Genomic DNA, 56,667 nt, shown 5'->3' with positions numbered 1-56,667 from the left:
AAGATCGTGAGCCGCGAGCTCAACGACCACCACACCGCGATGACGACGGCGCTCTCGACCGCGAAGGGCCTGCCGGACGTGATGGCGCTGGAGATCGGCTACCTCGGCCGATTCGCGCAGGGCACCGGGCTCGAGGACCTGTCCCGTCCGCCCTATGAGCTCGGCCGCGAGCGCGCGCGCTTCGTCGGCTACGCCTTCGACCAGGCGACGACCCCGGCCGGCGCCGTGCTGGCCGTCCCCACCGACATCGGCCCCGGCACCCTGCTCTACCGCGCCGACCTGCTGGCCCGCGCCGGCCTCAAGGAGGCCGACCTGACACGGAGCTGGGAGGGCTACGTCGCCGCCGGCGTGAAGATCAAGGCCTCGACCGGCGCCTACCTGATGGCGCATGCGCGCGACATGAAGGACATCCTCATCCGCACCGGCCTGCAAGCGGGCGAGGGCCTCTACTTCGACAAGGACTCGCGGCCGCTGGTGACCTCGCCGCGTTTCGTCCGCGCCTTCGAGCTGGCGCGCGCCGTGCGCCGCCGGCAGCTCGACGCCAAGGTCACCGCCTGGTCCTCCGACTGGACCGAGGGCTTCAAGCGCGGCGGCATCGCCACGCAGATGTCCGGCGCCTGGCTGGCCGGGCACCTGAACACCTGGCTCGCGCCCGGCACGCGCGGCAAGTGGCGCGCGGCGCAGCTGCCCGAGGGCGCCTTCGCCGCCTACGGCGGCACCTTCTTCGCGATGGCCCGCCATGGCGACGCCGCCCGCAAGCCGATGGCCTACGCCTTCATCCGCTTCATGACGATGAACCGCGCGCAGCAGCTCGCGGCCTTCAAGGCGCAGGACGCCTTCCCCGCGCTGGTCGATGCGCAGCAGGACGCCTTCTACGACCAGCCGCTGCCTTTCCTCGGCGGCCAGGTCGCCCGCCGCGACTGGCGCGATGCCGCCAGCCACATCCGCGCCTTCCCGGTCCACAAGCAGGACGCCTTCGCCCGCGAGGTCATCGACACCGAGCTCGACAAGGTCCTGGACCGCGGCAAGGACATCGCCACCGCGCTCGCCGATGCGCAGCGGCTGCTCCAGCAACGCGCGCGACGCTGACACGGAACGACGACGATGCACTTCCGACTCCCGCCGGCCCTGCGCCTCTCGCCCCGCTACGCGCCCTACGCGCTGCTGGCGCCCTTCCTGCTGCTGTTCGTGGTCTTCGGGTTGTTCCCGCTGCTGTTCTCGCTCTACCTGGCCTTCCACAGCTGGGAGCCCACCAGCGGCCTGGGCGCGATGCACTGGGTCGGGCTGGACAACTTCGCCTTCGCGCTGCAGGACGAGTGGTTCTGGAAGTCCATGCGCAACACCGCCTGGCTGGCGATCGCCTCGGGCGTTCCGCAGCACCTGGTCGCGATCCCGCTCGCCACCTTCCTGCACATCGCCTTCAAGCGCTGGCGCAATCCGATGGTCGGGGCCTACTTCCTGCCCTACATCACCTCCTCGGTCGCGATCGCGATCCTGTTCAGCTCGCTGTTCTCGACCGACTACGGCCTGATCAACCTCGCCATCGCGACGCTGCGCGAGATTCCGCTGCTGGGCCAGCTGATGCCGCAGGCGGCGGTGGACTGGCTCAACGATCCCGACGCCCTCAAGCCCGCCATCTCGACCATCGTCTTCTGGCGCTACGTCGGCTTCAACGTCGTGCTCTACCTGGCCGCGCTGCAGACCATCCCGCCCGATCTCTACGAGGCCGCGACCATGGACGGCGCCAGCCGCCTGCAGCAGTTCTTCCACATCACGCTGCCCAGCCTGCGCCCGATGATCTTCTTCGGCGTGACGCTGAGCGTCATCGGCGGTCTGCAGCTGTTCGAGGAACCCTTCATCCTCACCGGCGGCAAGGGCGGCTCCGACCAGGCCGGCATGAGCGCCGCGGTCTACCTCTACCGCAACGCCTTCGACTTCAACGATTTCGGCGCCGCCAGCGCGATGTCCTGGCTGCTGTTCTTCATCGTGGCCGCGCTGACGTGGCTGACGAACCGCGCCTTCCGGCGCAAGGACGACTGAGGACGCCGCGCCATGAGCACCACGATGCCTGCCTCCCTCGACGCCACCGCACCGCGCGCCGCGCAGCCGCCGCGCATGACCGCCTGGGCCGCCTACCTGCTGGTGGGCGCCGGGGCGCTGATCATGCTGGCGCCCTTCTATTTCATGTTCGTCTTCGCGACGCACTCGCGCACCGAGATCTTCAGCCTGCCGCCGCCGATGTGGTTCGGCAACGACTTCCTGAACAACGTCGACATCCTCACCAAACGCCTGCCCTTCTGGCGCAACCTCGGCCTGAGCCTCTACGTGGGCCTGTGCAACACCGGCCTGACGCTGCTGTTCTGCTCGATGGGCGGCTACGCCTTCGCGATGTACGAGTTCCGCTTCAAGAAGGCGCTCTTCGGCCTGGTTATGGGCACGATGCTGCTGCCCAGCTTCATGAACATGATCCCCAGCTTCATGATCATGGACCTGCTGGGCTGGATCGATCAGCCGCGCGCGCTCTACATCCCCGGCGCGGCCAGCGCCTTCGGCATCTTCCTGATGCGCCAGTTCATCACCTCGGCCGTGCCGCGCGAGCTCGTCGAGGCCGCCCGCATGGACGGCTGCGGCGAGCTCGGCATCTACGCCCGCATCGTGCTGCCGCTGCTCAAGCCGGCGCTCGGGACGCTCGGCCTGATCACCTTCATCTCGTCCTGGAACAACTTCATCGGGCCGCTGGTCGTCATGCGCTCGCCCGACATGTACACGCTGCCGCTGGCACTGCGGTCGCTGCAGAGCCCCGTCGACACCGAATGGGGCGCGCTGATGGCGGGTTCCGCCATCGCGACGCTGCCGCTGATCGTGCTCTTCGTCCTGTGCTCACGGCAGCTCATCTCGGGCCTGACCGTCGGCGCGGTGAAGTGACGCGCCACGCCTCGCACCTCATCGCACGCGCCTTCAGCCTCTCGCCTTCCGCCCTCCAACAACCATAAGCACGCCTGCTCCGATGTCATCCTCCACCCTGCCGACCGCCTCCGCCAAGCGCTTCCCTGACGACTTCGTCTGGGGCGTGGCCACCAGCGCCTTCCAGATCGAGGGCGCCCATGACGCCGACGGCAAGGGCCCGTCCATCTGGGACAGCTTCTGCCGCCAGCCCGGCGTGATCGCCGACGGCAGCAGCGGCGACGTCGCCTGCGAGCACTACGCGCGCTGGGAGCAGGACCTGGACATGATCCGGGACCTGGGCGTCGAGGCCTATCGCTTCTCGGTGTCCTGGCCGCGCGTGCGCCCCACCGGCGACGGCGAATGGAACGAAGCCGGCCTGGCCTTCTACGAGCGGCTCGTCGACGGCCTGCTGGCGCGCGGCCTCAAGCCCTATCTGACGCTGAACCACTGGGACCTGCCGCAGGCGCTGCAGGACATCGGCGGCTGGGGCAACCGCGCCACCGTCGAACGCTTCGTCGAGTACGCCGTGGGCATCGCGAAGCGGCTGGGCCACAAGGTGGTCTCCATCGCCACGCACAACGAGCCCTGGGTGGTCGCGCAGCTCGGCCACGAGACCGGCGTCTTCGCACCCGGCCTCAAGGATCGCCGCCTGGCCGCGCAGGTCTCGCATCACCTGCTGCTCAGCCACGGCCTGGCCGTGACCGCGATGCGCGAGCTGCAGCTCAAGGCCTCGCTCGGCATCGTGCTGAACATGGCCCCGATGTATCCCGCCACCGACTCCGATGCGGACCGCGCCAAGGCCCGGCTCGAGGACGGCAAGCTGCGCCGCTGGTACATGGACCCGCTGTTCAACGGCCACTATCCCCAGGACGTGATCGAGCACCTGGGCGATGACGCGCCGCACGTCGAGGCCGGCGACATGGACCGCATCCGCGTGCCCATCGACTTCGTCGGCATCAACTACTACTCGCGCGGCATGGCCAGCGCGGACAACAGCTTCGACCCGAAGACCGGCGGCCTGGAGCTCACCGACATGGGCTGGGAGGTCTACCCGCAGGGCCTGACCGACCTGCTGGTCTCGGTGCACCGCGACTACCCGGCGGCCAAGCGCCTGTACGTGACCGAGAACGGCGGCGCCTTCCCCGATCCGGTGGGCGCCGACGGCCGCGTGCATGACGCCGACCGCACCCGCTACCTGGACACGCACATCGCCGCCGTCGGCGACGCGATCGCGCAGGGCGTGCCCATGGGCGGCTACATGGTGTGGAGCCTGATGGACAACTTCGAGTGGGCCTCGGGCTACGAGAAGCGCTTCGGCATCGTGCATGTGGATTACACGACGCAGCGGCGCACGCCCAAGGACAGCGCGCTCGCCTACCGCGACTTCGTGTTGGCGCGGCGCGCGGCGCGCCAGGCTTGATCGGGAGCACCGTCATGGGACAAGTCACGCTGCGCGGCATCCGCAAGCGCTACGGCGATCACGAGGTGATCCAGGGCATCGACCTGGACGTGCGGGACGGCGAGTTCATGGTCTTCGTCGGCCCGTCGGGCTGCGGCAAGAGCACGACGCTGCGCATGATCGCGGGCCTGGAGGAGATCAGCGGCGGCGACCTGCTAATCGACGGCACCCGCGCCAACGACCTGCGCCCCGCCGACCGCGGCGCGGCGATGGTGTTCCAGAGCTACGCGCTCTACCCGCACATGACGGTGGCCGAGAACATGGGCTTCGCGCTGAAGATGGCCGGCGTCGGCCGCGCCGAGCGCGACGAGCAGGTGCGCCGCACCGCCGAGGTCCTGCGCATCACCGACCTGCTGCAGCGCACGCCCCGGCAGCTCTCCGGCGGCCAGCGCCAGCGCGTGGCCATCGGCCGCGCGATCGTGCGCAAGCCCAAGGTGTTCCTGTTCGACGAGCCGCTGTCCAACCTGGACGCCGCGCTGCGCGTGGACATGCGCATCGAGCTCACCCGGCTGCATCAGCAGCTCGGCACGACCATGATCTACGTCACCCACGACCAGGTCGAGGCGATGACGATGGGCGACCGCATCGCGGTCTTCAACAAGGGCCGCATCGAGCAGCTCGGCGCGCCGATGGACCTCTACCGCCATCCGGCCAATGCCTTCGTCGCCGGCTTCCTCGGCGCGCCGCGGATCAACTTCATCGAACGCCCGGCCGCGCACGCGCCCGGCGCGGCGCGGCGGCTGTGGGATTCGCTCGGCGGCGCCGCGCGTCCGGCGGCGGCCCGCCTGGGCCTGCGGCCCGAGCACCTGCAGCTCGCCGCCGGCCACGACGAAGCCGCGGTGCCGGCGACCGTCGTGCTGGCGGAGCACCTGGGCGACGTGTCCATCCTGCACCTGCGCGTGGACGGCATCCCCGAGCTGCTCACCGCCAAGCTGCCCGCCGGCGCGGCCGCGCTGCACGACGGCGACAGCGTCCGCCTGGTCGCCGGCGCCGGGCACGCCCTGGCTTTCGACGCCGAGTCCCGCGCGCTGGACGCGCGCCCCGCCGTCCCCGTCGCGGCCTGAAAGCGCCACGCCACCCGGCGTCCGCCCGGCCGCCGCGGCCGCCCCATTTCGCAGTACCCCGCGCCCGGTGTGGCGCGGACCCCTCGCTAGGGAAAGTCAGTAGAGGACCCGGAGCCGAAGCAGTTAAATTCTGAAAGCGCTTTCAAGATGATCCGCCACGCGCCCACCGGGGCGCGGAAAGGAGCGTCCTGGCAGCGAAGGACAGACGGGGCGACGGCCAACGAAGCCGTGCCCCGACGAGATCCGGATCCAGCTTGCCCTGCATCCCTCGGGCCCGCCGTCGCACGTGGGTCATGGCCAAGACTGAGAGACAACAAGGAGACACATGAAACACGTCCACCCCACCCGACAGCGGCAGGGCCGCGGACCGCAACCCCAACCGGTGGCGGCGGCCTGCGCGATGCTGTTCCTGGCCGCCGCGGCGCACGCGCAGCAGGCGCCCGCGGCCCCCGAGGCGGCCGCGTCCGAGGCCCAGCGCAAGACCGCCGACGCGCAGATCGACACCGTCGTCGTGACCGGCATCCGACAGTCGCTGGACACCTCGCTGAACCTCAAGCGCCAGCAGCGCGGCGTGGTCGACGGCATCGTCGCCGAGGACATCGGCAAGTTCCCCGACACCAACCTGGCCGAGTCGATGCAGCGCATCTCGGGCGTGTCGATCGACCGCTCGATGGGCGAAGGCTCCAAGGTCACCGTGCGCGGCGTCGGCCCCGACTTCAACCTGGTGCTGCTCAACGGCCGCCAGATGCCGGCCTCGACGCTGGCGGACACGGGTCCGTCGAACTCGCGCGCCTTCGACTTCGCCAACCTGGCCACGGAATCGATCGCCGCGCTGGAGGTCTACAAGACCAGCCGCGCCAGCGCCCCGACCGGCGGCATCGGCGCAACGATCAACATCAAGACCGCGCGCCCGCTGGACACCAAGAAGACCATCGCCAGCATCGGCGTCAAGGCGGTGCATGACGGCGGCAACTCGCGCCTGCCGGACAACATCAAGGGCGACAGCGTGACGCCCGAGGTGTCGGGCATCTACAGCACGACCTTCGGCGAGGGCATGTTCGGCGTGTCGGTCTCGGGCAGCTTCCAGAAGCGCGACGCCGGCTACAACAGCGCCGGCGTGCCCAACGGCTGGCTGCCCTTCAAGGGCGACGAGACGGGCAACGGCGCGATCCCGCTGCCGGGCGCGCCGGGTTCGGAACGGATCACCAACCGTCCGGGCGCGAGCGACGTCTACTCGCTGCCGCAGAACGTCAACTACAACATGAACGCCATCAGCCGTGAGCGCACGAACGGCCAGCTGACGTTCCAGTTCGCGCCGACCAAGTCGCTGACGACGACGCTGGACTACACGGTCTCGCAGAACAAGGTGCACACGCGCCGCAACGACCTGTCGGCCTGGTTCAGCTTCGGCCCCTCGTCGAGCTCGTGGACCTCCGGCCCCGTGTCCGCGCCGCTGAACTACACCGAGCTGATCGCCAACGGCGACGCCGACCTGTCCATGGGCGGCGCCGACTTCGCGACCAAGAACGACAACAAGTCGCTGGGCTTCAACGCCGACTGGAAGGTCACCGACAAGCTGCGCTTCGGCTTCGACGCCCACCACTCCACGGCGGAGTCGGGCGCCGACAGCCCCTGGGGCAGCAACAACGTGATCGGCACGGCCAGCTTCAACCGCGGCCAGACCGGCGTGGACTTCAGCCAGGACCTGCCCATCCTGATCATGCCGACGACGACGCGCAACGCGGCGCTGCAACAGGTGACGGGCTCGTCCTTCCGCAACAGCTACATGAAGGCGCAGGTCGACCAGCAGCAGATCAACGGCAGCTGGGACATCAGCGACGAATCGAAGCTGGACTTCGGCGTCGGCCTGACCAAGGCGAAGAACCGCTCGGCCTACGCCAACGTCCAGCTGGACAACTGGGGTGGCGTGGCCAACGGCCCGGCCAACTACCCGGACGAAGTCTGGATCCCGCAGGACCTGCGAGACTTCTTCGGCAAGATCGGCGGCGTCGGCGATCCGCGCCTGTTCACGCAGTTCTACACCTTCGACTTCGGGACGGTCCGCGACCTGGCCGCCAAAGGCAACGGCGATCCGTCGAAGTACCTCGCGTCCAACGTCTTCTCGACGGACCGCCGCACGACGGAGAAGTCCACCAGCGCCTACGCCGAGTACACCCGCGAGTGGGAACTGGGCGTCCCGATGAGCGCCACGGTCGGCATGCGCTACGAGAAAACCAAGGTCACCTCCAGCGCGCTGGTGCCGATCGCCACCGGCATCACCTGGGGCTCCAACAACGAGCTGACGGTGCTCAAGGGCGACCCGGGCTTCACGACGCTGGACGGCAAGTACAGCTACTGGCTGCCCAACATCGATTACCAGGCCGACCTGACCGACAAGCTCAAGCTGCGCGCCAGCTACGGCACGACGATCGGCCGTCCAGGCTGGGACGCGATCCAGGGCGGGCAGACGCTGAACGACCTGGCGCGCCTGAGCGGCGGCACCGGCTCGCAGGGCAACCCGGGGCTGAAGCCGCTGAAGTCGAAGAACATCGACTTCTCGCTGGAGTACTACTACGCGCGGTCCAGCTATGTGGCGGCGGGCGTGTTCCGCAAGAACATCAGCAACTACATCGGCTCGACGCTCGAGAACGCCACCCCGTTCAACCTCCACACCCCGATCGGCGGCGCGTACTACAACGAAGCCTCGACCACCGGCGGCTGCGGCAGCGACATCACCTGCATCCGCGACTACATCCTCAACCGCTACAACGGCCAGCCGGGCGTGACCAAGACCGGCGAGAGCAACGGCCATGCGCTGGGGACCATCGTCGGACAGCCCGGCGATCCGGTGGCCAACTTCCAGATCACGGTGCCGGCCAACACGCAGTCCAACAGCCTGAAGGGCTTCGAGCTGAACGTGCAGCACGCGTTCGGGAACTCGGGCTTCGGCGTCGCGGCCAACTACACCAAGGTGAAGTCGGGGCTCAAGTACGACAACATGAGCTTCGCGCAGCAGTACGCGCTGGTGGGCCTGAGCGACTCCGCCAACCTGGTGGGCTTCTACGAGGACGCGAAGTTCAGCGTGCGCGTGGCCTACAACTGGCGCGACAAGTTCCTGGCCGCGGTCAACGACGGCAACCAGCTGGGCCGCTCGGCGCCGATCTTCACCGAGCCCTACTCGCAGGTGGACGTCAGCCTGGGCTACAACTTCAGCGAACGCCTGAGCCTGCAGGCCGAAGTCATCAACCTCGGCGATTCGGTCCTGCGCCAGCATGGCCGGACCAAGGAGGAGGTGTACGCGGTCACGCAGACGGGACGCCGCTATATGCTGGGCCTCCGCTACAAGTTCTGACCCCGCCGGGGCCGATGCCGGCATGAAGCCGATCCGAGAACTCCACGACCTGGTGCCGGGTCGGCTTCCTTCCCACCTGATCGAGGCCGCGCAGCCAGTGGTGCTGCGCGGCCTCGTGTCGCATTGGCCGATGGTGCGGGAGGCGCGGCGCTCCGACCGCGCCGCGGTCGACTACCTGCACGGCTGCTGGCGCGGCGCGCCGGTGGCGATCATGACCGGCCCGCCGGAGATCGACGGCCGCATCTTCTACAACGACGACCTCACCGGCATGAATTTCGGCCGGGCCGACGCGCCGCTGCCGGCGCTGATGGAGGAACTGCTCCAACTCGCGGAGGTCGAGCGTCCGCCCTGCTACTACGTCGGCTCAACGACGGTCGACGAGTGCCTGCCCGGCTTTCGCGCGCACAACGACCTGGACCTGTCCTCGCTGGCGACCGGCGGCACGGCGGCACCGGAGGCGCTGGCCAGCGTCTGGCTGGGCAATCGCAGCCGCATCGCGCCGCACTACGACCTGCCCGACAACATCGCCTGCGTGGCGGCCGGCCATCGCCGCTTCACGCTGTTCCCGCCGGAGCAGTTGCCCAACCTGTACGTCGGTCCGATCGATTTCACGCCAGCCGGCCAGCCGGTCAGCCTGGTCGACCTGAAGCAGCCGGACTTCGAGCGCTTCCCGCGCTTCGCGACGGCGCTCGAGCACGCGCAGGTCGCCGAGCTCGAACCGGGCGACGTGCTCTACATCCCCAGCATGTGGTGGCACCAGGTGGAGGCGCTGGACGCGTTCAACGTGCTGATCAACTACTGGTGGCGGCAGTCGCCGGCCCACATGGATCCACCGGTCTTCGCGCTGATGCTGGCGCTGCTGTCGCTGCGCGACCTGCCGGCGCCGCAACGCCGCGCCTGGCAGGGGATCTTCGACCATTACGTGTTCAATGCCGACGGCCAGACCTCGGCCCACATCCCCGCGCATGCCCGCCATGCGCTGGCCCCGATCACCGCCGAGGGCGCCGGCCATCTGCGCGCCCACCTGATCCAGCGGCTCCGGCAGCGTTGAGCGACGCGTCCTTGCGGACGCCCGCATCGTCGCGCCGGAAGCCGCCCGACCCACGACATGGAGGAGACGCCATGAGCTTCACGCCCCCCGCCCCGTCCGTTCCCCGCTCGCCGGTGCGGCGCGTCGTCATTGCCGGCGGCGGCACGGCCGGCTGGATGATGGCCGCCTGCATCGCCAAGCACCTGGGCAAGCAGCTGGACATCCGCCTGGTCGAGTCTGACGAGATCGGCACGGTCGGTGTCGGCGAGGCGACGATCCCGACGATGCTGACCTTCCACCAGTTGCTCGGACTGGACGAGCGGGAGTTCATGGCCGCGACGCAGGCCACCATCAAGCTGGGCATCCAGTTCGAGGGCTGGCGCGACCCCGACGCGCGCTACATCCACGCGTTCGGCAGCACCGGCATCGACCACTGGACCGCCGGCTTCCAGCACTTCTGGATGAAGGGCCGCGAGCGCGGCATGGCGTCGGACTACGGCGACTACTGCCTCGAGCTGCGCGCGGCGCAGCAGCACCGGTTCGCGCATCTGCCGGGCGACGGCATCAACTACGCGTTCCACCTGGACGCATCGCTGTACGGCGCCTTCCTGCGCCGCTTCAGCGAAGGCTTCGGCGTGCGCCGCATCGAGGGCCGTATCGCCGAGGTGCTGCTGCGGCCTGATGGCGACCTGCGCGCGCTGAAGCTGCAGGATGGGTCCGAGGTCGAAGGGGATCTCTTCATCGACTGCACCGGCATGCGCTCGGTGCTGCTGGGGCAGACGCTGGGCGTCGGCTACCAGGACTGGTCGCACTGGCTGCCCTGCGACAGCGCGATCGCGCTGCAGACCGCGTCGGTGCGGGACGCGGTGCCCTACACGCGCGCGATCGCGCATCCCTGGGGCTGGCAGTGGCAGATTCCGCTGCAGCACCGCGTCGGCAACGGCGTGGTCTTCAGCAGCCGCTACACCGACGACGACACCGCGCGCGCGGCGCTGCTGGGCAACATCGAGGGCGAGGTGCTGACGCCGCATCGCGTGATCCGCTTCAAGCCGGGCCAGCGCGACGTGGTGTGGCAGCGCAACTGCGTCGCCGTGGGCCTGGCCAGCGGCTTCCTGGAGCCGCTGGAGTCCACCAGCATCCACCTGATCCAGCGCAGCGCGATCCGGCTGCTGCAGATGTTCCCGAAGGACGGGATCCGGCAGTCCGACGTCGACGAGTACAACGCCCAGATGCGGCATGAGCTGGAGCACATCCGCGACTTCATCGTGCTGCATTACCACCTGCAGCAGCGGACCGATTCGCCGATGTGGCGCGACCTGCGCGAGATGTCGGTGCCGGCGTCGCTGCAGCACCGGCTGGACCTGTTCCGCGAGAGCGGCCGGGTGTTCCGCGGGCCGAATGAGCTGTTCACCGAGAACTCGTGGATCCAGGTGATGCTGGGCCAGGGCCTGATGCCCGAGCAGCATCATCCGACGGCCGACCTGATGAGCGACCGCGAGCTGGCCGGCTTCCTGGGCGGGATCAAGGCGCGCATCGACCAGACGGTGCAGCAGATGCCGGGGCATCAGCAGTACATCGCGCGTTATGCGCCGGGGACGCAGTGGCAGGTGCCGGTGCCGGCCTGAGCGCACGGCCCCTGCGAGCGACGCGCATGCGCCCGCACGGGAAGCGGTCTAAGCTGCGGCCCTTGGGAGGAATCCAGGAGGCCCCATGCCCGACCACGCCGACGCCAGCTCCGATGACTTCGTCTGTGTCGCCACGCGCGACTCGCCCATCGAGGCCCACCTGCTGATGGGCGTGCTCCGGTCCGCCGCGCTCACGCCGCACCTGGCGGACGAGCACATGGTGCAGAACTACTCGCTGCTCTCGCCGGCCGTCGGCGGCGTGCGCGTGCTGGTGCCGGCCTCGCAACTCGCCGCCGCACGCGCGACGATCGCCGATTTCGAGGCGGGGGCGTTCCGGTTGGAGGAGTAGACGGCGGTCGTTTCCTCTCACTGTTTGGCGACCCCAAACAGTGATTGTGCGAGTCGCTGGTTTATCGACGGGCGGCGAATTCCTACAGTGAGCACATCGCAATTCGTGCTTCAAAGGAATGTCGGTCATGTTCACTCGAGATGTCGTCTCCCCGCCCGACCGCCACGCGCTCTATGAGCTGCACCGCTACTCCCCCGCCATTCGCGCCAATGGGTTGCTGTTCGTGTCGGGTCAGGTCGGCAGCCGCGCCGATGGATCGCCCGAGCCGGACCGGGACGAGCAGGTCCGCCTCGCGTTCAAGAACCTCAACGCCATCCTGGCGGCGGCGGGCTGCAGCTTCCGCGACGTCATTGACGTGACCGTCTTCATGGTGGATCCCCACACCCACTTCGAGCGCGCCTGGGCCGTCGCCGCCGAGTTCTGGGGCGAGGCGCCCTACCCGACCGCCACCGCCGTCGGCGTGACCTGGCTGTCCGGGTTCCAGTTCGAGATCAAGGTCATCGCGAAGCTGCCGGACGGCCCGGCGGCCTGACGGTCATGGCGGTGATGGCAGTCGCCGCCGCCTTCAATGAAGGAGGCCGACCGCCAGTTCGGCCCAGACGAGCAGGAACAAGGCGGCGATGACCACGCCGGCAATCCAGCGCGATCGCCGCTGGGAGGTCAGGCGCATGGCCAGTTCGAAAGCCCCGCAGGCGACCAGCAACATCCCGCCGAATGCGAGGAAGTCGGCCAGGTCCCACCGGACTTCGCTGGTGAATTGCATGGCCACGCCCGGCGCGAGCAGCGCCAGTGCGGCGAAGCCCCACAGCGCGATGCGCCAGGCCGGCAAGCGGGAGTGGGAAGGAATGATCATGGGTCGCTCCGTCGATGTCCTCCCGGAGTCTCGACGTTCGCCGTGAAGGCAATGAAGGCTGGCGGTGAAGTCAGGGTGAAATGCCGGGGCGCCCCTCACCGCCCCTTGATCAGTTTGACCCCGAGCGCCGCGCTGCACAGGCCGAGTGCCAGCTGCAGGCCCGCGAGCACGCGTTGGCCGATCTCATTGCCCAGCAACTCAGCCGCAATGAGCGACAGGCCACAGAGTGTCCGGCAAGACAGACCCGACGGCGGGTAATCGCCGCTCGCCGTGAAGTCACGGACGGCAAAGCCCATGAGCGCGATGCCGGCGGCGATCGCCAACCAAGCGAACCATTTGATGCGTCGATCCATCGCGCGATGTTAGTCGGGACGCCGATTGATCCCGTCTCGATCCTCCGGCTTCTGCGCGGCGCGAGCAAACGACGCCAAGGAGCGAAGGCGTCGACTCATCGCGCCGTGGGATGATCCCGCACCGCCGCGACCGACGGCGGCAGGCCATTCCTCACTCTCTCTCCGCCGCACCCATGCCAACTTCTCCCGAACTCCTCGATCGCCTGGTCAACAACGACGATCCGGACGCCAAGGTGTTGGCGCAGATGGTTGAACTTGGCGCGGATCTGTCCTTGCCACACGTCCCCGAATTCGCCTTCGATGCCGCCGAAGAAGCCGCCGCGATGTCGATCGCGCACGCCTTGGCCGAATTGGATTTCGATGTGCGGATCTTCGGTCCGGAGGACGATGCGCCGACCTGGCAGGTGGTCGCCGCCCGCCGCATGATTCCGGACCTGGATGCGCTCATGGCGCTGTCGGCGCAATTCGAAGCACTGGCGAAAACGCATGGCGTGGTCTATGACGGATGGGGCGCGGAGATCGTCGACTGACGAGTCGTCGTCAATCCCCTGGCGCCTCAATCCCGCGCGTTCACTTCACCGTGTAGCTCTGCAGCGCCGTGTCGTAGGCGCCATTGCGGGCCGGGTCCCAGTAGGTGAAGTTGAATCGCACGACATCGCCCTGCTTCAGCCCGGTGACCGTGTAGGCATTGCCACTGCCTTCCTTCAGCATCCGCACATTCATCTGGCCGCCGCCGTTGACCGTGTAATGCACGTCGGCCCAGGTGCCGGTCGGCTCCGTGAACTTGACCGTGGTCGCCGACGGCTGGGTGATGCCGGCCGGCGTCGGCGGCTCCTGGGTCGTCGTGCCGGACTCCCACACCACGTCATCGATCGCGAACTGGAATGCCGAGGTCGGCAGCCGGTTGTTGTCGCCCGAGAACATGAAGATGTCGGCGATCGATTGCAGCGCGACCTTCGGTCCGATGAGCGTCGAGATGGGAACCGTCGCCGTCGCCCATTCGCCATTGCGCACCAGGCCGAATGCCGTTGTATTGGCCGGGAAGTTCACCCAGTTCTGGTTGGTGTAGGTGTCGCCAATGCCGATGTTGAAGGACACGTTGGCCGGGATCTTGATCCGGAACTTCAGCTGGCCATTGCGGTAGTTGGTGAGGTCGCGGATCTGGCGGGACTGGATGCCGCCGCCGAACCACTGCCCCGGCGTGTTGTAGCTCCACGCGATCACATTGCCGCCTTCATACGGCAGCGTGTTGCCGGCCGCGGTCGACGCGCCATTCCACAGGAAGATGTCGGACGTGCTGCCGGCGACCAGCTTGTTGTTGACCACCGTGTTGTCGGTGAACACGCCGAATTTCCCGGCGACTTCCGGCACCACCTGGTTGCCCAGCTTCACCTCTCCCTTGCCGTCGAGTTCATACACCCGGATGTAGTCGACGTACATCGTGGCGGGCAGTGGCGCGTTCACCTGCGAGGGCGTCGCCGCATCGGTGAAGTTGCCCCCCACCGCCATGTTCAGCAGCAGATAGAACGGCGCCTGCAAGGCCGTTGAGTTCACCGGCAACGGCGCGTCATACATGTCGTGTTCGCCGTCGTTGTCTACGACGGTGAATCGCATCTGGCTTTCGGTCCAGTAGAAGCGGTATTTGACGAAGCGATTCGCCAATGAGGCCTGCGGCTTGTACCAGTTCTTGGTCTGCCAGGCGGTGGAGGCGGCACACGACTCATTGCCCGGCACGCAGGCGGCCTGCGACCAGGTGATCACATTGGCGCCGACGAAATGGTCGGGCGAAGGCGCGCCCGCCGCGGCCCAGGCCGAGGCGCGATGGCCCAGCTCGGCGATGTCGATCTCGCCCTTGCGCGGCCAGACCTGCGGACTGGTTCCCAGCAGCCAGGCGGCCGGCCACAGCCCGGTGGTGACCTGCGGCGTGGCCATGCGGATCTCGATCATTCCGTACTGCACCTGCACCTTGCCGTAGGAATCGACCTTTCCGGAGGTGAACTCATTGCTGCCGATGGTCTGCCGCAGCGCGCGGATCGCCAGGGCGCGCGTGCCGGCTTCAAAGGGCACGTCGGCGATCGAGAGGTTGTTGGGGCTGTAGTACTCGAGCTCGGCATTGCCGTAGCCGCACAGGTTGATCTGGCAGCCATTGCCGTCATAGGGCGTCCAGACACTGGTGTTCAACGACGCGCCGTTGAATTCCTCGGACCACAACAGGCGGCCGATGGTCGGATTGGTGACGCTGGCAAACGCCGGCGCGGCGGCAGTCGCGCACAAGCCCAGGGCGACGGCGCGCAGCATCGGCGCGCCCATGCGGTTCGGAAATCCCATTCATGTCTCCAAGAGGTGTCGATGGTGTGCTGGAGGGCACCGATCGGCGCGATCCGGCCAGCGCTCTGCGGCGCGGGTCCAGGGTCGCGACTTCTCTCCGGCGGGACGCATCCTAGGCAATATCGGTCGATTGTGAAAGCGCTTTCACGACAAGCGGGTTTTTGAATGCAACGGCCCGAAGCGCCGATCACCACGACGCTCTGCCCATACCAAGGTTCAATGCCCAGGCAGCGATGAATTTGGTCTGATCCGTGGCACTGCCCCACTTGCCTGGAAGACCCACATGCATGCCCACCGTCTCGCCTCGATGCTTCTCCTGGCTTCGCTCAGCGCCAGCTCGCTCCCCGCCTTGGCCCAGGGCAAGCCCTCGAAACCTGCTTCGCCGATCTACGGCGTGGTGCTGCCCGACGGTTATCGCCAATGGGAGATGGTGGGCGTCGCCACGGAGGACGCACCGCTCGACGAATTGCGCGCGGTGGTCGGCAATCCGATCGCGATGAAGGCCTATCGCCTGGGCCAGTTGCCGTTCCCCGACGGCGCCATGCTGGTCAAGCTGGCGTGGAAGCGGCAGCGCTCCACCGAGTTTCCCGCCGCGACGGTGCCGGGCGCGCCGACGACGGTGCAGGTGATGGTCAAGGATTCGAAGCGCTACGCCGACAGCGGCGGCTGGGGCTACGGCCGCTTCATCGACGGCAAGCCCGTCGACGCGGCGCAGCACCAGACCTGCTTCGCCTGCCACAACGCGCTCGTGAAGGCGCGCGACGATGTATTCACGAAGCTCGCGCCCTGAGCGGCCTAGCCGTACACCGCGCGTCGCAGGTCGCGATGCAGGGCGTCGTCGAAGGGCAGCTTCTGGGCGAAGAACACCACCGCGAGCTGGTTCGCCGGGTCGATCCAGAACAGCGTCGACGCGGCACCGCCCCAGGAGAACTCGCCCACCGCGCCGGGCGGCTCGTCCCGCAGCGGCGGCGCGATGCGCACCGAGCCGCCGAAGCCGAAGCCCAGCCCCGGGCTCGACAGGAAATGCCGCTGCGTGATCGCCGGGTCCAAGTGGTCGACCAGCATCAAGCGCACCGTCGCCGGGCGCAGCACCCGCACGCCGTCGAGCTCGCCTTCGCCGAGCAGCATCCGGGCGAAGCGCAGGTAGTCGTCGATGGGGCCGATCAGGCCGGCGCCGCCGCTGGCGAAGGTGAAGGGCTGGTCGGGCTCGCGCTCCGGCTTGCCGTCGGCGGACAGGCGGTAGGTCGCGGCCATGCGGTCCTGCAGCGCGGCCGGCGCGGTCCAGTCGGTCTCCCGCAGGCCCAGCGGCTGCAGCACATGGCGACGCACATGCGCATCGAAGGGTTCCTCCGCCAGCGCCTCCACCAGCCGGGCGAGGATGTCGGTCGAGGTGCCGTAGTGCCAGGCCGTGCCCGGCTCATGCCGCAGCGGCAGCGCGGCTACCGCGCGGCTGAAGGCGGCCAGGTCGGGTGAGCGCTCGAACGGGCTCGCGGCGCGGAAGGCCCGATCGGCGGCGCCGTCCTCCATCGCATAGGTCAGCCCGGCGGTGTGCAGCAGCACGTCGCGCACGAGGAGGGTCCGCTCGGCCGGTCGCTCGCCGCGGCCATCGTCGGCATGGACCCGCATCGCGCTGAACTCCGGCAGGTAGATTGCCAGCGGATCGTCCAGCCGGAACCGGCCCGCGTCCCACAGCCGCATGAGCGCCACCGACGCCACCGGCTTGGTCATCGACCAGATGCGCGCGAGCGTGTCGCGGGCCATCGGCCGCTTCGCTTCCACGTCGGCCAGGCCGTGGGCGCCGAAGTAGCGCTCCACGCCCGCTTGCCAGACCAGGGCCGACACGCCCGCCGCGCGGCCGTCGGCCACCATGCGGCGCAGCGTCTGGTCGATGCGCCGCGGCGAGAGTGTCGAGCCGGGGGCGCCCGGCGCCAGGCGCAGGACGGTCGCGCTGGCGCTGGCGCTGGCGGAGGGTGCGGGAGCGGCGGCCACCACAGCCGGCGCCGCCAGTGCCGCGCCCAGCACCAGGCGTCGGGAAGGAATTTGCGTCATGCGCGCGATGCTAGGGCCGTACCCGCGTGTAATCGCGCCCGGTTCGCGGGACGCGGCCGCCCCGGCTACTTCGCCGCGTTCGGGAAGGCCGGCAGCTTGCCGATGTCGCGCGGGTCGTGCTGGATGATGACCGTCGCCTTCAGGTTCTTCTCGATCTCTTTCATGCGCTGGATCGACGCGAGCGTCTGCGCGCGGTCGTCGTTGAAGCCGGGCACGCCGTCGTGCTCGTAGTTCTCATGGAAGTGGACCGCGTCGCCGCTCAGCAGCACCGGCCCCATCTCCTTGAGCCGCACCAGCAGCATCGAGTGGCCCGGCGTGTGCCCCGGCGCGCGCAGGATCATGACGCTGCCGTCGCCGAACACGTCCTTGTCCGCGCTCAGCGTCTCGACCTTGCGCTTCTCGGCGATCCATTCGGCGAAGCCCTTGACGTTGGCGCCGCTCATCGGCGGCGTGGCGGTGATGCCTTCCCAGTCGCCCTTGCCGATCAGCAGGGTCGCATTCCTGAGCGGGGCGAGCTGGCCGGTGTGGTCGGCGTGGAAGTGGCTGATGCCGACGTACTTCACCTCGCCGGGCTCGACCTTGATCTGCCGCAGCAGGTCGGCCAGCGGCTTGTTGGTGGCGTTGGGCACCGAGCCCGGCAGATAGCCGGTGTCCCAGACCATCACGTCGTTGCCATGCCGGATGACGTAGCAGCTGAAGGTGAAGGGCTTGGTGGTCTCGGTGTAGGCGTAGGTGTCGCTGAAGCGTCGCGGGTCGTTGCTGCCGCTGCCGCAGTCCAGCCGCGTCAGGGTGAGGTCCTGGGCCGCGGCCGACAGGCTGAAGAGCGCGCCCACCTGGAGCGCCAACCAGAAGCGTGATGCCATCTCGACTCCTTGTCTGCGGGGGCGATGATAGCGACGACCGCGGCCCCGTGGGTCCCGCCGGCGATCGATGTCCCCCGCGGCGCGAGCCGCCTCACTGCCCGAACTTGCGCTTGCGCGCGCCCTGGCCCTGGCCCTGGCCCTGGCCCTGGCCCTGACCTTGGCCCTGGCCCTGGCCCTGACCTTGGCCCTGGTGCCCCACCTGCTGCAAGGGCGGTGCAGGCTGGGCGGGGAAGACGGGCAACAGCGCGATGGCCTGCTGCTGCAGGTGCTGCGCCTGCTGGAGGGGCGCCACCTGGGGCACACCGATCGGCGCCTGCGGCACCGGCACCGGGACCGGCACCTGCGCGGGCTGCGCGTTGACCGGGACCACCGCTTGCGGCGGCACGCGCGGCGTGAGGCTGGTGTTGCGCCGGGCGGCCCGGTCGAAACGGGTCTGCGCGAAGGCCTCCCAGTCGTTCTTGGGTTGCCATCCGTCCAGCGCGGAGTAGCCGCGCATCTCGAAGAGCGCCAGGTCGCCATCCATCCCCATCGCACCCATGCCATACCGGAATTTCTTGTTCTCGCCGGACAGCGCGCTGTGGGGCGTGTATCCGGGCGGCGGCGACAACACGTCGCGGCCGGAGGCCGCCGTCGTGATGCTGCTCAGCCAGGCGCGCAGGGTCGGCCCCGCGTTGACCTTCTGCGGCACGTTCGGAGCGCCTTCGTCCAGATAGCCACGGCGGAACAGCTGGCTGTCCAGCTCCATGTCCACGACACGCGTGAGGGTGTTGGCCCTGCTGTCGACCGTACCGGCCGTCGCGGTGCCGTAGAGGATCAGCTTCAGTTGGTCCCGCTCCCCCTGGGTCAGCGAGCGGAACATGCTGCGGAAATCGGTTCGCGCCATCAGCCGGAATGACGCCTTCGGTCCATCCGTGCTGTCCGGCACGGTCGTGCGGGCCCGGTCGATGTACATCACCAGCGCCAGCAGCATGCCTTTCACGTTCGGGAAGATCGCGGTCTGCGGACCCAGCGAGGTGTTGGCGCGGGCGTCGCCGATCACGTCGCGCATGTCGTCATGAATGTCGTCGTGCTCGTCGCCCGCCTCGAGGTGCTCGTCGATCATGCGGGACAGGTCGCCCAGCGCCACCCCTTCCGTCGACTGCACCGCGGCCTCGAACGCCGGATCGTCTACCCTCATCCAGATGCCGTCCTGGGTGAAACCGTCGGCGATGCCGACGGAGAACTCTCCCCGAGGCGCCGCTCCGGCGCGCTGCTCGAGCGTGTCCGCCAAGGCCTTTGCCCCCGTGATCGCCTGGGCGAGCGCGGGCCAGTTGTCATAGGGCTGGGTCACGAATTCCAGGTTGTGGCCCGAATCGGCCTCCAGGCGGAACGCGCTGTTGCCGTTGCCGTAGGCGACGTCCTTGCGATCGAGCGCCTCGGGCGTGGCCGGGTCGTCGGCGGCCGCGTTCGGGTCCTTGATGAAGGTATTGCCGCTCTCGAACTCGAAGCCCATCTTGCGCTGCGCGACCCCACCGGTGGCCAGCACCGCGAGCGGTGTCGTGCCGCCGGCACGGCCCGCCGCCTGAAGCGTCGGGGTGATTGGTCCGCGCCGGGCCGCGCGCCCGAAAACAGCCTCGATCGTGCGGCGCTGCAGCTGCATGCGCGGCGTGGCCTCGATCGTGGCCTGCCAGCCACTGGCGCGCGGCGCCGCGTCACGGGGGCCGGTCGAGGCGAACCCCGCCGACCGCGGGGCGGTCGCGCGCTGAGCCGGCGCGGCTTCGGTCCGTTCTTCGGCCTGTTCGATCGAGCGCTTCATCGAGGCATCTCCCGCCGCGGGTCGGGTGACCGCGATGGGAAGCTATCGCACCGCCCGCGGCAACGCCATCGGCAGAATGCTGAGTCGCAGCCCGCCCCGCCCGACCCCGCGTCACGGCGGCGTCAGTCGCCCCGCTGCTGCCGCTCCAGGCGCCGGAGCACCTCGCCGATCGCCGCGCCTTCGCGGATCTGCGGATTCGAATAACCGTCGGTCTTGCCGGCCTCGCGCTCGCGGACCTCGATGAGCTGGCGCGCCCGCGCATGGGCCTGCGCGAAGGACCAGGTGTCCTTCAGCGCGTCGACGTAGAGCGCCTGCCCGAAGAAGGTCAGCGGCGAGCGCGACCCGCAGCCATACGAGGTGTGGGTCGCGTCGGCCGCCGTCATCACCAGGGTGTCGTCGCCCGCGAGCGGCTCGATCCAGCTGCCCGAGTAGCAGGCCGAGATCGAGATCACGCGCCAGCGGATGCCGGCCTCGTCCAGCCACTGCTTCAGCAGCGCCGGCGTCACCGGCTCGGATTCGAGCGGCCAGGCCTCGGCGGCCAGTTGCCCGTCGCGGCCGCCGTGCGAGGTGAGATGGAGGAAGAGCACGTCCTTGTCGCGATCCATCACCTGCCCCATGCGGTCCAGCGTCCGGCGCAGGTTGGCCTGCGTCGCCCAGGGCAGCGACTCGGTCGTCGACGGGTTCATCACCAGCTGGACCGTCCTGTCGCCCGCGCCGAAGCGCTCCGCCATCGCCTGGGCGACGACCGCGCTCTCGCGCTTGAAGACGTCCTCGATCGCGTAGGGCGCGTAGGTGACCGCGTAGACCTTGATCCGATCCGGCTCTGAGCGCGGCAAGGCGTCCAGGGCCTCGGCGATCAGGCGCGGTTGCGCGGCCAGCACGGCCTCGGTGAGCTTCAGGCCCGGGTCGGTGGCGGCGTCTTCGTCGGTCGCGGCCGTGCCGGTGGTCTTTGCCGACAGATCGGGCCACCAGAACATCGCCGGCTGCAACCAGCCGGCGATGGCGACGGCCGCAAGCGCCACCAGGCCCGCGAACGCGCGGGGCGCGGCGGAAGGGATGACGCGCCAGAGCAGGCCCGTGGCGGTTGCCAGCAGCCACACCATCGGCAGCAGCCAGACGCCCCAACGGGCGCCGAGCGGCCAGCTTTCCAGCGGGCCAATCAGTCGCAGCAGCGGCACAAGGAGCAGGCTGACCGCGACGGAGATCAGCGCGCTGTTGGCCATCACCAGGGTCAGCACCACCGACGTGTCGGGCACCGGGGCGGCCCCCGGCCGCTGACGCGCGGCGCGGACGGCGATCCAGCTGATCCAGATCCACAGGACCGTGGCCGCCCACCCGTTCAGCACCGCCGGCCAGTACAGCCGCGCGGGTCCGTCGATGGCCAGGCGCTGGACGCCGAAGGCCAGCAGCAGATGCCCCAGCAGCAGCGCGGCGATCCAGGTCGGGCCGGTGACGAGCCGTTCCCAAGGCGGTGCGCGGAAGGTCGCCACGCGGCACGCCGCCAGGCACCAGGCGGCCAGGTCGACGCGGGCCGGCTCGGCGGCGGTCGGCGCCTCTTCGTTCTCGTTCATCCAAGGCCCTCCCCGGCCATGCGTGATCGCGATGTCTTGATCGGGCGGATCATCGCCGTTGCTTCAATCGTTCAATCGGCGCGCCGGGCGGCGCGTCGCGCCCCGATCCCCGCCACCAGCGAGCCGAGCGCCACCAGCGCCGCGCCGCCCCAGAAGATCGGCGGCAAGGGCGCGCTCAGCAGCAGCGACGCGAACAGCGCCGACATCACCGGCGTGCCGTTGGCCGCCAGCCCCAGCAGGTGGATGTTGCCGCGCAGCACGCCGAGGTTCCAGAAGGTATACGCCAGCGTCACCGCGGCGCTCGCCAGCGCGACCTGGACGACGACATGCATCGACGCCTGCATCGGCGCTCGCTCCGGGTTGAGCGCGTGCACCACCCAGAAGCCGGCGGCGCTCAGCGCCATGAAGAACCACAGCGCGTTCCGGCCCTCGGCCATGTAGCGGGTGCAGGTGCTGTAGAGCGCCCACACGATCGCGCCGACGAAGGCCAAGCCATAGGCCAGCGGATTCGACGCGGCGTTGTGGAAGAAGCGCGCCAGCGACAGCCCCTCGGGCGGCGAGGACGCGGTGACGACCCCGGTGAAGGCCAGCGCCAGGCCGCCCAGCATCAGCGCATTGAGCCGCTGCCCGCCGGCGATCGCGGAACACAGCACGGTGAGGCTGGGCCACAGGTAATTCACCATGCCGACCTCGATGGCCTCGTGCCGCGTCCGCGCGAAACCGAGCGCGAGCACGAAGCACAGCTCATAACCGACGAACAGCGCGGCGCCCAGCCACAGGTAGCGCCGCGGCAACTCGCGCAGCGCGCTGCGCGTGGGCAGCAGGAGCAAGGCGGACAGGGTGAACATCACCGCCGGCGCGCCGGTCCGGCCGAGGAACTCGATCGTGCTGCGCGTGACGCCGACGGAGGTGCTCCAGAACAGGATGGCGATCAGGCCGAGCAGCGTGGCGCCTTGGGTACTGCGGGACAAGTGGGGCTCTCGAAGCAGGTCGATGGGCGGTCGACGGACGTGTCGACGGACCAGGTCATGAAGACCGTCTTGCGGTCTCCGGCCAAGCCGGAAGTAGACCATCGATCCGCCCCTGGTCCCGCGACCGCCGGCGGCGGCCTGCGTTCAGCGCGCCTGCTGATACACCCGCACGTGGGCCACCTCGTAGCTGACCGGGAAGATCGCGTCGTCGATCTCCCCGCCCAGGTCGCCGCCGATGGCGAGGTTGAGGATCAGGAACTGCGGCTTGTCGAACGGCCATTGCGCCGGGCCCTGGCCGAGGTTGGGATAGGCGGCATGCACCTGGCCGTCGATGCCGAAGCGGATCTCCCGGGGCGTCCACAGCATCTGGTAGTCGTGGAACTGGCCGCAGGCGGTCGCGAGCTTGCGGCCGTCGCCGACGCCATGGCCGCCGTGCCCGGAGCTCGTGTGGACCGTGCTGAAGACCCAGTCCGGCTTCTGGCCCATGTGCTCGAGGATGTCGAGCTCCCCGGCGGCCGGCCAGTCGCCCTGGCTGCCCAGGGTCCAGATCGCCGGCCAGGTGCCGCGGCCGCAGGGCAGCCGGGCGCGGATCTCGAAGAAGCCGTAGGTCCACTCGGCCTTGCCTTTCGTGATCAGCCGCGTCGAGCTGTATTGCTGGCCGCCCCAGTCGGGCCGCGACGACAGCGCCTCCTTGCGCGCGGTGATGACCAGCCGGCCCTCGCGCACCGCCGCGTTCTCCAGGCGCGGGCCGGCGTAGTACTGCTGCTCGCGGTTGTGCCAGCCCTGCTGGTTCATGCCGGTGTCGTGGGCCCACTTCGACGGGTCGGGCAGCCCGTCCCGGTCGAACTCGTCCGACCACACCAGCGTGTAGCCGGCCGGCAGGGCGATCGGCCCGGAGGCCGCGCCGCCCTTGCCGGTCGCGGTCTGCGCCAGCGCCGCGCCGCCGTCGATCGTCAGGGCCGCCAACAGCGGCACGGCGGCCCAGCGCCGCGTCAATCGTTGCTTCATGAAAGAGCTCCCCTTCCTTCAGCGCTTCGCGCGCCGCAGCAGCAGCTGCTCGGCATCCGCGAGCGCCGCCTTGATCGTCTTGTGCCCGCGCAGCACCTTGTCCAGCTCGGTCTGCACCACTTCCTCGGCGAACTTGTTCTGCTTGTGGACCGGCAAGGCGGTGATGCGCAGGGCATCGTCTCGCCAGAGCAGGCGCGCCCGCTGACCGCCGAGGAAGTCCACCGGCTCGCTGAAGAAGGGATCGTCGTGCACGTCGCGCAGCGCGGGGAAGGCGTCGTAGTCCTTGAAGGCCTGCAGCTGCCGCGCCGGGTCCAGCGTCATCAGTTGGATGAACTGCCAGGCCAGGCGCTTGCGCGCCGGCGCCGACCGGCGCGCGATCGCGTAGAAGGTGCCGCCGTAGGGCACCTGCGAGCCGCCCGGCAAGGAGGCCGCGCGCCACAGGCCCTTGGTCTCCGGCGCGACGAAGGCATTGAGCTGCCCCACCAGCCACGCGCCCGAGAGTTCCGTCGCCAGCCGCCCCTGCTTGAAGCCCGCGCCCCAGTCGTTGGACCAGGCCTGCACCTTCGCATCCAGTCCCTTCTGGCGGGCGCGCAGGGACACCTCGAAGGCGCGCTCGAAGCGCGGCGTGTTCACCAGCACCCGCGATTCGGTGTCGAAATAGACGCCCTCGCCCGGCCGCAGGCCATCGGCCACCAGGATGTCCTTGATCTCCTGCACGTTGGCGACCAGGTAGGCGCCGGTGCGCGCCTTGATGCGCTCGCCGGCGGCGACGTAGGCATCCCAACTGCGCGTGAGGTCCTCCGGCGCCACGCCCGCGCGGTCCAGGATGTCCTTGCGATACAGCAGGGTCCCCGGGCCGATGTCCGCCGGCATCGCCACCACCGCGCCGCTGCGCGCGATCGCCTGGTCGTAGGCATACGGCACCAGCCGCGCGCGCACCGACTCGATGCCGAAGGGCGGCTGCCGCAGGTCCTCCAGGCCGCCGCCCTGGGCGAAGCGGCCGACGAAGCTGGCCTCCAGCGCCATCACGTCGGGCAGCCCGACGGCGGTCGACAGCGCGGTCGTCATCGCCGTGTGGTGGTCGCTGTACTGCCGCATCAGGATGCGCAACTCGACGTCCGGATGCAGCGCCTGCCAAGCCGGGATCGCCGCCTTGGCGATCTCGTCCATCAGCGGAAAGGCGGCGACGGTCAGCACCTCGCGCGGCTGCGCCCGCGCCGGCACGACCAGCACGCCGGTCCAGGCGGGCGCCGTCATCGCCGCCAGCAGCCCGCGGCGGGAAAGTCCCCGGCCGGCGCTCAAAAGTCGAGCTCCATCGTCAGGCTGGCGCCTTGGGCCAGCGAGCCGCCCGCCGGCGGCTGCAGGTAGACGCCGAAGCGCGAGGCCTGTCCCGGCCAGCGCTGCGCGCTCAGCGCCGCGATCGCCGTGTCGATGCCGGCCTGCGCCTGGCCGGTGTCGGGATCGACGTTGGGCACGACGCAGCGCTCGCACGGCATCCGATGGACCAGGCGCCGCCAGGCGCCCTCCCCGTCGCGCCAGACCATCTGCGTCAGGTGCTCTTCGATGAAGGGCATCCCCGCGTCCGGCCCGCCGCCCAGCACCAGGTTGGGCCGCAGCCGGCGCACGTCCACCGGTCCCAGTCCCAACGTCGCCAGATGCGCGTTGAGCTCCGCCACCGAGGCCGTCGACACCGCATGCAGCGGATTCGGCGCGGTGGCGAGCATCGCCTCGCGCTCGAGCTTCACCAGCCGCAGCTCCTCGCCGGTCAGGTCGCGCAGGAACTGGGCCGCGAGCGCGCCGGCGTCGCGTCCGGCGTGCCCCACCATGCGACGCTCGCCGGGATGCCAGATCAGCGCCTGCGTCGCGTCGCCCTCGGGCTCGCGCGACAGCCGCAGCGGCTGCTGCCCGCCGCCGCGCAGCAGCAGCGCGTCCGGCAGCAGGCCCGGCTGGAGCAGCGCCAGCTTCGGATGCGAGCCCAGCCAGGCCAGCTCGCCACGCGCGTCGACCACGATCCATTCGCGATCGCCCTCGATGCGGCCATCGGCATCGAAGCGGAGCTCGGGCACGCGCGCGCCGGCGCAGGACTTCACCGGGTACAGGTAGAGCGCCTCGACGCGGGCGGAGGCGGTGACATCGGCGACGGTCATGCGGTCGTCCCCGCCTCAGCGCGGCAGCAGGTAGGTCGCGATGCAGCGCGCCGGCAGCGCCGCGACGCCGGCCTGGCCGTCGATGCGCAGCGTGAATCGGTGCGCGCGCTCGCTGCGGTTCATCACGACGACGGCGATGCTGCCGTCTTCGTTGAGCGCCGCGGTGCATTCCAGGTCCTGGCTGCTGGCCGAGCACAGCACCCGATGCGCGCCGGGCCGGATGAAGCGGCTGAAGTGACCGAGGTAGTCGTAGGCGCTCTGCGGCATCAGCCGGTTCTGCTCCCGGTCCGCCAGCATCGGCGCGCTGCACAGGTTGCCGACGTGGTTGGGCCCGCCGGTCTCGTCCAGCAGCAGGTTCCAGTCGATCCAGCCGACCGTCCAGCGATTGAGGTCGTTGATGATGCTGCGCCCGTAGCGCTCGCCGGTCGCCCACGCGCCGATGTGCGGGCCGCCTTCCTGGCAGCCCTCGGTGAACAGCAGTTGCTTGTCCGGATAGGCGTCATGCAGCAGGCCGACGTGGTCGAAGTGGTCCTCGACATACCAATGGAAACCGCAGCCCCAGACGTACTTCGCCGCCTCGGGGTCCGAGTAGACGACGTCGGCGCGCTGCACCATCTGGTCGCGGTTGTGGTCCCAGATCACGATGCGGATGCGCGCCAGGCCGGCCGCGTGCAGCGCCGGGCCGAGGTGGTCGCGGACGAAGTCGCGTTCCTCCTCGGCGCTGTAGACGCAGGAGTCCCAGCGCTGCACCGCGTCGGGTTCGTTCTGCACCGAGACGCCCCAGATGGGCACGCCCTCGGCCTCGTAGGCCTGGATGAACTTCACGTAGCACTGCGCCCAGGCCCGGGCGTACCGCGGCAGCAGCTTGCCGCCGTTGTTCATCTCGCCATTGGTCTTCATCCACGCCGGCGGACTCCAGGGCGAGACCAGCAGCTTCATCGGCCGGGCGGCGACCTTCATCGCGGCCTTGATCATCGGCAGTAGCGCGCGGCGGTCGCGATCGATGCTGAAGTGGGCCAGTGCCTCATCGCCAGGGACCTTCGCATGGGCGTAGTTGCCCAGCGAGAAGTCGCAGCTGTTCATGTGTACCCGGTTGAAGGTGTAGCCGTGGCCGGCGCCGACGTCGAAGTAGGCCTGCAGCAGCGCGTTGGCCTCGGCGGGCGGCAGCTGCTGCCAGGTGGTCGCGGCGGCTTCGGTGAAGGCACCGCCGAAGCCCTCGATGCGCTGGAAGCGCCTGGCGCTGTTCACCACCAGCTTGGGCATGCCGGCGATCGCGGCATCGGCCATCAGCTGCGCGACCGGCTGCAGTGCCAGGTCGGGCTGCGCGGCCAGGCGCGTCGAACTCGCCAGGTCCGCGCCTTTGGCGGACAGCGTCCATCGCAGCGAGGCGCTGGCGCGCCCCGTCGTTGTCTCCGTCATGGGAATGCCCTTCTGCTGCGCGCTTATGAAAGCGCTTTCAAGCATCGAGCATAGAGGCACTCCGTCCGACGGTCAATCCAGGGATGGCCCCAGGAGGGCGAGCGCGCGAGGCCGCTCAGATCGCGATCGCGTCGAAGGCGATGGGGACGCCGCTGGTGGTGCCGGCATTGGGATTGCCGCGCGCGCCGGTCGCGAGGGAGGCGCCGGCTTCCGGCCACAGGGCGAGGCCGCCGGCCAAGCTCCAGGACTGCGCATGGCCGAGGCGGCGCAGCGCCCGCGCCGCCTGCGCGCTGCGATTGCCGCTGCGGCAGAAGAAGACCACCGGCGTGTCGGCTGGCAAGGCGCGCCAGCGCGGCAACGCATTGATCAGCGCGGACAGCGGCACCGCCTCGGGCGCGAGCGCCTCGTTCGGGCTCAGCCGCGCCTCGTAGGCCTCGCGCACGTCGACCAGCACCGGCTTCGGATGAGCGCCCTCGCCCAGCAGCGCCTGCAGGCCAGCGACATCCAGCTCGACGCGTTCCGCCGACCGCGCGCAGGCCACGCGCGCGCCGCACGCCATGGTCTGGTACTGGGTCGGCGCGAGGTCGTGCTCCAGCACGCCCTTGCCGATCGCGAAGGCCTCGGCGCTGAGCCGGCCCTTGAGCACGCCGTCAAGCAGTGGCTGCGCCTCGCATTCGACCGCCAGCGTCGTGGCGAAGCGGTCGTCGTAGTCATGGCCCGGCAGCAGCAGGCCGTCCAGGCCGACATTGCGCTCCAGCGTCTTCAGCGACGGCCCGAAGGCGGCCGGCGCGCTCTGCGCGAAATCGCTGCGGCCGAGCGCGCCCGGCATCACCGTGTCGCCGACGAAGGTCGCGATCAGGTCGCCGCCGGCATGCAGCAGGTAGGCGGTCGAGTCCTCGGTGTGACCGGGGGTCGCCAGGCGCGACAGGCGGTAGGCGCCCAGCGCGATCACTTCGGCGCCCACGGGCCAGCCGAGCGCCTCGAACCGGCCTGGCCAGGCGTCCTCGGCCAGCAACTCCGGCACCGCGTCGCGCAGCGCCTGCGCCGAGGAGGCGTGATCGCCATGGCTGTGGGTGTCGAGCACCGCCGCCAGCGACAGGCCGCGACATCGCAGCCATTGCGCCAGCGTGCCGGTCAGCTCGGGCAGCGGATCGACGACGACGCAGCGGCGGCTGGCGACATCGGCGACGACGTAGCAGCAGGCGCCGTCGACGGTGAAGCGCGTCAGCAGATCCGGCGCCTGCGGGCTGTCGTTCGGCGACGGCGTCTGGCAGGTGGCGCGCAGCGACTCGCCGCAGGCGCGCACGCGGCGGCAGGCTTCCTCCAGCGTGGCGTCGGTATCGGCCGCGCCGAAGGACAGGCGCACCGCCGAGGCGGCGCGCCATGCCGGCAGGCCCATGGCCTGGAGCACGTAGCTCGGCGCCGCCTTCGACGCGCCGCAGGCCGATCCGCCGCTGACGCGCAGGCCGGCGGCATCGAAGAGGTCGAGCAGCAGCTTCGCGCCCAGGCCCGGGACGGAGACGTTCAGCGTGGTGGGCAGGCTGATGTCGAACGGCGCGTTGAAGACCACGCCGGGGAAGGCGTCGCGCAGCGCGTCGGCCAGACGCTGGCGGCGGTCGATCAGCTGGCTGAGCGAGGCGAAGGTGCTGCCCTGCTCGAGCGCGTCCAGCACCGCGCCCAGCGCGGCGATGCCGGCCATGTTCTCGGTGCCGGAGCGCAGCGCGCCCTCCTGGCCGCCGCCGGCCATCAGCGGCGTGAACGGCGCGCCTTCGCGGACGTAGAGCATGCCGATGCCCTTGGGCGCGTAGAGCTTGTGGCCGGAGAACGGCGCGTAGTCGATGGCGCGCTCGCCGAGCTGCAGCGGCAGCTTGCCCAGCGCCTGCACGCCGTCGACCAGCCACAGCGCGCCACTGCCGCGCAGCACCTCGGCGATGCCGTCGAGGTCGCTGATGACGCCGGTCTCGTTGTTGGCCGCCATCGTGCAGACCAAGCCGGCGGCGGACACCTGCTCGCGCAGCCAGGCCAGGTCATGGCGACCGTCCAGTCCGACCGGGATCGCGACGACCTCCAGCCCCAGGCCGAGCAGCGCGTTCCAGTGCTTGAGCGCCTCGGGGACGGCCTTGTGCTCGGTGGCGCCGTACAGCAGCCGCGGCGGGATCGCCTGGCCGGCGTCGCGGCGCTGGCGCAGCGCGGTCAGCGCGGAGAGGACGGCGGTCTGGATGCCTTCGGTCGCGCCGCTGGTGAAGACCAGCCGGCCGCCCGGCGCGCCCAGCACCCGGCGCGCGGTGGCGCGGACCTCGTCGAGCCGGGCGCGGGCCTTGAGGCCGCTGCCGTGGATGCTGCTGGGGTTCCCGAACGCGTCCGCCATCACGGAGAGCGCGGCCTCGCGGGCCTGCGGCAGGACGGGGGTGGTGGCGTTGGCGTCGAGATAGATTTCCATGGCCGACGATTGTCAGAAGGCCGCCGTGGAATCCGCATGCAAAATCCACCTGTTCTTCATCGCTTTCAGCAAATGCATTCCAAGGCGGCCGGAAATGACAAAACTGGATTCCATTGACCGCAAGATCCTGCATGTGCTGCAGCGGGACGCCGCGGTCCAGGTCAGCGACCTGGCGGCGGAGGTGGGCTTGTCCACGACGCCCTGCTGGCGCCGGGTGCAGCGGCTCAAGGAGTCGGGCGTGATCACCCGCAACGTGATGCTGGTCGATCCGAAGAAGGTCAACGTCGGGGTGACGGTGTTCGTGTCGGTGCGGACCAGCATGCATTCGCAAGGCTGGTTCGAGCAGTTCCGCGCCGCGGTCGAGGCGATCCCGGAGGTCGTCGAGTTCTACCGGATGAGCGGCGACGTCGATTACCTGCTGCGCGTGGTCGTGCCGGACATCGCGGCCTACGACCAGGTCTACAAGCGGCTGATCGCCAACACGCAGCTCTCGGACGTCAGCTCCAGCTTCGCGATGGAGGAGCTCAAGTTCACGACGGCGCTGCCGTTGTCGTATATCCCGTGAGGTAGCGGGAGCCGCGGCCGGGACCGCGGCAGCGGACTCGGACCTCCCGCGCGCGGGAGGGAGAAGTCCTCATCCCATTCGTCGCCCCATCAGCCGTGCCACCAGCCGCCTCGTCAGCGGCGCGACGACCAGCACGGTGGGAAACGCGATCACCCAGGCGCTGAGCCACCCCGTCATCCACAGGCCGCCGACGCCCTCGACCAACCCCACCGCGCGCAGCGTGGTCACCGCCGAGACGAGCAGCGACATCAGCCCCGACAGGATGAAGCCGAACAGCAGGCCGGCGCGGCGCTCGGGCGTCATGCGGGCACGCCCGCCGTGGCGGACGCGGCGACCAAGCTGCCGGCCTCCACGCAGCCCAGCCGATGCAGGGTCTCCGCGACATGACGCCCGAACAAGCGGGCGGTACGCACGTCTCCGGACGAGAACGCATCCGCTGGCGCGCCGTGGGCGGACTGGGCCATCAGCCCGGACCAGGAGCCCAGCCGGTTGGCCGCCTCCGCCTCGGGCACGCCGCGGTGCTGCTCGGGCAACAGCGGGTTGCCGACCCACACCATGCCGTGCTGCATGCAGAAGACGAACATCGACATCAGCGTCGACTGCTTGTCGCCGGACGGCAGCGAGGACACCGTGAACGCCGCCGCCAGCTTGCCGCGCAGGCGCTGCGTGCGCCACAAGGGGCCGGTCGCGTCCATGAAGTGCTTGAACGGCCCCGACACGCCGCCCAGGTAGGTCGGCGAGCCCAGCACCAGTCCGTCGTAGGCGATCAGGTCGGCCGGCGTCGCGGCGAGGTCCTCGGCCCTCAGCAGGTCGGCCACGACGTCGGGCACCTCGCGAGCGCCCGCGCGGATGTGCGACGCGATGTGCTCCGTGTGCCCGTGGGCGCTGTGATAGACGATCGCGAGGCGGCGTGGCGTCCGGACCGGTCGGTCGGAGGGGATGGCAGTAGCTTTCATGGAAGTCCTTTCGAGGGAAGAAACGGCGGACAGGCAGACCTCGGGGCAGCGGCGCGGCCGCGCCCGCTCATCGCAGCGCTTGCAGCGCCAGCGCGCTGACCAGCAGGCCCATGCCGAACACGAGGTGATTGGCCAGGCTTCGCAGCCGGTTCTGGAAGGGCGCGGCGGTGCGACTCGCCGCGATACCGGCGCCCATCGCGGGCTGCATGACGAACCAGGGCATCAGCACCGTGGCGACGCCAACCCCCAACGCCGGCTCCCAGCTCGGCGCGAGGAGCCAGCCGGGTCCGGCGATCACCACGAGCAAGGCCGCGAAGGCGATGCCGACGGCGTAGTGCACCAGCCATCCGAGGACCGCTTCGCCGGGGACGGCCGGCGCCTGTCCGATCGACGCGTGAGCGAATCGCCCCCGCGCCATGTGTCCGACCCAACGTCCTATCCAGGCCATCGGCTGCGTGGGCACGCCGGCGCGTCGCAGCGCCATCAGCCAAAGGTCGAGGATGGCGGTCGCACCGATGCCGATCAGCGCGATGTGGCCGAGGGCACTCGGCGGCAGGGAAAGGAGGAGGGGCAGCGGTGGGCTTGTCATCGTGGGCCTCGTGGGCAGTCGCGGGCGGTTGGGGTGGCGGGTTGACGTGTGGCGTCGATGGGCGGCACGATAGAAGTTGAAGTCAACTTCAAGTCAAGCGCTCATGAACCAATCCCCACCCGGTCCGATGGACATCGCGCAGGTCGCGAAACGGACCGGCATTGCGTCCTCGACGCTGCGCTACTACGAGCAGCGCGGGCTGATCCGGTCGCTCGGACCGGCCGGCGCGCGGCGCCAGTTCCCGGCGAAGGTGCTGGACGACCTGGCGCTGATCGCACTCGGTCAGGCGGGCGGGCTCTCGCTGGACGAGATCCAGTCGATGCTGACGCCCACCGGCCCGGTGATCGACCGTCAGTTATTGGCCGCCAAGGCCGACGAGATCGACGCGACGATCCGCCAGCTGCGCGCCATCAGCCGCGGGCTGAAGCACGCGGCCGTCTGCCCCGCCAAGAGCCACGCCGCCTGCGCGACCTTCCGCGGCCTGCTCAAGGCCGCCGCGTCCGGCGCGCTCGATCGGCGCGTGCAATCGCGGTTCCGGCGCGACGAATAGCCGCGACTGCGGCTTGGGATGCCACGCGACGACCGCGCGGCCATCGCGCCGAGCGCCCGCGTGCGGGCTCACCATCTCAGCCAGTGCCGCCCGGCGAGCGCCCCCAGCGCCGCCGACAGCCCCATGCCCAGCACGTACCAGACGGCGACGAAGGGCGCGGCCATCTCCGGGCAGTGCAGCGAATAGACGCAGGCGCCCACCGCGCCGGCCAGCCAGCCAGCCGCCGCGCCCGTCAACGTGGGCCGCGTCGGCGCCAGGCCGCGCAGCGCCCACAGCAGCGCGATGCCGATCGGCAGCGCGGTCGCCGTCACGTTGAACACGCAGCTGCGCCAGGTGGTGCCCAGCACCAGCGGCATGCGCGCGGCCGGCTCGGCCATCCACAGCACGGCCGCGGCCCAGATCCACAGCAGCGACACCGGCAGCCACACGCCCAGCCACCAGCCGCGCACCCGCGCGCCCGGGTGGCCCAGCCGGAAGACCACGACCAGCCCGGTGACCGCCACCGCCAGCGGCATCGCGACCTTCTGCCAGAAGTCGGCGGTCGTCATCAGCAGCGGCAGGTCGGCCCGCAGGCCGAAGGCGGCCTTCACCCAGGCCAGGGACGCCAGGATGCCCAGCGCCAGCGCCGCGGCGAAGCGCCGCTCCCCCACGCCCGTGGGCACCGGGCCGGCATCCCGGGCCAGCAGCGCGATGAGCTCGTCGGTCTTCATGTCATGTCCTTCCACAGGCGCGCCAGCGCCTTCAAGCCGCGATGCACGCCGACCTTCACCGCCGATTCGCTCATGCCGGTGAGGCGCGCGGTCTCCTCCACCGACAGGCCTTCCAGCTTGGTGTGCAGGATGGGCAGGCGCTGGCTGGTCGGCAGCCGATCCAGCAGCCGGCCGAGGTCGCGACGGGTGTCGCCGGCCTCGTGGTCGGCGGTCGCGAACACGGCCAGGTCCTCGTCCAGCGGATCGTTCAAGGCCTCTTGCCGCGCGCGCCGGCGCCAGAGGTCCACCAGCTTGTAGCGGGCCACCGCGTGCACCCAGGCCGTCAGCGGCTCGCCGCGGCGATAGGTCTGGCGCTGCGCGTGCACGGCCATCAAGGTGTCCTGGACCAGGTCCTCGACCTCGTCCGGCAGCTGCTGCAGCCGACGCCGGAAGTACCCGCGCAGCAAGGCCCCCAGGCGTTCGAGGAAGTGGCGGTAGGCCGCCGCGTCCCCGTCCAGCCCGGCCAGGAACAGCTCGTGCAGCTCATGCTCGGTCGCGATCACGGGGTCTATTCGCGTCATGGGCCTGGAAGGTTACAGACCGCTCGAAAAAAAGAATCCGGGAAATTTCCCGTGGCGCTGTAACCCGGAGCACGTCCGTCGCGAACTAGCTGCCGGAACGCGACGGAATCGCCGCCGCGTCCGACCCACAACCCCGATCCACCGCACAAGGAGTGCCCCCATGAAGTCGACCACCCTGAGCCTCGCCCTGGTCACGCTGACCACCCTGTCCGCTTCCGCGATGGCGCAAGACGCCAAGCCCGCCGCCGCCGAGAAGGAGCGCTGCTACGGCGTGGCGATGGCCGGCAAGAACGACTGCGCGGCCGGCCCCGGCACCACCTGCGCCGGCACCGCCAAGATGGACTACCAGGCCAATGCCTGGAAGTACGTGCCCGCCGGCACCTGCACGACGATCAAGACGCCCAAGGGCATGGGCTCGCTGACCGCCACCAAGTCCTGATCGGCCGGCCATGACGCGCGCGTTGGGCGCCGGCCTGGGCTTCAAGCCCGAGTTCGCGGAGGACGCGCTGGCCGCGCGCGATCCGGGGCTCTGGTTCGAGGTCCATCCCGAGAACTACCTCGTCGCCGGCGGCCCGCGCCTGGCCCTGCTCGAAGCCTTGCGGGCCACGCACCCGCTGTCGCTGCACGGCGTCTCGGCCTCGCTGGGCGGCGCCGCGCCGCCTGACGCCGATCACCTGCGGCGACTGGCGGCGCTGGTCGACCGGGTGGCGCCGGCGCTGGTGTCCGAGCACCTGGCCTGGAGCCGCGCCGGCGCCGCCTATGCGCCGGACCTGCTGCCGGTGCCGCGCACGACCGAAGCGCTGCGGCGCGTCGTGGCCAACGTGTCGCGCCTGCAGGATGCGCTGCGGCGCCCGGTCGCCATCGAGAACCCCTCGCACTACCTGCGCCTGGACCATGCGTGGGGCGAGGTCGACTTCCTGCACGAGCTGGTCCGACGCAGCGGCTGCGGCCTGCTGGTCGACGTCAACAACGTGTTCGTGTCGGCCAGCAACCTCGGCCTGGACGCCACGGCATGGATCGACGCGATCGACGGCGACGCGGTGATGGAGATTCATGTCGCCGGGCACCGTCCCGACGCGGATCCGTCGACCGGCCTGCTGATCGACAGCCACGATGCGCCGGTGGCGGCGCCGGTCTGGGCCCTGCTGGAGCGGCTGACCGCCCGCATCGGACCGCGCCCCACCCTGCTCGAGCGCGACGGCCACCCGCCCCCGTTCGCCGAGTTGATCGCCGAGCGCGGTCGCACCCAGTCGGTGCTCGCGGCCGCGCCGCGCCTTGTGCTGGAGGTGACCGCATGACGCTCGTCGAATTCCAGACCGCCTTCTGGCGCGACCTGTGGGCCGAGGCCGACGATCGGGCCCCGCCCGAGGGGCCGGCGGCGCAGCCGGGTTTCGCCGTCTATCGCAACACCGTGCTGAAGGGCTGCGCGGAGGCGCTGGTCTCGTTGTACCCGGCCGTTCACCGGCTGGTCGGGGACGACTGGATGCGGGCCGTCGCGCTGGACGCGGCGCGGGCCGCCCCGCCCGCGGGCGGTGACCTGCAGCACTACGGCGCCCACTTCCCGGCCTTCCTCGATCAGGCGCTGGTCGGCGGCGACTGGCCCTGGCTGGGCGAGGTCGCTCGGCTGGACCGCCTCTGGAGCGAATGCCACGTCGCGGCCGACGCGCCGGTGCTCGATCTCCACACGATCGCGGCACTCGATCCCGGGCGGCTCGCCACCGCCCGCCTGGTGCCGCATCCCGCGGCCCGCTGGCGCTGGTGCGCGGACTGGCCTGCCTTCTCGCTCTGGCAGGCCGCACGGACCGCGGCCGCCGATCCGAATCCGCCGTGCTGGCACGGCCAGGGCGCGTTGCTGACGCGGCCCGCCGGCGCGGTGCTGGGCCTGGCCATCGACAGCGCCGACTGCGCGCTGCTCGAGGCCTGCGCCGCCGGCCAGGCGCTGGGCGAGGCGCTGGACGCGGTCCAGGCCCGCCATGCCTGCTTCGATCCCGGCGCCTCGCTGGGTCGCCTGCTTCAACAAGGCGCTTTCGCCGCCCTCATGGAGATGCCGTCATGAAGACCCTGTCCACGTCCTCGTCCCGCGCCCTGAGCGGTGCCCCGTGGTCGCTCGCCGCGCTGCGCGCGCGGCTGGAGCGGTTGATCTCGCACGACCTGATTGCGCTGGCCTGCCGCTTCAGCATCGCGGGCGTCTTCTGGCTGTCCGGCCGCACCAAGGTCGAGGGCTGGTTCACGCTCACCGACACCACCTTCCTGCTGTTCCGCCAGGACTACGCGCTGCCGCTGATCCCGCCCGAATGGGCCGCCTACCTCGCCACCGGCGCCGAGCACCTCCTGCCCATCCTGCTGGTGCTGGGGCTGTTCACCCGCCTGGCGGCGCTGGGCGTGCTGGGGATGACGGCGGTGATCCAGCTCTTCGTCTATCCGTCGGGCTGGCCGACCCACCTGAGCTGGGCTGCGCCGATGCTGTATCTGGTGGGCCGAGGTCCGGGGCGCTGGTCGCTGGACCATGTCCTGTTCGACTCCTCCAGCGCCAGACCCCGACTGCCGTGACGGCCCGCACCGCGCCGACCCGGGCCGCGACGACCCGGGCGCGGGCAGGCCCGCCGCCTTCAGCCTGCCCGCGAGGCCGGGCTCATCGCTTGCGCGCGGTGAGCCACTTGTCGGCGCTCAAGGGCTCGCTGCAGATGCGGATCTCGCCCAGGCTGCCGAGGAAGCCGTTCGACGGCGCGTTCGCGTAGACGCCGCCGCCGATGATCATCCGGTCGCTGGCGCTGCTGAACGCGATGCCGTTCGTGTTGGACGCGTTGCGCAGGATGGGCGCGCCCTCCACGTACATGATGGTGCTGTTCTGCGCCGGGTCGTTGACGATGGCGACGTGGATCCAGCGCTCGGTGACGATCTCGCCGGAGAAATTCGCCGCCGGCGAGCGCGTGCCCGGCGTGCTCGGCGTCACTTCCCATTGCACCTCGCGCAGGCTGGAGATCGCGAAGATCAGGGCGCTCTCGTCGCCATCGGCGCTGGCGTCGATGCCGGCGACATCGCCGCGCCGCCCCTCGCGCTCCATGATGTTCATCCACGCGTTGTTGGCCGCCGTCCAGTTGGCGGGCAGTTTGAGGAAGGCCTCGACCGTGTAGCCGGCGCTGAAGCTCAGCCCGTTCAGCGGTGCCGTCACGTCGGTCGCGAAGGCGCTCATCCGCAGCGGCGAGTTCACCGAGTTGGAGAAGCGCACGCTGCCCGGCGCGGCCGAGAGGTAATGGTGGTCGCTCGACCAGGTCAGGTCGCCTTCCTGCGCGGCGCCGCCCTGGGCCAGCGGCTGGCGCGCGATCGGATTGGCGCCGGTCTCGTCCTGGATCACCTGGCCCACCGGCACGACGCCGCCCTCGGTGCCGCCGAAGAAGCGCCAGTGCGCGACGGTCGACGCCACCACCGGGTAGTCGCTCGGGTCCGCCGCCGCCTTCTTGACGCTGGGCGCCGGCTCGGTGAAGTGGGTCAGCAGGGCCGCCTTGGCGCGCTCGTTGATCGGCGCGTTGCCGGCCGCCGGTTGGGCGAAGTCGGGGTTGAAGCGCGCGAAGCGCTTCTTGAAGTCGATGTTGATCTCGAACTGGTGGTTCGCGTCGGAGAGCACCGCCACGTCGAACTCGTTGAGCGTGTCGGTCGGCTTCTGCGTGACCCAGGGCGAGAACGACATCACCTTGATCTTGTTGTTGGTCAGGTCGAATTCGTACAGGCGCATGAGGCCGTTGCCGCCCATGTAGGCCATCTGGTAGTCGACCACCATCTCCTCGACCGCGTTGCCGAAGTCATTGGTCTTCGTCAGGTGGGCGCCGCCGTGGTAATGCCCGTTCAGGGTCATGAAGATCTGGTCGTTGTCGCGGATCAGCTTGTCCCACAGCATCAGCCCGTAGGGGACCTCGAGCGGGCTCACGCCGTCGGCCGCGATGTTGAGCAGCTGGTGGGTGGCGAGGATGGTCGGCAGCGTCGGGTGCTTGGCGAGCACGCCGCGCGCCCAGGCGATCGCGGCGTCGGACGCGCGCCAGGACATCGACAGCACCATGAAGGCGTTGCCGTCGACGTTGACGACGTGGTACTCGTGGAAGCCCGACGGGTCGCGCCCGCCGAAGGTGGACTGCTGCTGCGCCCGCGTGGTCGGGAAGGCCTGCAGGTAGGGCTCCTTGGCGAGGTTGCGCTGCGCATCGGTGTTGGCCGACTGGCTGCTCGCATCGACATAGTCCACGTCGGAGATCACGTCGTGGTTGCCGGCCAGAATGGAGTACGGCATCTTGGCCGACTCCAGCACCTTCATCGCCGAATCCGCGACCTGCCACTGCAGCGGCTTGCCCTGCTGGTCGACGACGTCACCGAGGTGGATGGTGAACGGGATGCGCAGCGACGCGGCGTTGTCCGCGATCCACTTCGTCTGCGCCACATACGGCGTCGAGCCGTACTTGCGCTGGAACTGCAGGTTCTCGTCGGTGGTGGCGTAGCGCGAATAGAACTGCGTGTCCGGCAGCACGGCCAGCGCGAAGCTCGAGACCTGGGCCGGCGTTCCCGCCGGGGTGCCGCCGCCGGCGTCCGGGCCGCTGCCGCCGTCGTTGTCGTCGCCGCCGCCGCAGGCGGTGAGAAGGCTGGCGCCGCCCAGGGACAGGCCCAGGCCCGCGCGCAGCAGCAGTCGGCGCTGGCGGTCGGGAAGGCCCTCGAGTTCACGCAGCGAGGAGAGGGGCAGCGACAAGGCGCTCGGATGCTTTGACGACATGGGCAGTGATCCAACAACGAAGAACAACAACCCCGTCACCTTGCCTGCCGGTCATGTCATCGGTGTGGCGGAGTTATCACCACGGCGTTCAGGCAGTCGCTGACAGCACTTACCACTTGTCACGCAGTCGCGTGGCGAACGCCTCTTAGCATCCCCGCCGCTGACTACGTTGTCAGCACACCAGGGAGCGGAGGCTCCGACTCCCGCATGCGGGAGCGGTACTCCGTCGCAGGAGACGAGGGGCGCCTTTGCATCGGCATGCACGCGGTGCGGCAGCAAGGGCTGGTTTGAGAGCGGACGATCGCCTGGCCGATGGCGAGGCCGGTCCGCGCACATCGAAGATCAAGATCATGACAAGACGCACGCAGGTGGGCCCCGTGGAGTTGGCCCAACTCCGCTACTTCGCTGCCGCAGTGGCGGCCACCAGCCTGATGACCGCCTGCGGCGGGGGCGGCTCCGGCAACGCGGACACCACGGCGAGCACCGCGCCGCCGACCGCGTCGACCCCGACACCGTCGCCCTCACCCTCACCGTCGCCCTCACCCTCACCCGCCCCGGCGCCAGCGCCGACGCCGTCACCAGCGCCGTCGCCATCGGCATCGCCGGCTCCCGCGCCGACGCCAGCACCGGCACCGGCACCGGCACCGGCACCAGCACCAGCACCGGCACCAGCACCAGCACCAGCACCAGCACCAGCACCGACACCCGCGCCTGCGCCTGCGCCGGCCCCTTCACCGGCTCCGGCTCCGGCACCTGCACCCGCGCCTGCGCCTTCCACGCCCACACCCACCGACAACCACAGTGGCGGTTATGCCGGCACGGTCACTGGCGGCGGCACGGCCAAGCCCGTGGTGGTCACCACGGCCGCGCAGATGCAGGCCGCGGTCGATGCCTACAGCGGCTCCGGTGGCCTGGTGATCACCTACACGGGCAGCTTTGATTTCGGCACCATCCCCGACCCCTGCACGCAATGGAAGAAGCCGGCAGGCGACATCGTGGAGCTCAAGGGCAAGCGCGACATCACCATCCAGGGCGCCACGGGCTCGGCCGCCAACTTCGGCCTGGCCATCAAGGCCGACGCCAGCAACATCATCATCCGCAACATGACGATCGGCCTGCTGCCCGGCTCCATCGACGCCATCGGCATCGAGGGCCTGGGCAGCAAGTTCCCCGCCTACATCTGGGTGGACCACAACACGCTGTTCAGCTCGCTCGCCGAATGCGCCGGCGCGGGGGACCTGGAGTTCGACGGCCTGGTGGACAACAAGGCGGGCGCCCACCACATCACCTACAGCTACAACGCCATCCACGACCACCACAAGGTCGGCCTGATCGGCAGCAGCGACAGCGACTCGAGCGACCGCTACATCACCTTCCATCACAACTACTACCGCAACGTCGGCTCGCGCCTGCCGCTGCAGCGGGGTGGCTACACCCACCTCTACAACAACCTCTACAGCGGCGTGACGGCCTCCGGCATCAACGTGCGCATGGGCGGCTACTCGCTGATCGAAGCCAATTACTTCGAGAACGCCAAGAACCCGGTGACCTCGCGGGACAGCCCGACGCTCGGCTACTGGGAACTGCGCAACAACAACATCACCAAGGTGGCGGACTTCAGCACCTACGGGGTGTCGTGGACCGATTCCGACAGCAGTCCATCGAGGAACGCGTCGGACTGGACCACCACCGCCGCCTACCCGGTCAGCATCTCCTACAGCTACACGCCGGACACGCCCAGCTGCGTGAAGGCCAAGCTGCCCCAGGTGGCCGGGGCCGGCACCTCGCTGGCCAAGCTGAGCTGCCAGTGAGCGGCGGCCTCCGTCACCCCGGGCGGCCCCGTTTCGCGAGGACCGTCAGCGCTTGCAAAGATCGCTGATGGCGTTGCGACCGACGGCCGTGATCAGGCCCAGCCGATACGGCAGCTCGATGTACTCGTACTTCTTGCCGGGTGTCATGTCCAGGCCCTGGTAGAGGAACTGGAGCGGCTTGCACGGATCGATCGTCAGCGTCTGATCGACGCCCGCGCGGATCATCTCGCCGTGCGAGACGCCCTCCGACCAGACGCGGCCGTTGAACTTGAGGTTCTCGGCGCCCGCGAACCGGTTCATCGCGCTGCCCGGGATCGGCCGCCATTCCCCGTCCAGGCGGTCGGCCAGCCAGGCGCGGAAGTAGCGCCCGGTCGGACCCATGGCCTCGATCAAGGTCAGGTATTGCCCGGTGCCTTCGATCTTGTAGGTGTTGCTCGCCTCGAACAGGTCTTCACGCCGCTCGGTCTTCATGGCGAGCACGGGCGTGGAGAAGCCTTGAGGGAAACGCTCGATCGAGGTCTCCGCGCGGAAGAAGCTGCCGTTGTCGTTGGTGAAGAAGAGGTGGCACTTCCGGTCGTCGCAGATGATCCAGAAGTCGAGCCAGGCGGCCTGGCCCTTCTCGTCCTTCACGATGTCCGGCGCGGCCGCGTAGAACGGCCGCGGCGCCGTCCACGAGCGGGGATCCGCCACATTCGTGGTCGTGGAATACATCGGATCGCCGCCCTGGTAGATGAGGTACCAGAGCTTCTGCGGCGCGAAGTAGAAGACCTGCGGCGCCGCCCGGTAACCGGGCCCGATGGGCGACTGGTCCAGCATGAAGACCGGCGCCCGGGGCGCGTCCTTCCAATCGGCGAAGCTGGTGTAGGCCATGCCCCAGCCCTTGGTGCCGGCGGTCGTGAAGAAGACGTGATAGCGCTTGTCGTGGAAGACGACGGACGGATCCTTGACGCCAAAGAGGCCCTCCGCGTTGGCGGGCGGCTTGATCAGGGGCTCGCTGGATTCCCAGGCGAAAGCGGGGGCCGGCGCCATCGCGGGTTGAGCTGCGGGTTCCGCTGCGTGGGCCAGCGGGCTCAGCGCCGTGCAGAGGGCCAGCCAGAGGGCGGACGGCCAGCCCCGCGTGATGTTGAAGTTGCGCATGGTCGAAGGTCTCCGGCGATCTCGCCTCGCAGCGTGACGGCGCGGAAATCGGGATGGTGATGAGGTGGTGATGCCCCGCCGGCGTCGACGCATTGCCCGGGGCAACGCGGACGCCGGCGAGGGGCGATCAGGCTTCAGTTGCTGTACAGCAGCCCGCGGCCGGTGCCGCTGAGGTAGACGCGCCCGTAGACGTTCTGGTCGGCAGCCATCACGCCGATGCCGCCGAACTGGTGCGCGTCGTCGTTGAAGCGGGTCCAGGTGGCGCCGCCATCGTCGGAGCGGTACACGCCCCACACGCCGCCGACGGTGCCGACCACGTAGACCGCCGCCGAGTAGGAGGCGCCGTCCTTCGCCTTGCCCAGGGCCACCACGGTGGCGCCCTGCAGGTCGGGCCAGGCGTTGCTGCCCTGGACCGATGCGAACTGGCTGAGCTTCTGCCAGGTGGCGCCCGAGTCCACCGAGTGGTACACGGCGTTGCCGTCGGCCATCCAGAGGTCGCCTTCGGCATTGGGGTTGACCGCCATCGAGGTCACCCACCAGCCGTTGGGCGCGAGCGCCGCCGTCACCGAGCCCTGGCTCAGCGCGAAGCTGTGGCCGCCATCGGTCGAGACGTAGACCCGGCCGGCCGACGCCCACCAGGCGCCGCCCGAGTCGTAGGCATAGACCTTGTTCGGATTCTTGCGATCGACCGCCAGCCGGTAGCCGCGGTTCCAGCCGACGGCGGGCAGCGCCGGCAGGTTGGTCGCGGTCCAGGTGGCGCCGTTGTCGGTCGTATAGGACGGCACCGAATTGGCGGGCGCCCAGACCGCCTTGTTGCGCGCGGTGACGACCAGGCTCGACTCGCTGGAGGTGTTGGTCGTGGCGCCGGCCGGCAGGCTGGCGAAGGTGGTCCAGGTCTTGCCGCCGTCGCCGGACCAGTAGCCGGTGCCGGTGGCGCTCGAGTTGATGACGCCGGAGGCCGCGATGTACTGCGGATCGGACCACGCCATGTCGGCCGCGATGCCGTTGCTCCAGCCCAGGCCCGGCGACCGGGTCGGCGTCGTCGTCACGTCCGTGTGGATCCAGGTGCCCACGTCGCCCGAGCTGTTGATCAGCAGGTAGGACGCACCGGGCGGCGGCGCCACGATGGCCTGCGCGGCGATCTCCTCGATGCCGGCGATGACGCCGCTCCAGGTCGGCGTGGCCGAGGAGGCGTTGCGCGTTTCGACGACGCCGCCGCCGTGGACGTGCAGGATGTGGTCGCGGTCGGAAGGATCGATCTCGACGTCGTCGACCCAGCCCGAGGCGATCTCGCCCGGCATCTGCGCTTCGATCTCGCGCCAGGTCAGGCCGGCGTCGTCGGACAGCTGCACGATCTGCTGGCCGTTCCAGTTCCCCCAGGAGTTGGTCACGCCCAGCGCGATGCGGGTGCTGGCGCCGCTGCCCTGGACCGAGACCCCGCCCAGGCCGAAGTTGGTGCCTCCCGTCGGGTCCACGCTCTTGAGCAGCGTCCAGGTGGTGCCGTCGAACTTGTAGAGACGGCCGGGGCCGCCGGCGCCGGGTCCCGCGTCCTTGGTGAACACGACGTAGAAGACGCCGTCGGCGGCACGCACCATGTGCGGGATGTGGAAGCCCGAGACCGGCGTCGTGACCGCGGTCCAGGTGGCGCCGCCGTTGGTGGACCGGTACATGTTGGAACCCAGGCCCGCGACGCTGGCGTAGTCCGGCGCGACCGCGGCGTAGAGCGTGGAGGTCGCGGTGCCGGTGCCCTTCGTGCCGGTGTCGTACACGACCAGCTCGATGCCCATCGCGCTGCCGCCCGCGGCCTTGATCTGGTCCTGGGTCATCCTGGCGCTGGACAACGCGCTGACCTGCGCCCAGCTGCGGCCCGAGTCCTCGCTCTTCCACAGGCCGGCGGTGCGCGAGCCGTAGAACAAGGTCGACGGCTTGTTGGGGTCGACCATCAGGCGCTCGCCCATCGCGCGGCCGCCGTTGTTGCCGCCGGTCGAGAACGGCAGGTTGACGAAGCTCCAGTGATCGCCGCGATCGCTGGAGATGTACAGGCGGGCATCGGCCTTGTCGGTGTTGTACATGCCGGCGGCCATGTACACGAGGCGGTCGTCGTTCGGATCGACGGCCATGCTCTCGATGCCGTGGTAGGAGCTCTCCGCGGCGCTGAAGCCCAGGCCGTCGGTGATCGGGGTCCACGACGAGGCGGCCGGGTTCCATCGGTAGGCGCCGCCGATGTCGGTCCGCGCATACAGCAGGTTCGCCGTGCTGGGATGGAACACCAGGCCGGTGACGTAACCGCCGCCTCCGAACTTCATGCTGTTCCAGGACGTCGCCAGCGACGGAGCAGGCGCGGGGGCCGGGGCGGAAGGTGGCGCCGGCGCGGGTTCTGGCGCAGGCGCTGGCGCGGGAGCAGGCCCGGGCGCGGGCGCCGGGGCCGGTGCGCCCGAGCCCGAAGTCGGGCTGGGAGTCGTCGTGGTGCCGCTGTCGCCCCCACCTCCTCCGCAGCCCGACGCGAGGGCTGCTGCGACGAGGGACAGGGCGGCAAGTCGTTGTCTCTTGATTGATGTGTTCATGAGGAGCGGGGAACGAAAGGTAACGGAAGCCCGACCAGGTTATTGATATAACGCTAAATCCCGGCATGTTAGTTCGGCCGGCGCATGAACTATCGATGGAAAACACCTACCGGGTCACCGGAGGTTGGAGGCGTGAAATGTCCGGCAACAAATTCCCATTCGACGAGGGCGAGGCCCCTGTCAACACCACCCGCCGCAGGCTGTCGGCGGGACTCTTCGGGTTGCCGATGCTGCCGCTGCTGCCCGCCTGCGGGGGCGTCAACGGCGACTCGGAAGGCAAGGCCGCCGGGGGCGAGGCCGTGGCCGATGCGAAGACGCCTGACGGCTCCGCGGGCTCGCCGGCGGGGCGCCTCCCGGCCTCGCAGAGCGGCGTCTTCCGCCACCCGGGACTGCTGGTGACGGAGGACGACTTCACGCGCATCCGCGCCCACATCAAGGCGGGCCAGGAGCCTTGGACGGGCTGGTGGAGCAAGCTGAGCGCCGACCGCTTCGCCAGCCTGGACACCCGGCCCTTTCCGCTGCCTGCCGTCTACCGCGCCGACGGCAGCAAGAACAACCTGTACGTCGACATCTGGCGCGCCTGGACCCTGACCCTGCGCTGGAAGCTCTCCGACCCGCCGGACAACCGCTATGCCGACAAGGCCGTGGAGTTCCTGGACGCCTGGGCCAGCACGCTGAAGGAGGTCGGGACGGTACCGCCCGGATCGACCGCCCATGACGACCACACCTTCATCCTGATGGCCGGCATGCAGGGCCACCAGCTGGCGCAGATCGGCGAGATCCTGCGCACCTACCCGGGCTGGGCGCCGGAGAGCCTGAAGCGCTTCCAGGACATGCTGCTCAAAGTCTTCGGCTCGATCTCGTCCTGGTTCCTCAGCGACGGGCGCATCGGGTCCCATGCCAACTGGGACATGGCCTCGATCGTCGGCGCCATGGCCATCGGCATCTTCTGCGACCAGCCTGACCTGTACCGGCTGGCCTGCAACTGCTACGCAGGCAACAACCGCGGCAAGCTCAGGAACTTCGGCAACGGCTCCATGGTCCACGGCGTGTACTTCATGCACCCGGGCCACTTCGGGCAGTGGGAGGAGAGCGGCCGCGACCAGGGCCACGCGACGCTGGGCATGTCGCTGGGCGGCGACGTGATGGAGATGGCCTGGAACCAAGGCGACGATCTCTATGGGCTGGGCAACAACCGCTTCCTGTCGGCGGCGGAGTACGTGGCGCGCTCCAACCTGCTCGACGAGAACGGCAAGCCCTATCCGATGCCGTTCGCCCGTGAACACAATCCGACGCAGCCTCACACCTCGCTGTGGACGGAGGTGAACCAGTCCTTCCAGCACGGCCGCAACGCCTGGGAGCCGATCTACAACCATTACGTGAACCGCATGGGGCTGGCGGCGCCGAACGTGGCGCGCATGGTGAAGCTGTGCGAGCCGAAGTACGGCGGCAGCAGCGACGACATCTGGTGGCCGACGCTGATCCACCGCCGCGCGGACTACACCGCCCCAATGAAGCCGGCCTCCGGCCTCACGGCGCACACGCGCGGCGATCGCGTCGTGCTGTCGTGGTGGGGCAGCGTGGGCGCCACCGCTTATGCCGTCCGGCGCGGCAGCCGGGCCGCCGGGCCGTTCACGCTGCTGGGCACGGTCTCGGCGAGCGAGGTGCTGACCTACAGCGACGCGCCCCCCAGCGGCGTCTGCTTCTACCAGGTCACCGCGCAGGGCAACGGCGCGAGCGCCAGTTCCCCGGCGGTGCGGGCCGTGATGCCGGGCGAGGACCGCTTGTCGCTGCCGCTAAATGGCCGGAACGGCACGGAGACCTTCGGCGCGCTGCTGGGCGCCGACGGCGTCCGGAGCGTCGTCGAGGGCAAGCTGCTGGACGGCGCGGCCTGGGGCGACGGACGCCGGGATGACAAGGCCATCGTCTTCGACGGCAAGAAGGCGGGCCTGCAGTTGCCCGCGGGGATCTTCAGCGGGCTCGAGGACTTCACGGTGTCGCTGTGGGCGTATGCGAATGCGCTGCGCTGGGACACCTGCCTGTTCTTCGCCGGGAACGACGCTTTCTCCTATATGTGCATTGCGCCCCAGAGCGGCCGGGGCGGGCTGCGATTCGCCATTGCCGGCGCGACCCACAACGACTCGCAAGGCATGGAGGCGCCGGGGCCCTTGCCCATCCGGCGCTGGGCTCATGTGGCGGTGACGCTCCGGGCGGGCACCGGGCGGCTCTACCTCGACGGCGTGGAGGTGGCGAGGGCCGACGACATCCTGCTCTCCCCGCGGCAGGTCGGCGACCAGGTCACCTTCCTGGGTCGAAACTGGGGGCATCCGTCCTTCAACGGCCGCATCCAGGACTTCCGCGTCCAGGTGGGCGCGCTGGGCGCGGCGGAGATCGCGGCGCTGGCGAAGTGACCCCGACTCGTTAGCACAATCCAAATCAATTAAACGTCAAGCTGCTGTCGACCAAGCGTTGAACTTTGCGAGTGCGCTACAGACAAAAAATATGACGTCCTCTGCAATCGATTCAGGAGCAATCGACTGCTAGATTCCATTCGTCGTCGACGATGAGCCTCGCAGAGGGCTGCCGATGACGAAAGGGAGAAGTGCGAATGATCCGTCCGATTGGAAAGAATTCCAGCAGCCAATTCCGCCGCCATCTGACAGCGAGTGTCAATGAGCGGCGAAGAGATTCGGATGCCGCGTGCTGTGGCGTCCCGGACATGGCCGGCCGCCCATAAAGAGCAGGTTGATCCCTGATGCTTGCGACGCCATGGCGGAGCACCCATCCAGAAGGATTCAAACCCGGTAGTCCGAGCATTTGATTCGATTCGATCGGCTCGGTGCCATTGACTCGATCAGTGTTGCTGCCGCCTCGCTGGAACGACTTTCCATGGACACCGCATGCTCAAGGACTCCTCTCCAGCAGCGACGACTCCGAACTGGGTAATGGCGCTGGCGCAGCGGCTGATTGGAAAGCCGACACTTATCTTCATTGCGGGATCGAATCAATCTCTCAATGACGAAACGCTCGATGTCGATCTCTTCATCGTTCACGAAGAGCGCACGACGCTACCCAACAAGCTGTCGTTCTTCGAGGACGGACGCCTCATCGATCTCAATCTGTTCACGTCCGCTCAATTGCGGCAGGTGATCAGGGCTCGCGTGGGCGTGGCGATCGCAGACATGGTGGCAACTGCACGCCTGCTATTCGGCGATCCGCAGCTGATGCAGTCGTTCTCGGATACCGCCCATCAGGTGCTGACAGCACACCTGCCCGGGTTCGAACGCCACGACGTGGCCCTGCGCTTGGCCATCGAGCTGCATGGGCTGACGAATGCACGCAATGATCGAGAGCTGCTGCTGCTCGGCCACCGCCTCTACACCTTCATGGAATCCGCCCATTGCGCGTTGCTGGGTGTCTGCGAGGTTCGGGGCAAGCACTTCGGCCGCCGTGCGGCGCACATCGCTGGCGCACGATGGCCGCTGGCGCTGCTGGACCTGCTGACGCAGGGCGCGCCATACGACCGGGAGGCCATGTCCGCCGCAGCCATAGACTGGTTGAACTACCACGGGCTGGAGTGGCCGGCGAGTGCCGCCCACCTCCGTCACCGTTGGAGCGAGACCGCATGACGGCGCCGGCAATGATCCGGGTCTGGGGAGGGACGATCGCCGCCGTGAGCGTCATGGCCATGCTGATCGTGATCCTGGCGTTCGGCTCCTTCTCCCGCCGCGAGTCCGTGCAGGGGTATGTGGAACCGGATGGCGGGCTCATCCGCGTCCGGCCAGCTCGGGAGGGCACTGTCCAAAGCCTCTCGGCCGCGACCGGGCGCCGGGTCAACAAGGGGGACGTGCTTGCGGTCGTCAACCTGGGCCAGTATGCCGAGGATGGGCTGGACGGCCGCCGCAGGATGGTGGACGAGGCCAAAGCCACCGTCCGGTTCATCGAGGAGCAATTGACCAACGAGTTGTCGGCGCTGCCAGTTCGTCAAGCCGACCTGGAGCGGCAGGCCCAGGCGCTTGCACGGCAGAAGGCGGTGGCCGAGCAACGCGCCGCCGGCTATGGGGAGCTTGAGAAGTACGCCGGTGCCACCGCAGAGCGGATGAAGCAACTGGAATCGCAAGGCTTCGTTGCCAATTCGGCTGTCGAGAAGGCCATGGCCGACGTCACCACGCAGAACGTCTCCGTACTGGCCCTCGGCCAGGAGCAAGAGCGTCTCAACGTGGAGCTGGTGAGGGTGGCCGCAACCACCCGGCAGCTGCAGATCGATCACGCCTCACGCGTGCTGCAGCTGAAAGCCGACCTGGCCCGTGCCCGCCAGTCGCTGGAGGAAAACAGTCTGCAGCAGGCCTATACCTTGATCGCACCGGTGGCCGGCGAGGTTGCCGCGGTCCGCGCAGCGGAGGGCGACGCAGTGAAGGCGGGCGTTGCATTGATCAGCCTGGCGCCAGAGCACGCGCGCTATCACGCCGTCCTGTTGATTCCCAGCCGGGCCATGGCCTACGTACGCCGCGGGCTGCGCGTGGAAATCGAATACGACGCCTTTCCCCACTCTCGTTACGGGACTTATGGAGGCACGATCACCGAGATCGACGAGGCGGTTGTCACGCCTCAGGAGCAATCAGCGCCCGTGACCCAGACGGAGTCGGTGTACCGGGTGATCGTCGAGTTGGACGAGCAAGCGATCACCGCATACCAGCAGGTCATCGCCCTGCGCAGCGACATGACGCTGCAGGCCCATGTGATCCGCGACCGCAGAAAGATCTACGAATGGATCGCGGACCCGCTGCTCACCGTTGCGAACCGGATCAAACAATGACGCTTTCCACGCATGCGCGGCTCGTTCTGCGGACGGAGCATCCGGCGCTCATCTGCCTGGCTGCCGCCCTGCAGACCGTGAAGGTGAGCTTCGACCCACTGGACCTGAAGCTTGCCTGGCAGAAGAGCTATCGCGGGGACGCATGGGGAGCCGTGGAAGAGCAGGCCAGACGGCTGGGCTGCGAGCTGCTCGCGCAGCCCGCGGGAGGCGCAAGCGAGCACCTGCCTGGCGATCTGCTGGGCCACGACGGCGGATTCTGGACCGTTGCCGGCGTCGCCTCCGGGCAACCGCGCCTGTTCTCCGGCAGCACGCGGGCATCGTACCGGCAGCCAGGGCCGTCAACGGATGCGCCTGGCTTGCGCCATTTCCGCTTGTGCGTGGTCGATGGGCCAATGAAGTCAGCGCCGAAGGTGGCGCTGCGCAATCTCCTCCACGGTTTGCATGGTGGCAGGGCCGCGCTGATGCGCATCCTGATCGTGTCGCTGGCCATCCAATGCCTGCTGCTGATCAACCCCGTCTTCTTCCAGTTCGCCATCGACGACGTCGTGGTCTCCCGGGATACCGACTTCCTGCTGGTCCTGGTGCTGGCCTACGGTTTGGTGACCATTGCGGCCGTGTTCCTCACCATGGCCCGCGCCGGAGACATATCGCGGCTGGACCTGCGTATCCGGGATGTGTTGGGCGCGCGCTTCTTCAAGGGTGTGCTGGGACTGCAAGCGTTGGAGATTGCCCGCAAGCCCATCAACGAGGTGGCATCCAAGCTGGGGTCCCTCGCCTCGGTGCAGGGGCATCTCGGTTCCAAGTCGATCGAGACAGTGGTGGACGGCGCGATGTCGCTGGCCGCATTGGTCATCATGTTCGTCTACAGCTGGCGCTTGGCCGTGGTGCCCATCGTCTCGGTGGTCGTCTTCCTCCTCGTCAAGGCGCTGCATATTCCCTCCCACCGCCAGAAAGGGCGGCTGGCACTGCATCAGATGACGCTGCAAGGCTCGGTGCTGGTCGAGACGCTGCGAAGCTTCGTTTCGCTCCGCGCCGCCGAACGCGCATCGCTGCGCTTGGAGCAATGGCTGCGGGCCCAGGCCGCATCCTCGGAGTGCGCACAGTCCTCGGCGCTTCAAGGCATGCGCATGAAGGCGCTGCATCAGGCCATCACCAGCGCGGAGTACATCGCGGTGATTGCGCTTGGCGCGCTGGACATCATGAATGGCCGGCTCAGCGTGGGGATGCTGATTGCCTTCCAGTTCTATCGCAATCTTTTCCAGGGCCGCGCGCACTCGCTCGTGGACCAATGGTTCGAGCGCAATGCGCTCACCTCGCACCTCGAGAAGATCGAGGACGTCATGACGACGCCGCCTCACGACGACGCAGCGCCACGCATGCCGCTGGAAGGAAAACCGGTGCGGCTGGAGCAGGTCAGCTTCCGCTTCAGTCCCCGGCATCCGTGGATCCTCCGGCATGCGAGCATCACCTTCGAGACCGGCAAGTGCTATGGCATCTCGGCGCCCAGCGGCGTGGGCAAGAGCACTTTGGCCAAGGTGATCCTGGGGGTCTATCCGCTGGAGGGCGGCGAGATCCTGTTTGGCGACACGGCGCTGGGCGCCGGGACCGGACCAGCCATTCGGAAAGCCTGCGCCATCGTGCTGCAGGACGACGTGGTCTTCCAGGGCACCGTCTCCGAGAACATCTCATATTTCGCCGTCGAACCCGATGAAGCCCGAGTGCGGGAGTGCGCGGACCAAGTGGGGTTGACGGCGGAGATCGAGAGCTTCGCAGGCGGCTTCGACACCCCGGTCGGAGATGGCGGTCAACCGATCTCCGGAGGCCAGAAGCAACGCCTGCTGATCGCACGCGCGCTGTACACCTCGCCCGCGCTGCTGATCCTGGACGAGGCCACCACGGCGCTGGATCAACGGCGCGAAGCTGCCGTTCTGAAGGCGATTCAACAGCTGGCCTGCACCCGGCTCGTCATTTCCCACAATCCGAAGGTCCTGGAGGTCTGCGACACCTTGCTGGAACTCAAGGGCGGGCAACTGCTGCCCTTGGAACCCACCGTGCAGCTGGTGGCGGCCAAGCGCGTCGCGGAGGTACATCCGTGATGGTCGGCCGCGCCGGGATGTCCGAGCGGATGGCGTGGATCCGCGCATGCGCCCAGCGGCGATTCGCGGGTGCCGAAGGCTTGGTCGTGTACGGCTCCGCGCAGACGGAACACTGGCAGCCGACGATGGGATCCGACGTGGACCTGCTGGTCATCGTGCAGGCCGGAGCACCCAATCTCCGGGAGGTCTACCAGGAGACCTGCACGATCGACCCCGAGGGCAGCGGCGACGCGTCGGGCATCAAGTTCGATACCTTCCAGCTCAATCTCCAGGTGATGTCGGCCCACTATCAGGGTGCCCTGCGCGGCCGGCCGTCGCCCTACATCGACATGCTGATCCACGGCACCTTGCTGGACGGCCACTCCTCCGCGGTGCGGGCGCTGTGGGACCGAGCGCGGGACCTTCCACCCCTCCCGGCCGCAGCGCAGGCGGGCATCGATGAGCGCTCCCACATTGAAAACCTCCTGGCTGAATTCGATCGCTGTACCTCCCTGGCGGAGGCCATCGGCGTGGCCGGCCACCTGCACCACACGCTGGCGAGGGTCCATGCCCGCATGCGAGGCGTCACCTACATCAAACAGGCGGGCATGCATCGTCTCCTTCAGGAACGGGCGCCGGAACTGCACCAGGCGTTGCTCGGCGGACTCGGCGAACTGATCAAGGACGGGGATGGGCGAGGTTTTCATCGGGCCGTCCGCCAGATGCTGAATGCCCTGGGAGGGCCGGCGCATGCACCTTGGAAATCCGTGCTTTGACCCGCGAAAGGAGGTGGACAGTCCGCAGGGAGAGTCACCGGACAGACATGACAGGCGGCTCAGCAGCCGCATTCAAAAATTAGTTAGGTGATAGAGCAATGAACATTCAGAAGATTGAATTTCTCAAGCAGCGCCGGGCGGTGAGTCAGCTCGTGATCAACGACGAAGCTTCGTTCTCCGAGCTCAATGAGTTGATCAAGGCGGACGCCGGCTACCAGCCCAATACAGCCCAGGGAAAGATCCTGGACGCGCTGATCGAACATCTGGAGGACCCGGTTCGACGCATCCATCTGCAGGAGCGCGTGCAGGAGACATTGAAGGCCCATGGCAGCACGGCGCGCACGACTTCCGACCTGGACGCTGGCTCGTGGGAGCAGATCATCCGGGTCATCGCCGAAGAGCTCCGCGATCCACTGCAGGCTCGCGGCCTGAGCTTCAACACCGGCGTCACCAGTTTCATGCTGCCCGGCGAGTCCGTGACGCCCTATGTGGCGGGCACCGCCAGCGGTGACGAGCTTTATTACTCCACCTCGAATGTCTGGACCACCTTCGATGTGCTGGCCATCACCGAAGTCGCGGTGTGGGTGGCGGCGGTCGCCGTGGCAGTGATCATCGGCGAGGAAGGCAACACCTCGCAGAACGCACTGTCTTATGAAGATTTGACGCGGATCTCGCGCCTCATCGCGCACGCCGGACGTTTCAACTAAGGCAAGCGTGGCCCGTGGCCGGGACGAGCTCCGGCCACCTTTCTTGACACAGGGAGTAGGCATGTCACTGATCAAACACAAGAAGTCGCTGTCGCTGATGCTGACCTATCAATGCACCGCCGAGTGCACGGACTGCGGCACTGGGAGTTCCCCGCGCGTGAAGGAGCAGATCCCGCTCGAAGACGCCATCAAGTTCATCAATGAGGCGCGCGAAAGGGACTTCGGCGTGGTGGTCTTCACCGGTGGTGAGGCCACGCTGCGCTGGAAGGATCTGCTGCGCGGCATCTCTCATGCCACGTCCATCGGCCTTCCCAGCCGGCTGGTGACCAATGCGCACTGGGCCACCTCTCTCGACGTTGCAAGGGGCCGCATCGCCGCCCTGCAGCGGGCTGGCTTGAAGGAATTGAACTACAGCACTGGAGATGAACATGCGCGTTTCATTCCCATTGAGCGGGTGATCAACGCGTCGCAGGTGGCATTGGAATTCGGCTACCGTCTGTCCATCATGGTCGAGTCCCGCCAGATACGCACCGTCACCCGAGACACCGTGATGAGCCTCCTCGCTGAGCGGGGCATGGCCGATCACCCAATGCTGTCCATTGTGGAGAGCCCATGGATGCCGCTGGACCCGCATCGGGTGGAAAGCTACCGCGAGGGCACGAGCCCAGATGCCGACCACGTGCATCTGCGCAAGGGTTGTGACAGCGTCCTCTCCACCTACACCGTGCAGGGCGACGGCCGCATCGGCGCCTGCTGCGGACTGGGCATGCGGTACCTGTCGGAGCTCAACGTGGGGGACTTGGGAACCACGCTCCAGGCCTGCATCGAAAAGAGCGAGAAGGACATCCTCAAGCTGCTCGTGCGCTTCATCGGACCGATGCGCATCCTGGACTGGGCGGGCCGGAAGAATCCACAGATCCAGTGGGAGGGCATGTACGGACATCATTGCCAGGCCTGCATCCGCATTTACCGGGACCCTGCGGTGGCCGAGGTCCTCAAGGCCCACTACATTGAATTGCTGCCCGAACTCAAGGACGCACTCTATCTGGAGAATCGGTACGTCGAAGCAGTCACCACCCAGCACGTCGCTGCCGCCCAGAAGATCGTGCATGAGATGTGAGGACCATTTCTGCTTTGATCATCTGGAGGATGCGATGAAAGATTATTGGTTTCCGGCGAAGAAATATGGTTTTGGCTGGGGTTTGCCGCAAACTTGGCAGGGCTGGGTGACGGTCGCCGTCTTTCTGCTATGCCTGGGGCTCGCGACCTACTTCTTCCAGCCTCGCGAAAACCCGGTTCTTTATCCACTTGTGGTCGTTTTGTTATCAGCAATCTTCTTGGTTGTCGTCTATCTGAAAGGCGAACCATCAGGATTCCGTTGACGAGGTTCGGTCAGTTCCGGCCATCCGGGACCCGCAAACCTGTGACCTCCTTCCCCGCTTGGCGCAGGTGCAGCTTGGCCGGTACGTCCGCAGCCGGAGGCTCGAAGGAAAGGACAGCCTTGACCACGGGAACGACCAAGGTATTTGGCGCTGTGGCATCAGCTGTGATTGCAGGCTGTCCCGAGCCCTGAACAACGAGCTTTCCATTGGCTTCACTGATCTCAATGAAAAAGGTGCCGGAGATCTGATAGCGGCCAACATATTGGCGATCAAACTGAACTCCCGGCAACCGGGAAGCAGTTTCCCGGATCAACTCGGTGGCGCCACCGCCTTGTCGCCAGATGAGGTGATTGATGCTGGCATCCGGCAGAACAAAAGGGGTGAGCGTGGCATTGATGTCTGGTGACAGAAATTCACCTGCGGAATCAAACATGAGATCCAACGGCGGCTGCCCTTGGACTTGGAGTTGCACGGTACCGGCTTCCTGCCTGTTCACTTCGAAGCGAGTGCGGCCCGCCAGGAAACTGCCTTGGATCGCCTCGGCAATCTGGATGGGCACCGGCATGCGGCGGCGAGGCTTCAGCGAATCCGCATTGCCCGTGAGGAGGGCCAAACCCACGTCGCTCAGGCCGCCCATTTCGCTCAGGGAGGTGTCTGACAGAACCAGCACAGCGGAGCGGTCCTCCGGGGAGATCAGCAGCAGGCTAGAAAATCCCCCGGTGCTGCCCTCGTGAAGCAACAACGAGCGCCCCTTGATGGAAGTGCGCGACCAATTGAGAGGGGGTAGACCCGCGCCCGGGTCGTGGGTCAGACGCAGGCCGGCTCGGATGCTGTCCGGTGCATCACCAAGGTTGGCTCTGGCGAAGGCCTCCATGTCGGCCATCGTGGCCTTGACCATGCCCACGCCTGCCAACGAGGGGTTGATCTGCCACGGGCCCACCACTTTTCCACCCGGAAAATGCCCGGCAGCGGGAGCAGCGACGGGGGATTTGGCAATGAACGCGTTGGACATTCCCAGGGGCTTGAAGAGTTGCTCCTGAAACGCCTGCTCAAGGTCCCCGCCATACGCTGATGTCACGGCCAGCGACATGAGCATCATGCCGTAGTTCGAGTAATTGAAGGTCTGACCGATATTGCCTTTCAGTTCCGTGCGTCCCAGGGCATCCAACAGATATTCGGGGGTGACATTCGCATAGGGATCCAGCGCGGATCGCACCGGCATGCGGGGCGGCAATGCCGGTAGCCCGGATGTATGGGTGAGCAGGTCCATCACCATAATGTGCCGATCGCCCTGGGCGGGGACCTTGGTGCCTGCGGGCAGATGGTCTGCCAGTTTATCCTGAAGCGTCCATTTCTCGCGGCGTACAAGGTCGGCCACCAAAAATGCAGTCATGGTCTTGGTGATGGACCCGATCTCAAATGTCCTGGAATACAGGGCGGAAGCGTCTCGTCCATCCGCGCAGAAGGAAGCGGACCTGACATTCCCGTCCCTGATGACACTGCCGAGGACACAGGCGCCGCTGATATCGCCTTCAAATCGGTGCTGGAGGGTTCGGCGCACGCCGCCGTCATTCCGTTCAGTAGACACCGCGTAGCACAATTGGGATGTTGTTGCAATTAAAAGAAGTAAAAGGGAACGACCTTTTGACATATGACTCCCGTGACGTTTTCAGCTTTGACGCACTATTGGAGCACATCTTGGCTAAAAGAGCGCTTGCATGACCACGGGCGATATCACCCCCAATATTCAACATGACGACTTATCTTCCTCAATACCGCGCGCCCATAGAGCTGGGCAGAGAGCCCATGGCAGGACCTGACGAACCCAGGGGCGCCGCGCATGAAATATTCATCGATGTCGGTGGCAATTGGACAAGCGAGCGGCATCCCACCTTCCTCGACCTGTGGTCCGCCTCCGCTGAAAGGAACAATACTGTCGAAGTGATTGATTTGCCGAGCCCCCCGCCCGCCCGCAGCCCTTGAATCGTCCACAGCGATCGAGCGGCCCAAGCGTGCCGGACACGCAGGAGACCAGATGACATCCTGCCGCTCCTCGCGCACGACTCGGAGGGCCGCGAGCGCTTCGCCGAGCCTCGCCCCACATGACGCGATCATGGTCCGCCTGTCCGACGTCATCAAACGCCAGCACTGCTCGCCATGAAGATCAACCGGTTAGGGAAGTTCTGCACAACAGGTTGGCCGATGCCTCGTGGCCGGGATGAAGGGGCCCGCCGAACTCGTTGGCGGCTGGCGGCATGACTTCATCGGGTTTGCGGCATCGATCGCGGGCTCGCAGCCCGTTTTCAAGCCGCCTTCATGTGCTCCGGACGGACTTGTCCATCCAGCGCCATCAACTGCCGTCGAGCTAGCCACAGGTTGGTCAGCGCGAACAGGGTGTGCAGCTGCGCCGTGTTCTTCGTCAGCCCGCGGTAGCGCACCTTGGTGTGTCCGAACTGGCGCTTGACGACCCGGAAGGCGTGCTCGACTTTGGCCCGCACGCTGGCCTTCAGGTGCTCGATCTCGTCGATGAGCCGCCCGAGCCGGCCCTCGTTCTCAGCGGGCTTGCGCGAACTCGGCCGCCGCGCGATCTGCCAGTCCACGCCCGGCTTGGCGTCGGGGCGCTCAGCCCGAACCACTGTTGCATGTAGTGGATACGCAGCATCGCCTCGATCGCGAACGGCGGGCGGTCCGTCTTGCTCTTGGGCCAGTGCGGCTCGATGATTTCCACGAGGACCTTCCACGGCACCACGCGCTCCATCTCTTCGAGGAACTCCCGCTTGCGCGTCTTCTTCGTCGAGAGGTTCAGGCTGACCGCCGCCTTCCAGCATGCCCCCAGCACGATGCACGATTTCGCGTTAGGGTGAGGGCCCTTGGGGCCCCGCCATGACCACCCTCCGCACCGACCTCTCCGCCTCTCCCGTCCTCTCCGTTCAGCCCCTGGGCATGCCCTGGGACACGGTCGACCCCTTCCTGTTCTGCGTGCACCACGACGACGCCTATCCGCGCGGCAACGGCCGGTACGGCCCGGATGCTTCGCTGCTGGCGGGCCGGCAGATGGGTTCCGACTTCTCGCGCAAGGACGGCTGGAGCATGT

Annotated in this window: 51 protein-coding genes and 1 pseudogene (2 of these 52 cut by a window edge); 28 read left to right on the top strand and 24 right to left on the bottom strand. The window is 68.5% G+C overall.

The window, feature by feature from the left end; genetic code table 11:
• The 10 genes from FHT37_RS22710 to FHT37_RS22665 all read left to right on the top strand — a co-directional run.
• Positions 1–1,089: the 3' portion of an ABC transporter substrate-binding protein gene (locus FHT37_RS22710; RefSeq protein WP_183484879.1), read on the top strand. The gene continues 216 nt to the left of window position 1, outside the view; 1,089 of the gene's 1,305 nt are visible here — the last part of the coding sequence; its start codon lies off the left edge, out of view; the stop codon is at positions 1,087–1,089.
• Positions 1,090–1,104: 15 nt separating this feature from the next.
• Entirely contained in the window at positions 1,105–2,040 is a 936-nt protein-coding gene (locus FHT37_RS22705; RefSeq protein WP_183484876.1) for a carbohydrate ABC transporter permease, read from the top strand.
• A 24-nt stretch (positions 2,041–2,064) separates the two neighbouring features.
• On the top strand, positions 2,065–2,925 hold the full coding sequence (locus FHT37_RS22700) for a carbohydrate ABC transporter permease (RefSeq protein WP_255489918.1): 861 nt from the start codon (positions 2,065–2,067) through the stop codon (positions 2,923–2,925).
• 82 nt (positions 2,926–3,007) lie between these two features.
• Positions 3,008–4,366, top strand: coding sequence for a GH1 family beta-glucosidase (locus FHT37_RS22695; RefSeq protein ID WP_183484873.1), 1,359 nt, complete (start codon positions 3,008–3,010; stop codon positions 4,364–4,366).
• A gap of 14 nt (positions 4,367–4,380) precedes the next feature.
• Complete coding sequence (locus FHT37_RS22690) at positions 4,381–5,469, top strand: ABC transporter ATP-binding protein (protein WP_183484870.1); 1,089 nt, start codon at positions 4,381–4,383, stop codon at positions 5,467–5,469.
• Positions 5,470–5,794: 325 nt separating this feature from the next.
• A complete protein-coding gene (locus FHT37_RS22685; protein ID WP_255489917.1) occupies positions 5,795–8,821 on the top strand; it encodes a TonB-dependent receptor in 3,027 nt (1,008 codons plus the stop codon).
• A gap of 22 nt (positions 8,822–8,843) precedes the next feature.
• A complete protein-coding gene (locus FHT37_RS22680; protein WP_183484867.1) occupies positions 8,844–9,872 on the top strand; it encodes a cupin-like domain-containing protein in 1,029 nt (342 codons plus the stop codon).
• A gap of 71 nt (positions 9,873–9,943) precedes the next feature.
• Positions 9,944–11,476 (top strand): tryptophan halogenase family protein, encoded by a 1,533-nt coding sequence (locus FHT37_RS22675; RefSeq protein ID WP_183484864.1) that lies wholly within the window; start codon positions 9,944–9,946, stop codon positions 11,474–11,476.
• Between the two features lie 85 nt (positions 11,477–11,561).
• A complete protein-coding gene (locus tag FHT37_RS22670) occupies positions 11,562–11,825 on the top strand; it encodes a DUF2007 domain-containing protein (protein WP_183484861.1) in 264 nt (87 codons plus the stop codon).
• A gap of 127 nt (positions 11,826–11,952) precedes the next feature.
• Positions 11,953–12,357, top strand: a complete 405-nt coding sequence (locus FHT37_RS22665) for a RidA family protein (RefSeq protein WP_183484858.1) — start codon at positions 11,953–11,955, stop codon at positions 12,355–12,357.
• 33 nt (positions 12,358–12,390) lie between these two features.
• On the opposite strand, the gene FHT37_RS22660 is transcribed toward FHT37_RS22665, so the two are convergent.
• A complete protein-coding gene (locus FHT37_RS22660) occupies positions 12,391–12,678 on the bottom strand; it encodes a hypothetical protein (protein ID WP_183484856.1) in 288 nt (95 codons plus the stop codon).
• A 95-nt stretch (positions 12,679–12,773) separates the two neighbouring features.
• Positions 12,774–13,031: a hypothetical protein gene (locus FHT37_RS22655; RefSeq protein ID WP_183484853.1), complete on the bottom strand. Its 258-nt coding sequence runs from the start codon at positions 13,029–13,031 to the stop codon at positions 12,774–12,776.
• Positions 13,032–13,204: 173 nt separating this feature from the next.
• Here FHT37_RS22655 and FHT37_RS22650 point away from each other — a divergent pair, with 173 nt between their 5' ends.
• Positions 13,205–13,561: a ribonuclease E inhibitor RraB gene (locus tag FHT37_RS22650; RefSeq protein ID WP_147240395.1), complete on the top strand. Its 357-nt coding sequence runs from the start codon at positions 13,205–13,207 to the stop codon at positions 13,559–13,561.
• A gap of 40 nt (positions 13,562–13,601) precedes the next feature.
• Here the strand turns inward: FHT37_RS22650 and FHT37_RS22645 are convergent, their stop codons facing one another.
• Positions 13,602–15,359 carry a family 16 glycosylhydrolase gene (locus FHT37_RS22645; RefSeq protein ID WP_255489916.1) on the bottom strand — a complete coding sequence of 586 codons (1,758 nt, stop codon included), beginning with the start codon at positions 15,357–15,359 and terminating at the stop codon, positions 13,602–13,604.
• Positions 15,360–15,642: 283 nt separating this feature from the next.
• On the opposite strand from FHT37_RS22645, the gene FHT37_RS22640 reads away from it, so the two are divergent.
• Positions 15,643–16,149: a cytochrome P460 family protein gene (locus FHT37_RS22640; protein WP_183484850.1), complete on the top strand. Its 507-nt coding sequence runs from the start codon at positions 15,643–15,645 to the stop codon at positions 16,147–16,149.
• A gap of 5 nt (positions 16,150–16,154) precedes the next feature.
• On the opposite strand, the gene FHT37_RS22635 is transcribed toward FHT37_RS22640, so the two are convergent.
• The 10 genes from FHT37_RS22635 to FHT37_RS22590 form a co-directional block, all read right to left on the bottom strand.
• The gene (locus FHT37_RS22635; protein WP_183484847.1) at positions 16,155–17,408 is read right to left on the bottom strand and encodes a serine hydrolase; all 1,254 of its coding nucleotides are present in this window, start codon (positions 17,406–17,408) and stop codon (positions 16,155–16,157) included.
• Positions 17,409–17,473: 65 nt separating this feature from the next.
• Positions 17,474–18,271: an N-acyl homoserine lactonase family protein gene (locus FHT37_RS22630; protein WP_147240945.1), complete on the bottom strand. Its 798-nt coding sequence runs from the start codon at positions 18,269–18,271 to the stop codon at positions 17,474–17,476.
• A 91-nt stretch (positions 18,272–18,362) separates the two neighbouring features.
• On the bottom strand, positions 18,363–20,066 hold the full coding sequence (locus tag FHT37_RS22625; RefSeq protein WP_183484844.1) for a hypothetical protein: 1,704 nt from the start codon (positions 20,064–20,066) through the stop codon (positions 18,363–18,365).
• A gap of 122 nt (positions 20,067–20,188) precedes the next feature.
• Positions 20,189–21,637 carry a C13 family peptidase gene (locus FHT37_RS22620; RefSeq protein WP_183484841.1) on the bottom strand — a complete coding sequence of 483 codons (1,449 nt, stop codon included), beginning with the start codon at positions 21,635–21,637 and terminating at the stop codon, positions 20,189–20,191.
• A 71-nt stretch (positions 21,638–21,708) separates the two neighbouring features.
• The gene (yddG, locus tag FHT37_RS22615; RefSeq protein WP_183484838.1) at positions 21,709–22,608 is read right to left on the bottom strand and encodes an aromatic amino acid DMT transporter YddG; all 900 of its coding nucleotides are present in this window, start codon (positions 22,606–22,608) and stop codon (positions 21,709–21,711) included.
• 144 nt (positions 22,609–22,752) lie between these two features.
• Positions 22,753–23,616 (bottom strand): family 16 glycosylhydrolase, encoded by an 864-nt coding sequence (locus FHT37_RS22610; RefSeq protein ID WP_183484835.1) that lies wholly within the window; start codon positions 23,614–23,616, stop codon positions 22,753–22,755.
• Positions 23,617–23,634: 18 nt separating this feature from the next.
• On the bottom strand, positions 23,635–24,918 hold the full coding sequence (locus FHT37_RS22605; protein WP_255489915.1) for an extracellular solute-binding protein: 1,284 nt from the start codon (positions 24,916–24,918) through the stop codon (positions 23,635–23,637).
• A complete protein-coding gene (locus FHT37_RS22600) occupies positions 24,915–25,763 on the bottom strand; it encodes an MOSC domain-containing protein (protein ID WP_183484832.1) in 849 nt (282 codons plus the stop codon). Before FHT37_RS22600 ends, FHT37_RS22605 begins: the two co-directional genes overlap by 4 nt.
• 15 nt (positions 25,764–25,778) lie before the next feature.
• Positions 25,779–27,182 carry a glycoside hydrolase family 30 beta sandwich domain-containing protein gene (locus FHT37_RS22595; RefSeq protein WP_255489913.1) on the bottom strand — a complete coding sequence of 468 codons (1,404 nt, stop codon included), beginning with the start codon at positions 27,180–27,182 and terminating at the stop codon, positions 25,779–25,781.
• A gap of 115 nt (positions 27,183–27,297) precedes the next feature.
• Positions 27,298–29,622 carry an aminotransferase class V-fold PLP-dependent enzyme gene (locus tag FHT37_RS22590; protein WP_183484829.1) on the bottom strand — a complete coding sequence of 775 codons (2,325 nt, stop codon included), beginning with the start codon at positions 29,620–29,622 and terminating at the stop codon, positions 27,298–27,300.
• Between the two features lie 103 nt (positions 29,623–29,725).
• Between FHT37_RS22590 and FHT37_RS22585 the strand changes: the two genes are divergently transcribed.
• Positions 29,726–30,187, top strand: coding sequence for an Lrp/AsnC family transcriptional regulator (locus FHT37_RS22585; protein ID WP_217648425.1), 462 nt, complete (start codon positions 29,726–29,728; stop codon positions 30,185–30,187).
• Between the two features lie 69 nt (positions 30,188–30,256).
• Here the strand turns inward: FHT37_RS22585 and FHT37_RS22580 are convergent, their stop codons facing one another.
• The 3 genes from FHT37_RS22580 to FHT37_RS22570 form a co-directional block, all read right to left on the bottom strand.
• The gene (locus tag FHT37_RS22580) at positions 30,257–30,490 is read right to left on the bottom strand and encodes a DUF2798 domain-containing protein (RefSeq protein WP_183484826.1); all 234 of its coding nucleotides are present in this window, start codon (positions 30,488–30,490) and stop codon (positions 30,257–30,259) included.
• The gene (locus FHT37_RS22575; RefSeq protein WP_183484823.1) at positions 30,487–31,143 is read right to left on the bottom strand and encodes a flavodoxin family protein; all 657 of its coding nucleotides are present in this window, start codon (positions 31,141–31,143) and stop codon (positions 30,487–30,489) included. Before FHT37_RS22575 ends, FHT37_RS22580 begins: the two co-directional genes overlap by 4 nt.
• A gap of 67 nt (positions 31,144–31,210) precedes the next feature.
• A complete protein-coding gene (locus tag FHT37_RS22570) occupies positions 31,211–31,732 on the bottom strand; it encodes a DUF2938 family protein (protein ID WP_183484820.1) in 522 nt (173 codons plus the stop codon).
• Positions 31,733–31,859: 127 nt separating this feature from the next.
• Between FHT37_RS22570 and FHT37_RS22565 the strand changes: the two genes are divergently transcribed.
• Positions 31,860–32,282 (top strand): helix-turn-helix domain-containing protein, encoded by a 423-nt coding sequence (locus FHT37_RS22565; RefSeq protein WP_147240969.1) that lies wholly within the window; start codon positions 31,860–31,862, stop codon positions 32,280–32,282.
• Positions 32,283–32,350: 68 nt separating this feature from the next.
• Here FHT37_RS22565 and FHT37_RS22560 read toward each other — a convergent pair whose 3' ends face one another.
• Positions 32,351–32,992, bottom strand: a complete 642-nt coding sequence (locus FHT37_RS22560) for an NrsF family protein (RefSeq protein WP_183484817.1) — start codon at positions 32,990–32,992, stop codon at positions 32,351–32,353.
• Entirely contained in the window at positions 32,989–33,552 is a 564-nt protein-coding gene (locus FHT37_RS22555) for a sigma-70 family RNA polymerase sigma factor (protein WP_147240964.1), read from the bottom strand. Before FHT37_RS22555 ends, FHT37_RS22560 begins: the two co-directional genes overlap by 4 nt.
• Positions 33,553–33,712: 160 nt before the next feature.
• Between FHT37_RS22555 and FHT37_RS22550 the strand changes: the two genes are divergently transcribed.
• Genes FHT37_RS22550 through FHT37_RS22535 form a run of 4 tightly spaced genes read left to right on the top strand, consistent with a single transcriptional unit; the run spans position 33,713 to position 36,102 of the window.
• Positions 33,713–33,991, top strand: a complete 279-nt coding sequence (locus FHT37_RS22550; protein WP_091720700.1) for a DUF2282 domain-containing protein — start codon at positions 33,713–33,715, stop codon at positions 33,989–33,991.
• Between the two features lie 10 nt (positions 33,992–34,001).
• Positions 34,002–34,850 carry a DUF692 domain-containing protein gene (locus FHT37_RS22545; protein ID WP_183484814.1) on the top strand — a complete coding sequence of 283 codons (849 nt, stop codon included), beginning with the start codon at positions 34,002–34,004 and terminating at the stop codon, positions 34,848–34,850.
• Entirely contained in the window at positions 34,847–35,608 is a 762-nt protein-coding gene (locus tag FHT37_RS22540) for a DNA-binding domain-containing protein (RefSeq protein ID WP_183484811.1), read from the top strand. Before FHT37_RS22545 ends, FHT37_RS22540 begins: the two co-directional genes overlap by 4 nt.
• The gene (locus FHT37_RS22535) at positions 35,605–36,102 is read left to right on the top strand and encodes a DoxX family protein (protein WP_183484808.1); all 498 of its coding nucleotides are present in this window, start codon (positions 35,605–35,607) and stop codon (positions 36,100–36,102) included. The genes FHT37_RS22540 and FHT37_RS22535 overlap by 4 nt, the downstream gene beginning before the upstream one ends.
• An 82-nt stretch (positions 36,103–36,184) precedes the next feature.
• On the opposite strand, the gene FHT37_RS22530 is transcribed toward FHT37_RS22535, so the two are convergent.
• Both FHT37_RS22530 and FHT37_RS22525 read right to left on the bottom strand, forming a co-directional pair.
• Positions 36,185–38,305, bottom strand: coding sequence for a LamG-like jellyroll fold domain-containing protein (locus FHT37_RS22530; protein WP_183484805.1), 2,121 nt, complete (start codon positions 38,303–38,305; stop codon positions 36,185–36,187).
• 348 nt (positions 38,306–38,653) lie between these two features.
• Entirely contained in the window at positions 38,654–39,091 is a 438-nt protein-coding gene (locus FHT37_RS22525; protein WP_183484802.1) for a hypothetical protein, read from the bottom strand.
• 62 nt (positions 39,092–39,153) lie between these two features.
• Between FHT37_RS22525 and FHT37_RS22520 the strand changes: the two genes are divergently transcribed.
• The gene (locus tag FHT37_RS22520; protein WP_141225188.1) at positions 39,154–40,116 is read left to right on the top strand and encodes a polysaccharide lyase family 1 protein; all 963 of its coding nucleotides are present in this window, start codon (positions 39,154–39,156) and stop codon (positions 40,114–40,116) included.
• A 45-nt stretch (positions 40,117–40,161) separates the two neighbouring features.
• On the opposite strand, the gene FHT37_RS22515 is transcribed toward FHT37_RS22520, so the two are convergent.
• The gene (locus FHT37_RS22515; RefSeq protein ID WP_221211199.1) at positions 40,162–41,253 is read right to left on the bottom strand and encodes a non-reducing end alpha-L-arabinofuranosidase family hydrolase; all 1,092 of its coding nucleotides are present in this window, start codon (positions 41,251–41,253) and stop codon (positions 40,162–40,164) included.
• 134 nt (positions 41,254–41,387) lie between these two features.
• Entirely contained in the window at positions 41,388–43,559 is a 2,172-nt protein-coding gene (locus tag FHT37_RS22510) for a dockerin (protein WP_183484799.1), read from the bottom strand.
• 395 nt (positions 43,560–43,954) lie between these two features.
• On the opposite strand from FHT37_RS22510, the gene FHT37_RS22505 reads away from it, so the two are divergent.
• The 8 genes from FHT37_RS22505 to FHT37_RS22470 all read left to right on the top strand — a co-directional run bounded on the left by FHT37_RS22505 (position 43,955) and on the right by FHT37_RS22470 (position 53,573).
• The gene (locus FHT37_RS22505) at positions 43,955–46,228 is read left to right on the top strand and encodes a LamG-like jellyroll fold domain-containing protein (RefSeq protein ID WP_183484796.1); all 2,274 of its coding nucleotides are present in this window, start codon (positions 43,955–43,957) and stop codon (positions 46,226–46,228) included.
• A 489-nt stretch (positions 46,229–46,717) separates the two neighbouring features.
• A complete protein-coding gene (locus tag FHT37_RS22500) occupies positions 46,718–47,446 on the top strand; it encodes a hypothetical protein (RefSeq protein WP_183484793.1) in 729 nt (242 codons plus the stop codon).
• The gene (locus FHT37_RS22495) at positions 47,443–48,633 is read left to right on the top strand and encodes an HlyD family secretion protein (protein ID WP_183484791.1); all 1,191 of its coding nucleotides are present in this window, start codon (positions 47,443–47,445) and stop codon (positions 48,631–48,633) included. The genes FHT37_RS22500 and FHT37_RS22495 overlap by 4 nt, the downstream gene beginning before the upstream one ends.
• Positions 48,630–50,729, top strand: coding sequence for a peptidase domain-containing ABC transporter (locus FHT37_RS22490; protein ID WP_183484788.1), 2,100 nt, complete (start codon positions 48,630–48,632; stop codon positions 50,727–50,729). Before FHT37_RS22495 ends, FHT37_RS22490 begins: the two co-directional genes overlap by 4 nt.
• The gene (locus FHT37_RS22485) at positions 50,726–51,484 is read left to right on the top strand and encodes a hypothetical protein (protein ID WP_221211197.1); all 759 of its coding nucleotides are present in this window, start codon (positions 50,726–50,728) and stop codon (positions 51,482–51,484) included. Before FHT37_RS22490 ends, FHT37_RS22485 begins: the two co-directional genes overlap by 4 nt.
• A 98-nt stretch (positions 51,485–51,582) precedes the next feature.
• Positions 51,583–52,191 carry a hypothetical protein gene (locus FHT37_RS22480; protein ID WP_147240631.1) on the top strand — a complete coding sequence of 203 codons (609 nt, stop codon included), beginning with the start codon at positions 51,583–51,585 and terminating at the stop codon, positions 52,189–52,191.
• Positions 52,192–52,252: 61 nt separating this feature from the next.
• The gene (locus FHT37_RS22475) at positions 52,253–53,311 is read left to right on the top strand and encodes a radical SAM protein (RefSeq protein ID WP_183484785.1); all 1,059 of its coding nucleotides are present in this window, start codon (positions 52,253–52,255) and stop codon (positions 53,309–53,311) included.
• Between the two features lie 34 nt (positions 53,312–53,345).
• Positions 53,346–53,573: a hypothetical protein gene (locus FHT37_RS22470; RefSeq protein WP_183484782.1), complete on the top strand. Its 228-nt coding sequence runs from the start codon at positions 53,346–53,348 to the stop codon at positions 53,571–53,573.
• A gap of 10 nt (positions 53,574–53,583) precedes the next feature.
• On the opposite strand, the gene FHT37_RS22465 is transcribed toward FHT37_RS22470, so the two are convergent.
• Together FHT37_RS22465 and FHT37_RS22460 are read right to left on the bottom strand one after the other, a co-directional pair.
• On the bottom strand, positions 53,584–55,134 hold the full coding sequence (locus tag FHT37_RS22465) for a serine hydrolase (protein ID WP_186830413.1): 1,551 nt from the start codon (positions 55,132–55,134) through the stop codon (positions 53,584–53,586).
• A gap of 742 nt (positions 55,135–55,876) precedes the next feature.
• Positions 55,877–56,409, bottom strand: a pseudogene (locus FHT37_RS22460) (transposase).
• A 47-nt stretch (positions 56,410–56,456) separates the two neighbouring features.
• On the opposite strand from FHT37_RS22460, the gene FHT37_RS22455 reads away from it, so the two are divergent.
• On the top strand, positions 56,457–56,667 hold the start of the coding sequence (locus FHT37_RS22455) for a pirin family protein (RefSeq protein ID WP_147240635.1). The gene runs 869 nt beyond the window's last position; the window shows 211 of its 1,080 coding nt (coding positions 1–211); its start codon is at positions 56,457–56,459; its stop codon lies beyond the right edge, outside the window.

Origin of the sequence: Mitsuaria sp. BK037, assembly GCF_014193045.1 — a bacterium.
GTDB lineage: Bacteria > Pseudomonadota > Gammaproteobacteria > Burkholderiales > Burkholderiaceae_C > Roseateles.
Note: the sequence above shows the minus strand (reverse complement) of the source record. Positions and strands in the feature narration are given on the sequence as shown.

Excerpts from the sequence above, each read along its gene's own strand:
- FHT37_RS22705 (WP_183484876.1), top strand. The coding sequence starts at position 1,105 with ATGCACTTCCGACTCCCGCCGGCCCTGCGCCTCTCGCCCCGCTACGCG.
- FHT37_RS22700 (WP_255489918.1), top strand. The coding sequence starts at position 2,065 with ATGCCTGCCTCCCTCGACGCCACCGCACCGCGCGCCGCGCAGCCGCCG.
- FHT37_RS22695 (WP_183484873.1), top strand. The coding sequence starts at position 3,008 with ATGTCATCCTCCACCCTGCCGACCGCCTCCGCCAAGCGCTTCCCTGAC.
- FHT37_RS22690 (WP_183484870.1), top strand. The coding sequence starts at position 4,381 with ATGGGACAAGTCACGCTGCGCGGCATCCGCAAGCGCTACGGCGATCAC.
- FHT37_RS22685 (WP_255489917.1), top strand. The coding sequence starts at position 5,795 with ATGAAACACGTCCACCCCACCCGACAGCGGCAGGGCCGCGGACCGCAA.
- FHT37_RS22680 (WP_183484867.1), top strand. The coding sequence starts at position 8,844 with ATGAAGCCGATCCGAGAACTCCACGACCTGGTGCCGGGTCGGCTTCCT.
- FHT37_RS22675 (WP_183484864.1), top strand. The coding sequence starts at position 9,944 with ATGAGCTTCACGCCCCCCGCCCCGTCCGTTCCCCGCTCGCCGGTGCGG.
- FHT37_RS22670 (WP_183484861.1), top strand. The coding sequence starts at position 11,562 with ATGCCCGACCACGCCGACGCCAGCTCCGATGACTTCGTCTGTGTCGCC.
- FHT37_RS22665 (WP_183484858.1), top strand. The coding sequence starts at position 11,953 with ATGTTCACTCGAGATGTCGTCTCCCCGCCCGACCGCCACGCGCTCTAT.
- FHT37_RS22660 (WP_183484856.1), bottom strand. The coding sequence starts at position 12,678 with ATGATCATTCCTTCCCACTCCCGCTTGCCGGCCTGGCGCATCGCGCTG.
- FHT37_RS22655 (WP_183484853.1), bottom strand. The coding sequence starts at position 13,031 with ATGGATCGACGCATCAAATGGTTCGCTTGGTTGGCGATCGCCGCCGGC.
- FHT37_RS22650 (WP_147240395.1), top strand. The coding sequence starts at position 13,205 with ATGCCAACTTCTCCCGAACTCCTCGATCGCCTGGTCAACAACGACGAT.
- FHT37_RS22645 (WP_255489916.1), bottom strand. The coding sequence starts at position 15,359 with ATGGGATTTCCGAACCGCATGGGCGCGCCGATGCTGCGCGCCGTCGCC.
- FHT37_RS22640 (WP_183484850.1), top strand. The coding sequence starts at position 15,643 with ATGCATGCCCACCGTCTCGCCTCGATGCTTCTCCTGGCTTCGCTCAGC.
- FHT37_RS22635 (WP_183484847.1), bottom strand. The coding sequence starts at position 17,408 with ATGACGCAAATTCCTTCCCGACGCCTGGTGCTGGGCGCGGCACTGGCG.
- FHT37_RS22630 (WP_147240945.1), bottom strand. The coding sequence starts at position 18,271 with ATGGCATCACGCTTCTGGTTGGCGCTCCAGGTGGGCGCGCTCTTCAGC.
- FHT37_RS22625 (WP_183484844.1), bottom strand. The coding sequence starts at position 20,066 with ATGAAGCGCTCGATCGAACAGGCCGAAGAACGGACCGAAGCCGCGCCG.
- FHT37_RS22620 (WP_183484841.1), bottom strand. The coding sequence starts at position 21,637 with ATGAACGAGAACGAAGAGGCGCCGACCGCCGCCGAGCCGGCCCGCGTC.
- FHT37_RS22610 (WP_183484835.1), bottom strand. The coding sequence starts at position 23,616 with ATGAAGCAACGATTGACGCGGCGCTGGGCCGCCGTGCCGCTGTTGGCG.
- FHT37_RS22600 (WP_183484832.1), bottom strand. The coding sequence starts at position 25,763 with ATGACCGTCGCCGATGTCACCGCCTCCGCCCGCGTCGAGGCGCTCTAC.
- FHT37_RS22595 (WP_255489913.1), bottom strand. The coding sequence starts at position 27,182 with ATGACGGAGACAACGACGGGGCGCGCCAGCGCCTCGCTGCGATGGACG.
- FHT37_RS22590 (WP_183484829.1), bottom strand. The coding sequence starts at position 29,622 with ATGGAAATCTATCTCGACGCCAACGCCACCACCCCCGTCCTGCCGCAG.
- FHT37_RS22580 (WP_183484826.1), bottom strand. The coding sequence starts at position 30,490 with ATGACGCCCGAGCGCCGCGCCGGCCTGCTGTTCGGCTTCATCCTGTCG.
- FHT37_RS22575 (WP_183484823.1), bottom strand. The coding sequence starts at position 31,143 with ATGAAAGCTACTGCCATCCCCTCCGACCGACCGGTCCGGACGCCACGC.
- FHT37_RS22570 (WP_183484820.1), bottom strand. The coding sequence starts at position 31,732 with ATGACAAGCCCACCGCTGCCCCTCCTCCTTTCCCTGCCGCCGAGTGCC.
- FHT37_RS22565 (WP_147240969.1), top strand. The coding sequence starts at position 31,860 with ATGGACATCGCGCAGGTCGCGAAACGGACCGGCATTGCGTCCTCGACG.
- FHT37_RS22560 (WP_183484817.1), bottom strand. The coding sequence starts at position 32,992 with ATGAAGACCGACGAGCTCATCGCGCTGCTGGCCCGGGATGCCGGCCCG.
- FHT37_RS22555 (WP_147240964.1), bottom strand. The coding sequence starts at position 33,552 with ATGACGCGAATAGACCCCGTGATCGCGACCGAGCATGAGCTGCACGAG.
- FHT37_RS22550 (WP_091720700.1), top strand. The coding sequence starts at position 33,713 with ATGAAGTCGACCACCCTGAGCCTCGCCCTGGTCACGCTGACCACCCTG.
- FHT37_RS22545 (WP_183484814.1), top strand. The coding sequence starts at position 34,002 with ATGACGCGCGCGTTGGGCGCCGGCCTGGGCTTCAAGCCCGAGTTCGCG.
- FHT37_RS22540 (WP_183484811.1), top strand. The coding sequence starts at position 34,847 with ATGACGCTCGTCGAATTCCAGACCGCCTTCTGGCGCGACCTGTGGGCC.
- FHT37_RS22535 (WP_183484808.1), top strand. The coding sequence starts at position 35,605 with ATGAAGACCCTGTCCACGTCCTCGTCCCGCGCCCTGAGCGGTGCCCCG.
- FHT37_RS22530 (WP_183484805.1), bottom strand. The coding sequence starts at position 38,305 with ATGTCGTCAAAGCATCCGAGCGCCTTGTCGCTGCCCCTCTCCTCGCTG.
- FHT37_RS22515 (WP_221211199.1), bottom strand. The coding sequence starts at position 41,253 with ATGCGCAACTTCAACATCACGCGGGGCTGGCCGTCCGCCCTCTGGCTG.
- FHT37_RS22510 (WP_183484799.1), bottom strand. The coding sequence starts at position 43,559 with ATGAAGTTCGGAGGCGGCGGTTACGTCACCGGCCTGGTGTTCCATCCC.
- FHT37_RS22505 (WP_183484796.1), top strand. The coding sequence starts at position 43,955 with ATGTCCGGCAACAAATTCCCATTCGACGAGGGCGAGGCCCCTGTCAAC.
- FHT37_RS22500 (WP_183484793.1), top strand. The coding sequence starts at position 46,718 with ATGCTCAAGGACTCCTCTCCAGCAGCGACGACTCCGAACTGGGTAATG.
- FHT37_RS22495 (WP_183484791.1), top strand. The coding sequence starts at position 47,443 with ATGACGGCGCCGGCAATGATCCGGGTCTGGGGAGGGACGATCGCCGCC.
- FHT37_RS22490 (WP_183484788.1), top strand. The coding sequence starts at position 48,630 with ATGACGCTTTCCACGCATGCGCGGCTCGTTCTGCGGACGGAGCATCCG.
- FHT37_RS22480 (WP_147240631.1), top strand. The coding sequence starts at position 51,583 with ATGAACATTCAGAAGATTGAATTTCTCAAGCAGCGCCGGGCGGTGAGT.
- FHT37_RS22475 (WP_183484785.1), top strand. The coding sequence starts at position 52,253 with ATGTCACTGATCAAACACAAGAAGTCGCTGTCGCTGATGCTGACCTAT.
- FHT37_RS22470 (WP_183484782.1), top strand. The coding sequence starts at position 53,346 with ATGAAAGATTATTGGTTTCCGGCGAAGAAATATGGTTTTGGCTGGGGT.